We start from the raw sequence: 55,986 nt of genomic DNA on the forward strand, positions 1-55,986 counted from the left end.
GAGCAGTCGCCCGTGGTCCTGGTGTTCGAGGATCTGCACTGGGCGACGGACGCGATGCTCGCCTTCGTCGATCACCTGGCCGAATGGCTGACCGACCTGCCGCTGGTGGTCGTCGTCACCGCCCGGCCCGAGCTGCTCGAACGCGGACCGCAGTGGACCCGCGGCGTCCAGAACGCCCTCACCCTCGGCCTGTCACCGCTGACGGCGGACGAGACCGATCAACTCCTCACCGGGATGTTCGCCGGCCAGGACGTACCGGCGGAGGTCCGGCAGCGACTGGTACGCCGTGCCGACGGCAACCCCTTGTACGCCGAGGAACTCGCGCGGGTCGTGACCGACTGCGGCGCGGACCAGGCCACCGCCGCCGAGCTGCCCGCGGGCATCGCCGCGCTCATCGCGGCCCGGCTGGACACGCTGGAACCCGATCGCAAGGCACTGCTCGCGGATGCCGCCGTGGTGGGCCGGGTGTTCTGGGCCGAAGCTGTCGCCGCCATGTCCGGCCAGGACCCGGCGGACGTCGTCCAAGCGCTCCAGTTGCTGGCCCGCAAGGAGTTGGTGCGACCGGTTCGGCGGTCGTCGATGCTGGACCAGCACGAGTACTCCTTCTGGCATGCACTGACCCGCGACGTCGCCTACAGCCAGGTGCCGCGCGCGGCCCGGTCGGCGCGGCACCTCGCGGCCGCCGACTGGCTCGAGCTGCGCTGCGCTGCCTGTCAGGCCGAGACGCCGAACCTGATCGCGTACCACCTGACCACCGCACTCGACCTGGCTGCCGCCCGAGGCGATACCGCCGCGGTGGCGCAGATCGCGCCCCGGGCGCGCCACCACCAGTTGGCGGCCGCGGAGCTGGCGATGAACCTCGACACCAACGAGGCGCTCGCCCTGCTCGACCGCGCGCTGGCCCTGAGCCCGGCCGGCGACCCCGAACGTCCCACGGTCCTGCTGCGCTGGGGCTGGGCGGCCTTCCAGGCGGGCCGCCTGGACGACGCCCAGGCCGCGTACCTCGACGCGATCGCCGGATTCGAGGCGATCGGCGACGTCCGCGGAGTCGCGCTCGCCTTGCGAGCCTCGACGTACTCGCTGAGCAGCATGGAGGAGAGCCTGGCGACGGTCGACCGGGCGGTCGGGATGCTCGAGGAGCTCGGGCCGAGCGAGGACCTGGTGCTGTTGCTGTCCGGACAGGCGAGCATCCGGGTGGTCGCGAGCCGCTACCAGGATGCGATCGACTCGGCGAACCGCGCCCTGCGGATCGCGACCGAGCAGGGGTACGCCGTACCGCACCGGGCTCTGGAGTCGAGAGGGCTCGCCCGGGTCGGTCTGGGGGACACCGGCGGGCTGGTCGACGTCAAGGAGGGACTGACCGCGCTGCTCGAGGGCGGCCGGGGTCGCGATGCGGCGGTGACGTGGCTGAACTACGGCTGGGTGCTGTGGCAGATCGAGGGGCCGCTGGTTGCCCTCGGCGAGCTGGAAGCGGCTCGCGATTTCTCCGCCCGGCGCCGGCTGGCCGAGATGGAGGAGCAGATCGGCTGTACCGTCCTGCAGTTGCTGATCGAGACCGGCCGGTCGGCCGAGGTGATCGCGGCGTGCCGGGCCCAGCTCGAGCGTCCTTCACCGGCGTTCACCGTGTTGAGGCGTATCGAGGTCCTCGGTGCGCTGGCGGTGGCGGAGGCCGACGCCGGCCTTCCCGGCGCTCGCGATCACGCCGAGGAGGCGTACCGGCTGGCGGTCGAGGCGGGCTGGCCGGACATGATCGCCGTCGCGGCCTCGCCCGCGGCGACGACGCGGGCGCGCGCCGGCGACCGGGACGGCGTCCTGGAGATCCTGCGGTTGCTCGCCTCACTGGCCGATCTGCAGGGCAGCATCGAATTCGACGTCCGCCTGCCGTCCTTGGTGCGGGCGGCGCTCGCCGTGGGGCACCACGACGCCGCGGCCGAGCTTGCGGATTTCGTGGAGCCGGTGCTGCCGATGCGCGAGTACGCCGCGACGACGGCCCGGGCGCTGCTCGCGGAACACCGCGGCGACACCGAGGCCGCGGCCGCCGGATTCGCGCGCGCAGCCGCAGACTGGGGTGCCTTCGGCAACAAACTCGAACAGGCCCACGCGCTGCGTGGCCTGTACCGCACCACGGGCGATCCCGATGCCCTGGCCGAAGCCGAGCAGCTGGTCAGAGCCCGGGATACTCCTTCTTGAACGGGCCTGACGTCGTCAGGTCGAGGACGCCGGGGCCGGTGAGGACGCCGCCTTCGACGGGCAGGGTGTGGCCGGTGATCCAGGACGCGTCGTCGGAGGCGAGGAAGGCGACCGCGGCGGCGATGTCCTCGGGCTCGCCGATCCGGCCGAGCGGGTACATCGCGCCGAAGCGCTCCAGCGTGTCCGGCTGGTTGTCCCAGTTCGGGGTCCGGATGGTGCCTGGGGCAACGACATTGAAGCGGACGCCGAGCCCGCCGTACCGGGCCGCGTAGTTCACGGTCATCGCGATCTGCCCGGCCTTGGCCGCGGAGTACTCGACGTTGCCGAAGGCGGCGATCCCGTTCACCGAACTGATCGTGACCACGTTGCCGCGGTTCTTCACCAACTGCGGCAGCGCGGCCTGGATACAGCGCGAGGCGCCGACCAGCGTCAGGTCCAGCTGCGCGTGGAACTCCTCGGGCGTCGCGTCCTCGGGCACCGACCGGACGATGCACCCGCCGGCGTTGTTCACCAGCACGTCGAGGCGGCCGAAGCGCTCGACCGCGGCCGCGACCGCGGCCTGCACCTCGCCGGTGTCGGTTACGTCGAGGTGGAACGGCAGCGCCCGCTCGCCGATCCCGGCCGCGACCTCGGCGAGCTTGTCCTCCTGGAGATCGGTCACCAGCACCGCGGCGCCCTCGGCGGCGAGCCGCCGCGCGACCGCCGCACCGATGCCCTGCGCCGCCGCCGTGACCAGGGCGACCTTTCCGTCGAACCGCTGCACGCTACCCCTCCACCACTCGGTCGACCTTCTCGTCCGCCACCCGGCGCTCCACCGTGGCGGGGTCCAGGTTCCTGCAGAGCACGATCGAACCACCTCCGGCGATCACCCCGACCAGCAGTCCCAGCCCGTGGCGGTCCACCAGGCTCCGGGTGACCAGGATCCGGTCGCCGACGGGCTCTGCCGCACCGATCAGGTCCTCGTGGGTGAGCTCGTCGTACGCCGGTGAGGCCGGCGTCGGCGGGTCGAGCGGCACGAACACGTCCGGGTGGTTGTAGACCTCGGCGCCGTAGTCCTGGACACCGTCCGGCAACGGCTCGCGGAAGCGGCCGCCGAGCGGCAGCAGTGCGGAGGCGACCGTCTCGCGCTCGCCGCGGATCGCGACGTCCGGGCCGGTGATCGCGAGCGTGCCGGTGCCGCTGGTCAGCGCAGCGCCGGCCGACCAGGTGGACAGCGCCCAGACCACGCCGAGCCAGTGCGGCGGCAGCCCGATCGCGACGGTCTCGCCGGACTCGAGGTCGTACTCGTCGACGAGCAGGTTGGCGGTCTTCGCGACCCAGTTCGCGGTGGTGACCGCGCTGAGCTCGATGCGCTCGCCGCTCGCGTCGTCGTAATAGGTGAGGAACGGGGCGCCGCCGTCGCGGCGGACCGCGGCCGCGAACAGCTCGGGCAGAACTCGTGACATATGGCCCACCCTACGGTTCGCGGACCGACGTAGGTTGGACGGGGATTGACCGGAAAGAAGGCTTGTCATGGTGCCAGAACTCGCGCTGCCCGAAGGCGGCGAATGGATCGTCATCCTGGTCATCGTCGTCCTGCTGTTCGGCGCGAAGAAACTCCCCGAGCTGACCCGCAACGCGGCCCGCGCGATGAAGGAGTTCGACAAGGCCCGGCACGGTGACGACGACGAGACGCCGGCGCAGGTCGCGCAGGCGGCTCCCCAGGCCACGGCTCCCACGGCTCCCCAGGCATCAGCTCCCCAGGTATCAGCTCCGCAGGTACCAGCTCCGCAGGCGCCGGCTCCGCAGGGCTCAGGTGATCTCGAGGGCGGCGGCGCGCAGGGCGTCGGCCAGTAGCGCGACCGGCTCCGGCAGCCGGCCGGGCAGCCGGGCGAGGATCGTCCGGCGCAGCTCCTGCGGACCGCCCCGGACGGTGACCACGCGGACACCGGGCGGCACCGCCGACGCCATCGACGCGGAGATGGTGGTGAGTCCTGCCCCGGCCGCGACCAGGTGGAGCTTCGCGAGCCAGTCGCGGACCGTGTGCGCGATCAGCGGCCGCTCGTCCAGACCGGGCCAGACGCCCATCCACAGTTCGCTGCTCGACGCGGGCCCGGCGATCCACCGCTGACCGCGCAGCTCGCCGACGTCCACCGCCTCGTACGCCGCGAGCCGGTGGCCGGTCGGCACCGCCAGCCGCAGGCTCCGCTCCGCGAGCGTCTCGAGTCTCAAGGCCGGCGACTCGGCGTCCGGCGGTCGGAACGGCGGTGCGGACGCGATCAGCGCGAGGTCGATCGTCCCGGCGCGCAACGCCCGGACCAGCGCCGGCGTGGAGCCCTCCCGCGTCGTCACGGTGATCGCCGGGTGCGTACGGCGGACCGCGCTGACGGCGCGTGGCACCAGGACCGCGCCGGCGCTCGGGAACCAGCCGAGCCGCACCGTTCCGCCTTCGGCCGGCAGGCCGGCCAGTTCGCGAGCCGTCGCGTCGATCCGGTCGAGGACGGCGGCGGCGTTGCGCAGGACGACCTGTCCCGCAGCGGTGACGACGACGCCCTCGCGGCGGCGCTCGAGCAGCTGGTTGCCCGCTGCGCGTTCGAGGGCGGCGATCTGGCGGGACACAGCCGACTGCGTGTACCCGAGCGCGGCCGCCGCGGCCGTGAACGTACCCCGCTCCGCCACCTCCCGGAACACCCGCAGCGCGACCAGGGAGACATCGGTGAAATCCATGACATCTACGCATACCACCTGTGCGGAACTTTCGCTGGAGTCATACCAGGCGTCGACCTACGGTGGCCCCATGAGAACAGCACTGGTGACCGGCGCCAATCAAGGCATCGGATATGCGTTGGTGGAAGAACTGGCCAAGCGGATGAACCCCGAGGACCTGGTCCTCCTGACCGGCAGGAACCCGGAACGCGTCGCCGCCGCGGCGGCTCGGGTCGAGGGGAAGGCGCGGGTCGAGGGCCGGGTTCTGGATGTGACCGACGGCGACGCCGTGGCCCGGTTGGCCGCGGAACTCGGCGCTGTGGACATCGTGGTGGCCAACGCTGTCGGGCCGTTGGAGCCGGGGAAGTCGGCGCAGGAGCAGGTGGACGAGTTCGTCGACGTGGCGAATCTCGGGGCGCAGCACGTGGTGCGTGCGTTCGGGCCGATCCTGCGGCCCGGCGGGCGGTTGATCGTGGTGGCCAGTTCGCTGGGGACGCTGGCGCAGCTGCCCGAGGAGTTGTGGGACCGGTTCGACGGAGCCTCGCTGGAGGACGTCGAGAAGGTCGTGGAGGAGTGGCGTACGGCGGTGCACGACGGGACCGCGCAGCAGCAGGGCTGGCCGGAGTGGATCAACCTGCCGTCGAAGGTGGCCCAGGTGGCCGGGGTCCGCGCGGTCGCGGCCGAGCGTCGCGAGCGGGATCTCGCGGAGAACACCCTGGTCGCGTCCGTCTGCCCGGGCCTCGTCGACACGCGCGCGTCGCGGCCGTGGTTCGACGACTTCAGCCAGGCGAAGTCCCCGGCCGAGGCCGTCGTACCGATCGCCGACCTGATCCTCGCCGACGGCGTCGACCCGGACCGGTACGGCGAGCTGATCCGCGACGGCGAGGTGCTCCCCTGGAAGCCGCCCACCCCTCGGTAAGACCCTCGCGGACCCCGCGGTACCGTAGTCGCCGGAGCTCTCATAAGGTCGTCCCATGCTGATCCTGGCCGGCCTGGGCCTGATCCTGGTGCTGACCGTTGCCACCGGCTACTTCGTCTCCCAGGAATTCGCGTATGTCGCCGTCGACCGGAGCCGCCTGCAGACGCTTGCCGCGGACGGTGACGCGGCCGCCGCTCGAGCACTGAAAGTCACCGCGCGGTTGTCCTTCGTGCTGTCCGGCGCGCAGGTCGGCATCACCATCACCGCCCTGCTGGCCGGGTACTTCGCCGAGCCGTACCTCGGTGCGGGACTCGAGCACCTGCTCGGCGGGGCCGGTGTACCGGACGCGGTGAGCACGTCGATCTCGGTGATCCTGGCGTTGCTGCTGGCAACGATCATCCAGATGGTGCTCGGCGAGCTGGCGCCGAAGAACCTGGCGATCGCGAAGGCCGAGGCGATCGCGCTCCGGCTGGCCCGCTCGACGTGGGTGTACCTCACCGTCGCCGGGCCGCTGATTCACCTGTTCGACTCGGCGTCGAACCGGATCCTGCGCCGGGTCGGGATCGAACCGGTCGAGGAACTGCCGCAGGGCGCGACCGCGCAGGAGCTCGACCGGATCATCGAGACGTCGTACGAACAGGGCCTGCTCGACCAGGACACGATGCGGCTGCTCGACCGCGGCCTCGACTTCCGCGGCCGGACCGCGGGTGAGGCGATGGTGCCGCGGGTCGACGTGGTCACCGTGCACCGCGAGGAGCCGCTGACCCGGGTCGTCGAGCTGCAGGACACCGGGCACAGCAGGTTCCCGGTGATCGGGGCCTCGGTCGACGAGGTGATCGGCGTGGTCGCGATCGGCGAGGTGGTCGAGCTCGAACCGGCCGACCGCGCGACGATCGCCGTCGGTTCGCTGGCGTCGCAGCCGGTCGCGGTCCCGACGACGCTGCCGCTGCCCGCAGTCCTCGAGCGGCTCCGGGTCGCCCGCCGGCAGCTCGCGATCGTCGTCGACGAGTACGGCGGGTTCGCGGGCATCGTGTCGCTGGAGGACATCGCCGAGGAGCTGGTCGGCGAGATCCGCGACGAGGACGACCTGCCCGAGACCGGGCTGGTGCAGGGCGGCGACGGGTCCTGGGAGGTCCCGGCCCGGTGGCGGCTCGACGAGGTCGCCGAGGTCACCGGCGTACAGCTGCCGGACAGCGACGACTACGAGACGGTGTCCGGTCTGGTGATGGCGCGGCTCGGCCGGATCCCGGACGTCGGCGACTCGCTGGTCGTGGAGCTGCCGCACCGCATCGACCACGACGGGCGGCCGGTCCCGGCCGAGTTCGTCCGGCTGACGGTGCGCACGATCGAGCGCCGGGTGCCGGGCATCGTCGAGATGGAGCGGACGGCATGAGTACGACGTGGGCGTTGATCATCTCCGCCCTACTGCTCGCGCTGAACGGATTCTTCGTCGCGGCCGAGTTCGCGCTGGTCGCGTCGAAGCGGCACCGGCTGGAGGAGGCCGCGGCGTCCGGCAGCTACTCGGCGCGGGCCGCGATCGCCGGGGTCAGCGAGCTGTCGCTGATGCTCGCGGGCGCCCAGCTCGGGATCACGTTGTGCACGCTGGGGCTCGGTTCGCTGAGCGAGCCCGCGGTCGCGCAGCTGCTGCATCCGCTCTTCGAGCTCGCCCACGTCCCGGAAGGCGTCGGCCATGTGATCGCGCTGATCATCGCGGTCGCCGGGATCGGCCTGCTGCACGTGCTGCTCGGCGAGATGGCGCCGAAGTCGTGGGCGATCAGCGATCCCGAGCGGTCGGCGCTGGTGCTGGCGGTGCCGTTCCGCGGGTTCACGTACCTCTTCCGGCCGCTGCTGGTCGTCCTCAACTGGCTTGCCAACCTGTGCGTCCGGCTGGTCGGCGTCACGCCGCAGAACGAGATCGCCAACGCGCACGGCCCGGACGAGCTGCGGCTGCTGATCGAGTCGTCCCGCGAACACGGCACCCTCGCGGAACCCGAGCACGAACTCCTCACCGCGATGCTCGCGTTGCAGAACACCACCGTCGGCCAGGTGATGACGCCGATCGACCGGCTGTCGACGGTGCCCTCCACCGCGACCGCCCGCGAGGTCGAACTCACCAGCCGCCGCGAAGGTCACTCGCGCCTGGCCGTGGTCAGCTCCGGTACGGACGGGGAGACAGGGATCTGCGGGATCGTCCACGTCCGCGACGCCGCCCGGGCGACCACCGCCGGCGACACCGCCGCGCGCGCGTCCGGCCTGATGATGCCTGCCCTCGAACTGGGCGACAACACCCCGGTCGCCAAGGCCATCCGCAGGATGCGCGACGAACGCTCCCAACTGGCCGTCGTCTGCGGCGGCGACCGCGCGATCGGCGTCGTGGCCCTCGAGGACCTCCTCGAGGAGGTCATCGGCGAGTTCAACGACGAGACCGACCCCATCATCACCGCCGCCACCCGCATCGACCCGACCCCGTAGCCCCACTCTGAGCACGCACCAACCGTTTCGCGGTGCCCGAAGTGGTTGGTGGGCGCCCAAGGTCGGCGGGTTACGGTTGGGGTGGCTGGCGCAGAGGAGGGTTTGTGGCGATCAAGCGGCTCGGGCTGGTAGTGCATCAGGGACGGCCGGTGGCGGTGGAGACGGCCGAGACGGTGCGCAAGTGGGCGACCGCACACGACATCGGCTGCACTGACATCGACGTCTGGAAAGACCACCAGGAGCGGCGCACCGGGACCGACGAGCTGCACCACGCCGGTGACCCGGACCTCGTCGTCACGCTCGGCGGCGACGGGACGTTCCTGCGCGGGGCGCGGATCGCGGCCAAGAACAACGCCGCGGTCCTCGGGGTCGACCTCGGCAAGGTCGGCTTCCTCACCGAGGTGGCCTGCAAGGACGTCGAGGAGGCGCTCGAGGCGGTCCTGCACGGCGGCGCGACGTACGAGGAGCGGATGACGCTGACCATGCGCGCGTCGCGTCCGCTGGAGATCCCGACCGGGATCGAGTCGCTGCTGCGGTACGGGCACGGGCCGGCGCTGCCCCCGCCGCCGGTGCGGCACGAGATGGCCGAGGGCGACGGCTGGGGGATGGCGCTCGACGTGACCGCGTTGAACGACGTGGTCGTGGAGAAGCTCGCCCGCGACCACCAGGTGGCGCTCGGCGTGTACCTGTCCGGCCGGCTGCTGGCGTCGTATTCGGCCGACGCGGTGATCGTGGCGACGCCGACCGGCTCGACGGCGTACAGCTTCGCGGCCGGCGGCCCGATCCTGTCGCCGAACACCGAAGCGATCGTGTTCACCCCGGTAGCCCCGCACATGACCTTCAACCGGACGGTCGTCGCGGCCCCGGACGAGCCGATCGCACTGCGCGTGCTGCCGCACTCAGGACAGGCCGCAGTGAGTATCGACGGGCAGTTGCGCGGCGTCCTCGACCCTGGCGACTGGATCGGCGTGTACGGGTCGCCGCAACGGCTGCGGCTGGTCCGGTTGCGGCCGACGGACTTCTACGGCCGGCTGCGCGACCGTTTCCGGCTCACGGACGCGCCCGCGACCGCGCTCGACGGGCAGTCCGAGCTGTTCTGGCAGCCCGCGGACACCCCGGTGCCGCCGGACCTGCAGCATCTGCGGATCCCGCAGCCGCCTGGTGACGACCGGTAGGGTCTCTCCTCATGCGAAACGTGGTGATCCTGGCGGGTGGTTCGGGGACGCGGCTGTGGCCGATGTCCAGAGACGACAGGCCGAAGCAGGTGCTGCCGCTGGCAGCGGGACAGTCGCTGCTGCGGGTGGCGTACAACCGGCTGCTCGGTCTGGTGGAACCGGAGAACATCTACGTCTGCACGGTCGGCGCGATCACCGACGTGGTCCGCCAGGAGCTGCCGGAGCTCGGCCCGCACAACATCATCGGCGAGCCCGCCCGGCGGGACACCGCGAATGCGGTCGGCCTGGCCTCCGCGGTGGTCGCGCGCAACGACCCGGACGCGGTGGTCGCGTTCGTCGGGTCGGATCACCTGATCAGCCCGGAGGACGAGTTCCGGGCCGCGATCGAGCACGGCTTCGAGGTGGTGGAGGCGCGGCCCCGGTCGCTGGTGACGTTCGGGATCGAGCCGACCCACCCGCACACCGGGCTCGGCTACATCGAGCGCGGCGCCCCGATCGGGGGTACGTCGGCGTACGTCGTGGACCGTTTCCGGGAGAAGCCGGACCGGGAGACCGCGGAGGAGTACCTGGCCACCGGCCGGTTCTGGTGGAACTCCGGGATGTTCGTCTGGCAGGCGTCGACGGTGCTGAACGTGCTCGACGCGCTGCTGCCGGAGTCGGCCGCGCGGCTGCGTGAGGTGGCCGCGGTCTGGGACACTCCGGCGCGCGAGGCGACGCTCGCGGAGATCTACCCGAACCTGCGCAAGATCAGCGTCGACTACGCGGTCATGGAGCCGGCCTCGCAGGGCAAGGTCGACGCGGACGTGGTCGTCGTACCGATGCCGGTGCACTGGCTGGACGTCGGCTCATGGGCCGCGCTCGCGGACACCTACACCGCCGACGCGAACGGCAATCGCACCGACAGCATCACGCTCAGCTGCCTGCTCGACTCCCACGACAACATCATCGTCACCGACGATCCCGACCACCTCGTCGCCGCGGTGGGCCTGCGCAGCCACATCATCGTCCACACCCAGGACGTCACCATGGTCTGCCCGCTCTCCGACGGCGAACGGGTCAAGGACCTGGTGGCCCAGGTCCAGTCCGACCACTCGAGCTACATCTAGCCCACGGCGAAATTCTTCGGGAGCGTTGTCGATCCGGGAACTTCCCGTTCGACCTGTGGGGGCGAGGGCCGAGAGGCGGTTCCGCGGGACGAGGAGGACACGATGCCGAAGTACATGCTGATCATGCGGGGGACCGACGAGTCGAACGCGGCGATGATGGCCTCGATCGAGGAGTCGATGGCCGCGACCCGGCGGCTGATCGAGGAGATGCTGAAGGACGGCGTGCTGCTGGCGGCCGAAGGGCTGGACGATCCGCGGCGGGGTGTCGTTGTCGACTTCGGCGGCGAGGCCCCGGTGGTCACCGACGGGCCGTACGGGGAGACGAAGGAGCTGTTCGGCGGCTACTTCCTGCTGGACGTCGCCTCCAAGTCCGAGGCGGTCGAGTGGGCGAAGCGGGTCCCGGCGGCCCGCGGCTCCAAGATCGAGGTCCGCCGGGTGGCCGGCGACGACGAGGTCCCGGAAGTCTGATGGGTACGGCGGCCGACGTTGCGGCTGTCTGGCGGATCGAGTCGGCCCGGATCGTGGCCGCGCTGACCCGGTTCACCGGCGACTTCGGGCTGGCCGAGGACGCGGCGCAGGAGGCGGTGGCCGAGGCGCTGGAGGCGTGGCCGCGCGACTACCCGGCCGATCCGGCCGGCTGGCTGATGACCACGGCCCGGCGGCGGGCCATCGACGTGATCCGCCGCCGCGTCGCCCTGCGCGACCGGTACGCGCTGCTGGCGGCCGCCGCGCCGCTCGACGAGGAGATCGATCCCGAGACGATCGACGACGACGTTCTGGCGCTGATGTTCATCAGCTGCCACCCGGTGCTCGCCCCCGAGGCCCGGATCGCGCTGACCCTGCGCGTCGTGGCCGGTCTGTCCAGCGAGGAGATCGCCCGCGCGTTCCTCGTCCCGGTGCCGACCGTGCAGGCGCGCATCACCCGCGGCAAGAAGACGATCGCCGCCGCCGGGATACCGTTCGAGCTGCCGCCGCCGGACGAGCGCCGGGAGCGGCTGAGCAGCGTGCTCAGCGTCCTCTACGTGATCTTCACCGAGGGCTCGACGGCCACGTCCGGTGATCGGCTGGTCCGGCCGGACGTCGCGTACGAGGCCATCCGGCTGGCGCGCACCCTGGCGGCGCTGCTGCCGACCGAGCCGGAGGTCCACGGCCTGCTCGCGTTGTGCGAGCTGACCGCCGCACGCTTCCCGGCCCGGACCGCCCCCGACGGTACGCCGGTCCTGCTCGAGGACCAGGACCGGACGCGGTGGGACTTCGCGGCGATCCGGCGCGGGCTCGCCGCGCTGAGCGTGGCGTCCACCCGGGGCCTGGGCCCGTACGGCCTGCAGGCCGCGATCGCGGCCGCGCACGCGTCGGCACTGTCGGTCGAGGACACCGACTGGGACCGAATCGTGGTCCTGTACGAGGCCCTGGGTCGCGTTGCCCCCTCACCGATCGTCGAACTCAACCGAGCCGTCGCGGTCGCCATGGCCACCGGCCCGGCCGAGGCGCTCCGCATCGTCGACGAACTGATCGCCACCGACCGTCTGCCCGGGTCCCATCTGGTCCCCACCGTGCGCGGCGAACTGCTCACCCGCCTCGGCCGCCGCCCGGAGGCCCGCGCCGAACTCGAACTGGCTGCCAGGCTCTGTCCGAACCGGCCCGAACGCTCGGTCCTGCTCCGCAAGGCCGCCGCCCTGGACTGAACGAGAACGCCCCCGAGGAGATGCTCCTCGGGGGCGTTGCGCACAGGTCTCGGGGTCAGCCGCCGTTCGGCTCCTGGGCGTCGGTGGCCGGGTACTTGTCCATGAACTGCTTCAAGGCCTCGCCGCTCACCGACCCGCAGAACTGGCGGTGGCCGAAGGACTTGTTGGAGGCGTCGGGGCCGCTCCAGTGGGCGAACGCCAGCTGCTTGCCGTCCGGCCACGCCTTGCCCTCGTCCGCCTTGAAGGGGGCGGCGATGAACTTGTTCAGCGAGCTGTCCGGGAGCTTCGACTTGGCGATCTTCTCGATCTGGTCGATCTGGTCCTTCGGCAGCGTGTCCCGGTACCAGAGGATCGTGTAGCCGTGCTCCAGGTTGTGCACCAGGTTCTCGACCGCGGGACGGTCACCGGTGGAGTAGAACTTCTTGTCGAACGGCGCCCAGTTCGGGTAGTGCGGTCCGGAGGACGGCGGCGACACCGGGTACATGATCTTCTCGCCCTCGGGGCGGTGGTCCTGGGTGCCGCCGCCGTCGTCGTTGGTGACCGCGTCGCAGGACGCCGCCGACGCGGCGACGCCGAAGTCGGTCAGGGCCTGGTTCTTGGTCCGGGAGTCCTGGATCAGCTTGATCGCCGGGTAGGCGATGATGGCCAGGCCGACCACGATCGAGCACACCACGATGAGGATCGTGCGGCGGCGGTCCGACCGGGCCTGCTCGCGCTGCATCTTCTCGATCATCTCGCGGCGCGACTGCTTCTGCGACGACGCTTTACCCACAGTGTTGGTCTTCCCGGAAGGGGCGGCCACCGCGCCGCCTGGCGAAGGCAGTGTACGAGGTGACCCTAAGAAGTTGCCTAGAAAACTACTTCGACCGTGAGCCGAACGTGACCGTCGCCTCGTTGCCCGGGCCGGGACGCACGGTGACGCCGTACCCCTCGGCATGCAGCAGGACGGCGAGCCGCTCGGCGATCACACCGACCGTGACGGGCTCGTCGCCGAACACCGTGACAGCGTTGTCGTCCGCCTGCAGCCGAACACCGTCGACCTCGGTGAGCAGCCCCGACCACAGCGCCGGATCCACCGCGCGCGGCGCGGCCGGCGCCTGCCGCTCGAGGACGGCGGCCCGCGCCGCCTCCCGCGTCCCCAGGCTGAACATGTCGTGCTCGGCGTCCCGGACCAGCGCCCGCGCACCCGGTCCGTGCTCACCGACCGGCAGCACGGCGTCGTCCAGCCCACGCAGTACGGCGACCGGCACGCCGTCGGCCTTGCCCTTCACCAGTTCGCTGGCGCTCGCGACCTCGTCGGCCAGCGCCGGCTCCGTCACCGCGAGGACGTTGCCGTGGCTGTCCGTCGTACCGCGGAGGTCTTCGACGACGGGGACGCCGGCGGCGCCGATCGCGAGGTCGGTCTGGCCGTTGCGCCACGGGCGGCCGAGCGTGTCCGTGACGACGATGCCCACGTTGACGTCGTACCGCTCCTTCAACTCGGCCCGCAGGGCGCGGGCCGACGCGTCCGGGTCGACCGGGAGCAACAGGACCGTCCCGGGTGCGGTGTTGGACGTGTCGGTGCCCGCGGCGGCCATCACCAGGCCGTGCCGGGTCTGCACGATCCGGGTCTCACCACGCTGCGCGACGACCCGCACCAGCTCGGCGTCGACCGCCTCGTGACGGGTGCCGTGCGTCAGCCGGCCCTCCGCCTTGCTGACGATCTTCGACGTCACCGAGACGACGTCGCCGTCGCGCAGATCGGCACCGTCGGCGATCAGTGCGGCCAGGTCGTCGCCGGCCGTCACCTCCGGCAGTCCGGTCACCGGGAAGATCTCCAGGTGCTTCCTCATCGCCGCACGGCCTCCGCGAGGGTCAGGGCCGCGTCAGCCATCGCGGCGGTGGTGGTCTCGTCCGTCATCCACAACGGCACGGCCTGGACGTGAATTCCGGCGCCGGCGATCGAATCCGCCTGGATCGCGTCGGAGGTGTCGATCAGCCAGCCGTCCAGGACGCCGCCGGCGGTGCGGGAGCCGTAGTACCGCGCGACTGCCGACGCCGTCGACGCCACCCCGACGGTGGCGAGCACCTTGTCGGCCATACCGCGGACCGGCCCGGTGCCGATGATCGGCGACAGCCCGATGACCGGCGCCGCGGTCTCCCGCACAGCGTCCCGGATCCCCGGTACGCCGAGGATGGTGCCGACCGAGACGACCGGGTTGGACGGCGGCACGATCAGCACGTCGCAGTCCGCGATCGCCTCCAGTACGCCGGGGGCGGGCTTGGCCTTGTCGGCGCCGACGGCAACGATCTGGTGCGCGGGGACCTCGGCCTGGTAGCGCACCCAGTACTCCTGGAAATGAATGGCTTTGCGCCGCCCGGGCTGCTCCGGGTCGTCCACCACCACGTGGGTCTCGATCCGGTCGTCGCTCATCGGCAGCAACCGCACCGGCAGCTTCCACCGGCTGCAGAGCGCCTCGGTGACCGCGCTGAGGGTGAAGCCGGCGTCCAGCATCTGGGTGCGCACCAGGTGCGTGGCCACGTCCCGGTCGCCGAGCCCGAACCAGGTCGGCTCCACGCCGTACGCCGCGAGTTCCTCCTTGATCACCCAGGTCTCGTCCTCGCGGCCCCACTTCCGCTCCTCCGAGATGCCGCCGCCGAGCGTGTACATCACGGTGTCCAGGTCGGGACAGACCCGCAGACCGAACAGGGTGATGTCGTCCGCGGTGTTTCCCACGACGGTGATCTCGGCGTCCGGACGGGCCTTCAGCAGGCCGCGCAGGAAGGTGGAGCCGCCGATGCCGCCGGCCAGCACTGTCAATCGCATGGGAAGAGTCTGCCCGAGTCGTCAATGCGTCGGACCACCGCACGACTATGCTGCGGTGAGTCATCACATCCGCACAGCTCAGTTGTACGGCCCCCAACATCCGAGGAGCCCTCGTGGTCACCGACGCAACCAAGAAGCTCAGAGAGCCGGTCGCGTACATCTTGCTCGCATTCACCGGCCTGCTCGCGCTGGCCTCGCTGTTCCAGTTGTTCGTCGGCGGGATCGGCTTCGTCGCCGCGTCCGGTGGCGTGCACAGCCTGATCGTCCCGCCGGCCTTCCCGTCGCTGGTGGTGATCGCCGCGCTGGTCGGTGCGGTCTGGCTGGTCAACGAAGGCGAGCGGACGCCGAACGCGCGGATCGTCGTGTTGGGCGCGCTCGTCGTCACCGGTCTGCTCCTGCTGATCGGCCTGATCGCCACGTTCGCTCAGTTCAACGGCAGCGGCACGACCGGTGACAAGATCGTCGGCTTCATCGCCTCGCTCGGCGGTCTCGCGCTGTACGGCGGTGTCGGCCTGTACGCACTGAAGACGTTCCAGACCCTGCCCGCGCCGGTGCGTGCGCCGAAGCCGGGCCAGTTCCAGCAGCAGGGGCAGCCGGGCCAGTTCGGCCAGCAGGCGCCGTACGGTCAGCAGCAGGGCTACGGCCAGCAGGGCTACGAGCAGCCGGGCCAACAGTACGGCGGTCAGTACGACCAGGGCCAGCAGTACGGCGGTTACGCGGCCGGCGCTGCTGCGGGTGCCGCTGGTGGCTACGCCGCCGGCCAGGACCAGGGCCAGCAGTGGCCGCAGGAGCAGGGCTGGAACCAGGGCGAGCAGCAGCAGAACTGGTCGGCCGGTGAGGCCGAGGCCCAGCAGCATGGTCAGCACGCGGCGCAGCACGGTGCTCAGCCGGGCGCCGAGCAGGCGTGGCCGGCCGAGGGCCAGGGCGTCGAGCCGACGCAGGCGTGGAGCTCCGAAGGCCAGCAGCAGTGGGGCGGCCAGGAGCAGGGTCAGCCGGCCCAGCAGTGGCCGCAGGAGCAGCAGTGGGGCGGCGCCGACGCCGGTCAGCAGCAGTGGGGCGCCCAGGAGTACGGCCAGCAGACCCCCGCGGGCCAGGAGTACGGCCAGCAGGCTGCGTCCGGTCAGGAGTGGGGCCAGCCGGAGCACGGCGCTGCAGAGGGTTCCCAGGAGCAGGCCGAAGCTCAGCCCGCCCAGCAGACGTGGCAGCAGGAGCAGGCCTGGCAGGCCGACGAGACGCCGGCCGCGGAGCCGAAGCCGAGTGAGCCGCAGGCCGAGTCCGCCGACGAGACCCGGGTCGACCCGCGGGTCGACTCCGACAAGAACGACCAGAACCAGCCGGGTCAGCAGGGCTGGTGGTCGCAGCCTTCCTGATCGGGCAACAGTTCGGGCGGTCTGCGACAGCAAGCCCTTACCGAGCCCTACGGGAAAATCCCGGCAACATCAGGTTTGTGCCCGGGTACACAGCGCGAGAGGCCTGTATCTACAGGCCTCTCGTTCTTTTGCGGGCATGTTGCGGATGATCCCAATAGCAGAGCACGGCTTGACTTTCGTGGATTGCAGGAATGTAATTTCAACCGTGTCGTTCGTTAGGACACTCGGTATCGGGGACCGTTGCAGAGCGCAGGACGGACGAGGTCAGGCATGTGGACCGCAAACCCACATGTACAGGGGAACGAACAGGGTCGAGGAGGTCGTACCGTGACAGAGGGCCTGATGGCGATTGTCGACGGTGAGGCGATCGAGGAGGAGCCGAACTGGCAGGAACGGGCGTTGTGCGCCCAGACCGATCCAGAGGCTTTCTTCCCGGAGAAGGGCGGGTCCACCCGCGAGGCCAAGAAGGTGTGCCTCGGCTGCGACGTCCGGGGCGAATGCCTCGAGTACGCGCTGCAGAACGACGAGCGCTTCGGGATCTGGGGCGGCCTGTCGGAGCGGGAACGCCGCAAGCTGAAGAAAAAGGCCGTCTGACGGTCCGAACACCAGCAGCACAACTTCACGACGGACTTCCGCGAGGCCCCGGGGTGATCACCCCCGGGGCCCGCGGCTTTTCAGAGGTTGTGCGGGCGGCTGTATGGTGATTCCTCGCCGGGACTGCGGTCGCGGTGACCGTCCGCAAGCATCGAGGTGTCACAGCTCCGCATGGAACAAGAAGCCCCGGCCGGCTGGGAATTCTTCGACTCCGTCGATTTCCCGACCGATCACATCGACGACCCGATGGGTCGTCCGCGGGTCCGGCATGTCGTCACCGCGGTGGTGGTCGGGCATGAAGGCGCGGCCTGGCTGCCGCGGCTGTCCGAGGCGTTGTGGGCGCTCAACCCACGCCCGGACCGGCTGATCGCGGTCGACACCGGATCCACCGACGAGACCGCCGAACTGCTCGCCGCGATGCCCGGCGTGGAGCCGGTGGTCAGCGTGTCCGCGCGGACCGGCTTCGGGACGGCGGTCGCCCGCGGTCTCGAAGCGCACGGGTTCGCGCCGATCCCGAGCGCCGTCGGTCCGTACGGCGACGACGGCCACATGCCGGTCGTGGAGTGGCTCTGGCTGCTGCACGACGACTGCGCGCCGGCGCCGAAGGCCCTGGAGAAATTGTTGCTCCAGGCTACTATGTCGCCGAACACCGGCGTCTGGGGCCCGAAGCTGCGGCTCTGGCCGCGGGACCGCGAGCTGCTCGAGGTCGGCGTCACCACGTCGCTCGGCGGCCGCCGCGACACCGGCGTCGAGAACGGCGAGCTGGACCAGGGACAGCACGACCAGCTGCGCAACGTGCTCGCGGTCAGCTCGGCCGGCATGCTCGTCCGCCGCGACGTCTGGGAGGCGCTGCACGGTTTCGACCCGCGGCTGCCGATGTTCCGCGACGACATCGACTTCGGCTGGCGCGCCAGCCGCGCCGGCTATCAGGTCGGTGTGGCGCCGGACGCGGTCGTCTACCACGCACAGGCCGCGGCGACCGGTGAGCGGGCGCTGGCCGGCACGCGGCGGCACGCGTACCAGCTCGACCGTGCTCACGCGTACTACACCGTTCTCGCGAACGCGCCGGGCAAGCTGCTGCCGCTGCTGATCCTGCGGTTCCTGTTCGGCGCCGTGATGCGGTCGATCTGGTTCCTGCTCGGCAAGACGCCGTCCGGCGCCGTCGACGAGTGGACCGCGTTGCTCGGCACCCTGCTGGCCGGCGGCTGGACCCAGGCCCGCAAGAACCGCCGGAATCTCGACCAGGTTCCGTACGACGACATCAAGAATCTGTTCTCCCGGTCGGTGCACGCATTGCGGCACAACCTGGAGGAAACGACCAGCACGATCTCGGAGCGGATCCGCGAAGCGTGGGCGGACGAGCCGGAGGAGCAGGTCGTCACGACCGCACGCCGGGCGAAGTCGACCGCACGGGTAGCGGTCGACCAGCCGAGGTGGCGGCGGCAGCTGATCCGGCGGCCGTTCCTGGTCGCGTGGGTCGTGCTCGCGATCGGCGCGCTGCTCGCGGCCCGCGACCTGATCGGCGGCGGAGTCCTGCGCTCCCATCTGCTGTTGCCGGCGCACGAGAGTCTTGCGGCCTTGTGGCATGCGGCGGCAGCTGCGCCGCCGGGCGTGACCCCGCCTGCCTGGTTGGCCCAGTTCTGGGCGTTCTCGACGGTCATGTTCGGCCCTGACGGCGCGACGAATGTCCTGCTGCTCGGCGCGGTTCCGCTGGCCGCGCTGGCCGCGTGGGCGTTGCTGCGCTCGTTCGTCGTCGACCGTGTGGCACGGGCCTGGGGCGCATCGGCGTACGGGCTCGCGGTCTTCATGAACGGTGCGGTCACGCAGGGCCGGCTCGGGACGTGTGTGGCGGCGATCGTGCTGCCGCTGCTCGGTGCGGCCGTGCACACCGTCGCACGGCGGCGACGCGTCTACGTCCAGGGCAGCTGGCGGGCCGCGTGGTTCGCCGGGATCTGTCTCGCCGTGCTCTTGGCGTTCACTCCGGCGCTGGGCCTGCTGGTCGGCGTCTGCCTCGTCCTCGGCGCGGTGTTCGGGCTCGGCTGGCGGCGACAGGGACGGCAGTTGGTGTTCTCGGTCGTCCTCGGTCTGCTGCTCGTCCTGCCGTGGACGATCGACCTGGTGCGGCACCCGTCGAAGTTGGGGCAGGAGGCGGGCGGTCCGCCGACCGCGGCGATCGGGCCGGGCGACAGCCTGCCGCATCTGCTGACCGGTACGCCGATCGGTGCGCCGACGCCGTGGTGGTTCGTCGTACCGCTGATTCTCGTGGCGCTGGTCAGCCTGCTGCGTCAGTCGCGGCAGCGGTACGAGTTGCTCGGCTGGTTCGCCGCGCTGGCCGGTCTGGCCGGGACGCTGGTCGCCAGCCGGCTCGGCGGCGGCAGCGGCCCGCTGATGTTCCTGATGACCGCGGGCTGGATCATCACCGTCACGGTCGCGTGGGACTCGGTCGGCAAGTCCACCCAGCTCATCGTCCAGGGCGTACTGGGTGTCGTGCTGCTGACGACTGTCGTGACGGCCGGCTTCTGGTTGGTGCGCGGGACCGACGGCCCGCTGTGGCGCGGCCCCGCTCAGGACCTCCCGGCGTACCTGGTCGCCGCCCAGGATCCGCCGGAGAACCAGTCGATCCTGGTGGTGCGGAAGGCGCCCGAGGGCCAGATGCGGTTCTCGCTGGTGAAGGACGGCGGACCGCGGATGGGGTCGCTCGAGGCGGCGCCGACAGCGGCGCAGACCAAGCCGCTCACCGATGTCCTGGCGACCCTCGGCGGCGGCGGTAGCGGCGAAGAGGGCCGGCAGTTGGCCGCTCTCGCGATCGACTACGTGTACCTGCCCGGTCCGGTGGATCCGACGCTGCAGTCGACTCTCGACTCATTGCCCGGCCTGACCAGGGCCAGTGCGAACGACGGTGACGCGTCCTGGCTGGTGGACCGATCGAAGGTCCAGGGCAAGACGCCGCTGGTCGACCAGACCCACATGGTGTGGCGGATCCTCGGCCTGATCGGCTGGATCCTCGCGCTGATCTTCTGCCTGCCGACCGTGCGCCGCACCGTCGCCGTACCGCAGGGCACCCACGCGAGGAGGGTCCGGTGAGCCGGTTGCTGTCCGACCCGCGGCTGCGGATCGGAGCCGTTGTCCTGGCCATGGCCGCACTGGCCGGGCTCGGAGTGGTCACCCATCCGAAGAAGGCCGACACCCGGGTGGAGGCCGCGGTCACCGAGCCGGCCCGCACGGTCGTGAACCGCACCGCCATGGCCTGTCCGGTGCTGGCTCCCGGCGGCAAGATGGCCAGCGTGGTGAACGGTGTGTCGCCGACGCTGCCCGACGGGACGCCGACCGCGCCCGGGACCGCGGAGCCGCTGTCGATCGCTCCGCTGCCGGCGACGTCGGACCCGGTCGGATCGCTGCTGAAGCGCGGCACCATCGGATCGAGCGCGGTGGCGGTCAAGCCGGAGACGCTGTCGATCCAGGGCACCGGACCGCTCGCCGCCGGTACGGTCGGCACGAGTACGGCGACCGCGCAGGAAGGCGTGAACCGCGGTATGGCGAGCGTGCCGTGCCAGCTGCCCGGGTCGGACTTCTGGTTCGTCGGGGCGTCCGGGGCGATCGAGCGGCGGGACGTGCTGGTGCTGACCAACCTGGACACCGTCAACGCCGAAGTGAACGTCAGCGTGTACGCGCGGAACGGCGCCCAGGACCTCCCGGCCGCGCGCGGCATCGTGGTCCCGGCCCGCGGCTCGTCCGAGCTGTACCTCAAACAGGTCGCACCGAACCTCCGCGACCTCGCGCTGCACGTGGAATCGACGGGCGGCCGGGTGGCGGCCGCCGTCCGGTCCAACGCGTCGGACAGCGGCGAGCCGGCCGGTGTGGACTGGCTGAACACCTCGGCAGCGCCCGCGAGCAAGGTGTTCGTGCCGGCGGTGGCGCCCGGCGGCGGCCTGCGGATCCTGTCCGTGGCGAACCCGACGGACCTGCAGGCGACCGCGAGCCTGACGGTGAACGGGCCGAACGGTCCCTTCAAGCCCGCCGGTCTGGAGACCGTCCAGATCGCGGCGGGCTCGGTGAAGACGTTCATGCTCGATCCGGTGTTGCACGGTGACGCCAGCGGTGTCACCCTGACCTCGGACCAGCCGGTGACCGCGTCGATGCGGATGACCGATGCGAGCCGGAAGGAGTTCGCGTCGATCGGGTCGGCCGAGGCGCTGACCGGACCGGCGTACCTGGTCATCCCGGCGCACAAGCAGCCGGCGCTGCTGCAGGTGACGGCTCCTGGCAAGAACGGGAGCGTGAAGTTCGAGCTGCGGGACGCGGTCGACCGGGTGCTGAGCACGCGGACCCTCGACGTCGTCGGCGGCGCGACCTCGCAGATCCCGTTCCCGGCGCAGCCGCGGCCGACGTACCTGATGGTTCAGCAGACGCGCGGGAGCGTTGTCGCGGGCGTCACGTTGATGCCGGCGGCGAAGCCTGCGGACGACGACGTACCGCAGGTGGCCGCCTGGCCGCTGAGCACGTCACTGGTGTTCCGTGCCCAGCTGGGCGCCCAGCCCGACGTGAGCGCCGCGCTGCGCTAGACAGGACCTGGTCAGCCTTCGTTGGTGTTGGCGCCGGGGTCCTGGAGCATTCGGAGGTGGCGCCGGCGGGCCACCTCGACCGGGGCGCCCGGCGTCCCGGCTCCGGGCTCGCGGCGCGGCAGGGGCCGGGCCGCTTCGCGGACCGCGTTCGCCAGCGCTTCGAGGTCGTCCGAGGACGGGCCGGCGGCGGCCGGATCCGGAGCGAGCCGGATGACCTCCCAGCCGTTCGGCGCGGTGAGGCGGTCGGCGTGGTCGGCGCACAGGTCGTAGCAGTGCGGCTCGGCGTACGTCGCGAGCGGACCGAGGACACAGGTCGAGTCGGCGTACACGTAGGTGAGCGTCGAGACGGCCGGCTTCTGACATCCGGCACGCGAACAGATCCTGGCGATGCTCACGGACAGACGTTACCCCCACTAGGCTGAGCGCGTGACCGAGGCTCGCCGTCATCGCAGGCACATCGACCGCCACGGCCGCGGCATGCTCGGCCCGATCAGCAGGCCGAGCACGTTCGCGCCGCGGGGCCTGCCGCTGCAGCGGTCCGCCGCGGCGCAGTTCGACGAGGTGGTCGCGATCGAGGTGACGCGGCTGGAGAAGCGGCTGCCGCAGGTGGTCGCGCGGGTCGAGTTCGCGATCGAGGACGTGCCGAACCTCGACCTGGACGCCACCGAGATCCCGCTCACGCACGCCACCGGCGGCACCTCCCACGAGCCGTACCGGATCGTCGTGTTCCGGCGGCCGATCGAGCTCCGCGCCGAACGCTCCGGCGCCGGCCTGGCCTGGCTGGTCCGCTCCGCGCTGGTCCTGGAGTTGGCCGACGTACTGGCCCTCTCCCCGGAACAAATCGACCCAGACTTCGACACCGACGACGACTGACCCCCACCCCCACCCCCACCCCCACCCCGCCGCGCCCCGTCCCGTCCCGCCCCGCCCCGCCCCGCCGCGCCCCCGTCCCGCCCCTTCCTCGCGTCTGCCCCATTTGCCTGGTAGACCCACCAAATGGGGGGTTCCGCACCCGTATTCAGGGTGTGGAACCCCCCATTTCGCTGGCAGACCAGCCAAATTCGGGGGTCAGCCAGCCAAATGCCGGAGTGTGGCGGGCTGCGTGATCTGTCCGTTACAACAAGTCGGTTGACGGGTGTTGAATCCTGTTCCGTAGTGTGGGAAGCGGTTGTGTCCTTCGTTGTCATCGGGAGAGGATCGTCTTTGTGAACGATCAAAAACTGCGGGTCGGTGTCGTCGGACTGGGCTTCGCCGGACGGACGGCGCTGGAGGCGTTCTCCGAGCTGCCGGACGTCGAGGTGATCGCGCTGGCGGGTCTGGAGAAGGACGTCCTGACCAGCCTGGGCGAGAAGCACGGCGTACCGCATCTGTACGAGAAGTGGGAGGACCTGCTCGAGACCCCGGGCCTGGAAGCGGTCAGCATCGGTACGCCGACGCAGCTGCACGCCCCGATCGCCCTCAAGGCACTCGAGAAGGGTCTGCACGTCCTGTCCGAGAAGCCGCTGGCGCGGACGGTCGCCGAGGGCACCGCGATGGTCGAGGCCTCCAAGAAGGCCGGCCGGGTGCTGAAGGTCGTCTTCAACCACCGCGAGCGCGGTGACGTCGCGGCGCTCAAGCACCAGATCGACGAGGGCCAGCTCGGCCGGATCTACTACGCGAAGGCGCACTGGATGCGCCGCAACGGCATCCCGGGGATGGGCGGCTGGTTCACGAACCGGGAGCTGTCCGGCGGCGGTCCGCTGATCGACCTCGGGGTGCACATCCTCGACATGGCGCTGCACCTGATGGGCGAGCCGCAGGTGACCACGGTCTCCGCGGACACCTTCGCCGAGCTCGGCCCGCGCGGCAAGGGCAGCCGCGACCCGAACGCGAACACGCTCGGTTCGGCGTTCGAGGTGGAGGACCTGGCCACGGCGTACCTGCGCCTGAAGGGCGGCGGTGCGCTGCAGCTGGAGACCAGCTGGGCGACGTTCCGGGCGCCGGGCGACAACTTCGGCATCGAGCTGTTCGGTACCGACGGCGGCGCGAAGATCGAGGTGCAGAACTACACCAGCGACGACACGCTGCGGATCTTCACCGATGTCGGCGGTGTACCGGCCGAGGTGAAGCCGGCGACCGGCGCCGGGCTCGGGCACCGCGCGGTCGTCGCGGAGTTCGTCCGGATCGTCAAGAGCGGTGAGTGGGAAGGCCAGAACGGGTCCGAGGCGCTGCTGCGGACCGAGATCATCGACGCCTGCTACGCCTCGGCGAAGGCGGGACGAGAGGTTGTGCTCAATGACCAGGACAACTGACGGTCCGATCCGCGTCACCGTCTGGGGCGAAAACGTCCACGAGGGCCGCGACGAGACTGTGCGCAAGGTCTACCCGGACACCATGCACGAGACGATCGCGGCCGCGCTGCGGGACAAGCTCGGCCAGGAAGTAGTCGTCCGTACGGCGTGGCTGCAGCAGGACGAGCACGGCCTGACCGAGGAGGTGCTCGCCGACACCGACGTACTCACCTGGTGGGGTCACGCCGCGCACGGCGACGTCGACGACGCGGTCGTGGACCGGGTCCAGCAGCACGTGCTGTCCGGTATGGGCCTGATCGCGCTGCACTCGGCGCACTTCAGCAAGATCTTCATCAAGCTGATGGGCACGACCTGCTCGCTCGACTGGCGCGCCGAGAACGACCGTGAGCTGATCTGGACGGTCGCGGCCGGCCACCCGATCGCGCAAGGGATCCCGCACCCGCTGGTGATCGAGCGCGAGGAGATGTACGGCGAGCTGTTCGACATCCCGCAACCGGACGAGCTGGTCTTCGTCAGCTCGTTCTCCGGCGGCGAGGTGTTCCGCTCGGGCTGCTGCTACCGGCGCGGCCAGGGCCGGGTCTTCTACTTCCGCCCCGGCGACCAGGAGTACCCGACGTACCACCAGCCCGAGGTCCAGCAGATCATCGCCAACGCGGCGAGGTGGGCCGCTCCGACCAGCCCGCGGCAGCTCCCGACGGTTCACCACCGCAAGGACGTCGGCTGGTTCGACAAGGCCTGAGGCCCGTCTGGCAACGGCGCTGGATCACCGGACAGGACCTCGGTTCTCAGAGTCTCCGCTGCCAGGTCAGGTGGCCTTCGTCCATGGTGGCGTGGCCGTCGGCGCCGGCTGCGACGTTGGGGTCATGCGTGGCGATGATCACCGCGGCGCCGCGGCCGGCTTCCCGGCGGAGGAGGTCGAGCACTCGCTCACGGTTCGTGCCGTCGAGTTCGCTGGTGGACTCGTCGGCGAGGATGACACGGCCCTGCTGGGCGAGTCCGCGGGCGACGGCGACGCGTTGCTGCTCGCCGCCGGACAGTTCCTCGACCAGATGGTCGCCGCTGTCCTGCAGGCCGACGTCGGCCAGTGCCTGCTCGACGTGACGGTCGACCGCTTCCGGTTCGGTGCGCTTGGCGAGGAGCGGCAGCGAGAGGTTCTCCCGGGCGGTCAGGACCCGGGCCAGACCGTTGCCCTGCGGGATCAGTACGACGCCGTGCGCCGCGGCCGCGGGCCGGTCGGCGATGGTCAGGCCGTCGACCTCGACGTGGCCGGACTTCGCCCGGACCGCGCCGGCGATGGCCCACAGCAGCGAGCTCTTGCCGGCGCCGGACGGCCCGCTGACCGCGAGGACGAAACCGGGCGGCACGTGCAGCGAGACGTCCGCGACGGCGACCAGTTCGTCGTAGGCGACGGTGAGGTTGGAGACCGTGATCACGACTGACCTTCTTGCTGTCCATGTTGCTGTACGGGGCTCAGGCGAACGTCGCCGTCCTCGGTGGTGGTGACGCGGAGCAGGGTTCCGGGGGCCAGCAGTTCGGCGACGTGCGGCGGCAGCGGCAGCGATCCGTCGGTGGCGACGACCGCGAACTCCTCGCCGCTGCGCCCCTCGGACGCGATCCGGCCGTCGCGGATGGTGACAGTCCTGGGCAGCACCGCGGCGACCTCGGGGTCGTGGGTGACCAGCAGCACCGTCATACCGGTGCTCTCGTTGACGGTCGAGATCGCGGCGAGCACCTCGTCCCGGGCCCGGTGGTCGAGTTGGCTCGTGGGCTCGTCGGCCAGCAGCAGGCCGGGGAACGTGGCGATCCCGACCGCCACCGCGCAGAGCTGGATCTGCCCGGGCGTCAGCGACGTCAGCGGCGTCCGGGCGTGGTCGGCCAGGCCGACCAGGTCGAGGACCTCCTCCGGCGCCGGGAGGGACTGGTCGCGCGCCGCGGCACGCTGTGCGTAGCGGACGTTGTCGACGGGGGACAGGTAGGGGATCAGATTGCGCCCGGCTCCCTGCAGCACGATGCCGACGTCACGCGCGCGCATCCGGTTGAGCTCCGGCTCGGTCATCGTCGTCAGGTTGTGCTCGCCGATCTGCAGGCGACCGGCGCTCGGCGTCAGCAGACCGCCGCACAGTTGCAGCAGCGTGGACTTGCCGGCGCCGGACGGGCCGAGCAGCCCGACGAACTCACCGGGACGCACCGTGATGCCGATGCCCGACAAGGCCGCGACGTCGTGGCCCTGGCTGCGGTAGATGTGCACCAGCCCGCTCGTGCTGATCGCCAGGCCGCTCACGACAGCTCCTCCCGGATCCGGACGTAACCCGCGCGCCGGTTCACGCCGGTGCCCAGGACCAACGTGGTCGCCGTCAGCACGACGGTGCCGGCCAGCCAGAGGATCACCGCACCGGACCAGTTGATCGCCAGGTCGAGCGGGATCGGCGACGGTTCGGACGTCTCCGCGAACAGCGGGAACATCGGCAGCGCGATATGGGCGCCGACGATGCCGCAGGCCGACCCGAGCAGCGCTGCGAGCGCGACCGGCCCGGTCTGTTCCCAGCGTGCCGCCCCTCCGGTCGTCGACGCCGGTACGCCGTTGATCCGCAGGCTCGCGTAGTCCTGCGCCCGGGATCGCCAGGAGCTGACGCCCATCAGCAGCAGCACGATGACCGCGAGCGCCCAGCTGGCGAGCCCGACGACCGGGGTGAGCTGGAGCGCGAGGGCGCTGGCGGAGCGCCCGTACCCCTCGATCCGGTCGGACCGGCGATCGACGAGGGTCGAGGTCAGCCCGGCCGCGGTCAGCCCGTCGACGACCTTGCCGAGGTTCGCGAGCCCGTCGGCGTTCAGCCAGAGCTCGAGATCGGTCGAGGTGTCGTCGACGTTCCCGCCGAGCCGGCGGACGGTCTCCAGGTCCATCACGGCGGCGCGCTCGGTGTGCCGCGGCATCGGTGTCCGCAGGCCGTCCACCTTGGTGACGGGGATCGACAGCCCGTCGAGGCCGGGCACGGTCTGGACCTCGCTGACGGAGAAGTCCCCACTCACCAGCGCCGGGACGGGCGTGGGGATCGCGGCGTGCTGGAGGGTCAGGTCGCTCCCGAGGCTGGTCACCTCGAGCGTCAGTCCGTTCGGCCGGCTCTTCGCCGCGATGTGGCTCTGGTCGTCGTCCCCTGCCTGCGGACCGCTCGTCCAGTCCTGGGCGCTGCCCAGCGGGATCGACGGCTGGGTGTCGGTCGCCAGTTGGCTGATCGCGATCTCGCCCTTGGCGCCCACGGGGTCACCCACCTCGCGGGCGACCCCGAGCCGGATCAGTTGGCAGGACGGCCGGCAGTCCATCGGCGTACTCAGCTGGACCGGGCCGCTGCGGCCCAGCGGTATCGGCGGGAAACGGACCAGATAGCGCGCCCCTCTGCGCTGGTTGACCACCGTCGCCTGCAGGATCACGGACCTGGCCCGGCCCTCGGGGGCGAGCTCCTCGCCGTCACTGGTGGGCGGTGCGTACGACGCCGTCGTGCCGACGTCAGCGGTCACCTTCAGTTGGTCGCCGACGACCTTGATCGGCTGCGGCTCCGCGGGCGCCCGGAGATTGCCGAACCCCTCGGTCTCGGCGAGCCGGTCGCCGCGGAAGGCGATCCGCCGGTAGCTGTCCGGCTCGATCAGCACGGCGCGCAGGCTCTCGGCGGCGGGCGCCTGGGTGAGCACGACCGGCGTCAGCCATCGCCGGTCGGGATCGACCTTGTCGATCGCCGCGGTGAAGTCGATGAGGTTGATGGTGTCGATCGCGAGGACCGCCTCGGCACCGGTCTCGTAGCCGGCCCTGGTGTCCCGGTTCCGACCGGCCACCGAAGCCGCCTGGCCGGCGAACGACACCAGGCCCGTCGCGACGGCGACCACGGCGACGAGCCGTGTCACGGCTGGACGCCGGGCCACCTGCAGAGCGCCGAGCGCGAGACCGAGACGTCCGTTGCGCAGCGCCCGGCGGCTCACCAGCCCGGCGGCCGGGAGCAGCAGATGGGCGAAGGCCAGGCCGGCGGCCAGCGCGAGCAGCGTCGGGGTCAGGATCGGCAACGGACCCCGTCCGCCGCTGGTCAGTCCGGTCACCAGTCCGGCCGATGCGACGACGATGACGATCAGATCGATCAGACCGATGGTCCGGTGGCTTCCGCGCGGCGCGATCCGCCGGAGCAGGCTGGAGATCGGCCGGCGTACGACCGTACGAACCGACAGCGCGACAACCGCCAGCCCTGCCAGAGCCGCGAGACCGACCGCTGCCGGAACCGTCCACGGCACTTCCAGGGGCGGTACTCCGGCCAACCAGGCTGCTCGTACGGCGAGGAGCATCGCGAAACCGGCGGCCGCGCCGAGCACCGTACCGAGCAGCACGGGCACGCTCAGCTCGACGGCCAGCGCCCGGCCGATCGACCCTGCCCCCGACCCGCGGAGTCGCGAGACGGCCAGTTCGGGGCGGCGCTGGTCGACCACCGTGGCCAGCGCGAGCGCCAGGACGACCACCCCGAACAGAGCCACCTGCACCATCACCAGCGGGATGATCGTCGTGGCCTGGCGCCGCTCCGCCTGGATGCCGTCGATGACGTCGATCAGTCCTGAGCTGTTCTGCGCGTCGATGCCGCGTTCGGCGATCTGTGCTTCGAGCTGATCGGTCACCTGACGGATCCGAGCCAGGTCGTCGACTCGCACGCTTCCCGGCTGCGGGCGGGTGTCCAGCGTCGAGTAGGCGCCCCAAGGCCCCGCGGAGAGGGTGTCCCGCTCGGTGAGCAGGAAGTCGCCGAGCGGGGGCTGCGAGTCGCTGGCCTGCCGCGAGTTCCCGATCGGTCTCCGGCCGAACCAGTAGACGGCCTCGGCGTCCGCCTGGTAGATCCCGACCACGCGGAGCGGGATGCGCGCGGGGTTGCCGGCGGTCTGCGCCTTGATCGTCGCCCCGACCGCCAGGCCGAAGTTCTTCGCGTCCGCTGCCGACGCGGCAACCTCACCGGGGCTGCGGGGACACCGGCCGGCTGTCAGTTCGAGTTGGGCGCAGTAACCGTCCCGCCAGACCACCCGGCCCTGGACGGTCGGCCTGTCGTCGCCGAGGCCCCAGATCACGGCTGCCGCCCGCCCGTGCACCGGCGGGGTGAACAGGTGCTTCAGGTCGGCAGGGACGAGTTGATCGAGGTCCTCCGGCGGAGTCGATTCGGCCGAACCGCCGACGGTCGTCTTCGGGACCGTCTTGACTTGCCAGGCCGCGGAGTTCCACTGGCGCGCCAGGGTCTCGGTCGTGACGGTCTGTTCGACCGCGCGCGCGAACCAGGGCGCGAACGCCGCGCAGGTGCCGATCAACAGGCTGACCCCGGCCAGGACCATCGCCTGGGACCACCGGTACCGCAGAGCCTGCCGCAGGAACATCTTTGGCCACCCCCCAGCCGCCAGGTCACGCCTGTCGGTGACCAAGGACCGAACATACGGAACGAGAGGGGCAGCGTCAGGACGCCGGCTGACAACGATGCCCAGTTGTTGCCCGCCGCGCGCGGAGCGAGGCTGGGATACAGCTTGGCCGATGGGCCGGATAGGGTCCGTGCATGGCTGATGTTGCGGGGATCTTCAAGGCTTACGACGTCCGGGGGGTCGTGCCGGAGCAGTTGGACGAGTCGGTGGCCCGGGCGACCGGCGCGGCGTTCGTCGAGGTCCTGGACGTGCTCGCGGGTCCCGGTGCGGTGGTGATCGGGTACGACATGCGCCCGTCCAGCCCGGCGCTCGCGGCCGCGTTCGCGGAGGGCGTGGCGAGCACCGGGGCGGACGTCATCGACATCGGCCTGGCGTCCACCGACCAGTTGTACTTCGCGTCCGGCCGGCTCGACCTGCCCGGCGCGATGTTCACCGCCAGCCACAACCCGGCGCAGTACAACGGCATCAAGATGTGCCGTGCGGGCGCCGCCCCGGTCGGCTCCGACTCCGGTCTGCGCGACATCGCCGACCTGGTCGCGAAGGCCCTGACCGAGAACCCGGCGGCCGGGTCCGCCACGGGGCACATCACCCGCAAGGACCTGCTCACGGCGTACGCCGACCACCTGCACGACCTGGTCGACCTGAGCGGTATCCGTCCGCTCACCGTGGTCGTCGACGCCGGCAACGGCATGGGCGGCCACACCGTCCCGGCGGTGTTCGCCGACGGCCCGGTGACGATCGTCCCGCTGTACTTCGAGCTCGACGGCAGCTTCCCGAACCACGAGGCCAACCCGCTCGACCCGAAGAACCTGGTCGACCTGCAGGCCAAGGTCCGCGAGACCGGGGCCGACCTCGGCCTTGCCTTCGACGGCGACGCCGACCGCTGCTTCGTGGTGGACGAGCAGGGCGAGCCGATCTCGCCGAGCGCGATCACCGGCGCGGTCGCCGTCCGTGAGCTCGCCAAGCACCCGGGCGCGACCATCCTGCACAACCTGATCACCTCCAAGGCGGTCCCGGAGCTGATCGCCGAGCACGGCGGCGTCCCGGTCCGCACCCGGGTCGGGCACTCCAACATCAAGCAGAAGATGGCCGAGACCGACGCGGTGTTCGGTGGTGAGCACTCCGCGCACTACTACTTCCGCGACTTCTGGCGCGCCGACACCGGCATGCTGGCCGCGCTGCACGTCCTGGCCGCGCTGGGTGAGCAGGACAAGCCGGCCAGCGAACTGTTCGCCGACTACGAGCGGTATGTGGCGTCCGGCGAGATCAACAACACGGTCGCCGACCAGGCGGCGACCGTCGCGGCGATCGAGGACACCTATTCTGGCGTCGACGGCGTGACGGTCGACCATCTGGACGGCTTGACGGTGTCGGCGGGACAGTGGTGGTTCAACGTCCGTGCGTCGAACACGGAGCCGTTGCTGCGGCTGAACGTCGAGGCCGCGGACCGGGCCGAGATGGAACGCGTCCGTGACGAAGTACTGGCCCTGATCACCGGCGCATCGGTGGAGGAGAACTGAATGGCAGTCAATCTGGACCCGGACCTGCTGAGCATCCTGGTCTGCCCGAAGTGCCGCTCGGAGTTCCGGGTGGACGACGAGGCGAACGAGCTGATCTGCACCAACGCCGCCTGCGCGCTGGCGTACCCGGTGCGTGACGACATCCCGGTGCTGCTGATCGACGAGGCCCGGGACACCCGCGCGGAGTCCGGATCCGCGAGCAGCTGATGAGCGTTTTCGACGACACCCGGCTGGACGACCCGGCGGTGCTCGAGGCCTCGGACCACCTGCTGCGCCGCCTGGCGATGGCCGGTGCCCGGATCCGCGCCGAGCTGGAAGCGTCCGAGGACGTGCTGACCAAGCTGGAGTCCGACGGCTTCCGGCCGCGGGCCGTGGTGGCCGCGGGCCGGGACGCCCGCCTGGTCCGCGCCGTGCTGGAGCCGGTCTGCCCGGTTCCGTTCCTCGCCTGGCCCGGTCCCGGGCTGCCCGGCTGGGCCGGCCCGCTGGACCTGGTGATCGTCCTCGGCGGCGCCGCCGAGGACACGGACGCGGTGTCGGCCGCCGGTGAGGCGGTACGGCGTGGTTGCGGGCTGATGGTCGCCGCGCCGGAGGACTCGCCGGTGGCGATCGCCTCGGCCGGTCTCCGGCACGCGATCCGGCTGCCGTCGCAGTCGGACGACCAGCTCGCTGCGGCCGTCGCCGTGCTTCAGGCGCTGCACCAGATGGACCTGGGCCCGGAGGTCGACCACAAGGCCGTGGCGGCATTGCTGGACGACGTGGCGATCGAGTGCTCGCCCAACAACGACGTGGCGGCCAACCCGGCGAAGGAACTCGCTCTCGTGCTGGCGGATGCGTTGCCGCTGGTCTGGGGTGGCTCTGTCCTGGCAGCGCGTGCTGCCCGCCGTGTGGTCGAGGCGCTCCGGCTGGCCAGTGGACGGCCGGCGCTGGCCGCGGACGCCGGCCATCTGCTGCCGGTGCTCAACCAGCCGCCGCGGGACCTGTTCGCCGACCCGTTCGACAAGCCGGAGGAGCTGCGGCCCGCGCTGATCATCCTGGACGACGGTGTCGACGAGGCCGGCATCGCCGAGCACCGCAGCAAGCTCGAGTCCAAGGCAGAGGCGCACGACGTCCGGGTGCACACGATCAGGCAGGCCAGCGGCACGGATGTCGCCCGGTACGCCGCTTTGACCCAGCAGGGTCGCTACGCCGCGGCGTATCTCGGCATCGGCCTCGGCCGGTACGGTATGGCGACCGTGGACGACCCGGTCGAGCCAGGCAACCCCTCGGAGGATCCGGCGTGGTAGTCCCGCTGCAGAACACCATCCGCGACTACGCGTGGGGTTCGCCGACCGCACTGCCGCAGTTGCTCGGCGTACAGCCGACCGGCGAGCCGCAGGCCGAGCTGTGGATGGGTGCGCACGAGTCCGCCCCGTCGGTTCTGCCGAACGGCGACACCTTGTACGACGCGGTGTCCGCCGACCCGGCCGCGGTGCTGGGGGAGGAGACGGCCGAGCGGTTCGACGGCCGGTTCCCGTTCCTCGCGAAGCTGCTCGCGGCGGCGCAGCCGTTGTCGATCCAGGCGCACCCGTCCCGGGACCAGGCGATCGACGGGTACCAGCGGGACGAGGCCGCCGCGATTCCCCGGGACGCCGCTGACCGCAACTACAAGGACGCCTGGCCGAAGCCGGAGATCCTGATCGCGCTGGAGCCGTTCGACGCGCTGGTGGGTTTCCGGCCGCTGGAGGCGACCGTCGCGCTGCTCGACGCGCTGGCTCCGGCCGGGTTCGAGGAGCTCACGGACCTGCTCCGCAACGGCAAGCTCCAGGACGCGTTCAGCGGTTTCATGAGCACCGACCGGGACGCGATCCGCCCGCTGGTCGCGGCCCTCGGCGAGGCCGTCGCGCAGTACCCGGGCGACGCGTTCCCCTTGGAGCGCGAGACGCTGGCGAAGCTGTGCGCGGACTTCCCGGACGACCCCGGTGTGCTCGCGGCCCTGTTGCTGAACCGGGTGCGCCTGCAGCGGTTCGACGCCGTGTATCTCCCGGCCGGGAACGTGCACGCCTACCTGCGGGGCCTCGGCTTCGAGGTGATGGCGAACTCCGACAACGTGCTGCGCGGCGGGCTGACGAGCAAGTACGTCGACGTACCGGAGCTCGTCTCGGTGGTGGACTTCGAGCCGCTGGCCGACCCGGTGCTGACCGCAACCGCGGACGGGATCTACGAGACAGGGTGTGAGTACTTCGCGATTCACCGGGTGGACCTGTCGTCGGGCGAGCGCACGGTCGACGGTGTCGGGCCGCGGATCGTCTGCTGTGTGGACGGCTCTGTCGATGCTGCCGGCAAGGAATCCGTTGTGACGTTGTCCGCTGGTCAGTCGGCGTTCCTCGCCGGACCCGAAGGACCCTGTACCCTGCGTGGTTCCGGCACGGCATTCGTCGTCGCCGCACGCTAACTGTGCATTTTCTTTCTGGAGGGCCTGAACAACCATGGCTGGTGGCGGGAACAAGGCCGTTGTCGCGGCTTTGCTGGCGAACACCGGGATCGCGGTCACCAAGTTCGCCGCCTGGGGGCTGACCCAGTCGGCCTCGATGCTGGCCGAGGCGATCCACTCGCTCGCCGACGCGGGCAACCAGGTGCTGTTGCTGGTCGGTGGCCGGCGGGCCAAGCGCGAGGCCGACGAGCTGCACCAGTTCGGGTTCGGCCGGGAGCGGTACGTCTACTCGTTCATCGTGTCGATCGTGCTGTTCAGCGTGGGTGGTCTGTTCGCGCTGTACGAGGGCTACCACAAGGTGCACGACCCGCACGGGATCGACAACTGGAAGTGGGTCCCGGTCGCGGTGCTGGTGGTCGCGATCGTGATGGAGAGCCTGTCGTTCCGGACCGCGATCATCGAGGCGAACAAGCTCCGCGGACACGTGTCCTGGGTGAAGTTCGTCCGGAACGCGCGCGCCCCGGAGTTGCCGGTCATCCTGCTCGAGGACTTCGCGGCGCTCACCGGTCTGGTGCTGGCGCTGATCGGCGTCGTACTGACGCTTGCCACCGGCAACGGTGTGTTCGACGGCCTCGGGTCGATGGCGATCGGCGCGCTGCTGGTCTGCGTCGCGATCTTCCTCGCGATCGAGATGAAGTCGCTGCTGCTCGGCGAGTCCGCGACCCGCGAGTCCCAGTCCCGGATCGTCGCCGCGATCGAGAACACCCCGGGTGTCCAGCGCCTGATCCACATCAAGACCCTGCACCTCGGCCCCGAGGAGGTCCTGGTCGCCGCGAAGCTCGGCGTCGAGCCGACCGCCGACGCGGCCGTCGTCGCGGAGACCATCGACGCCGCCGAGCGAGCCATCCGCGCCGCCGAGCCGATGAGTCAGCACATCTACCTCGAGCCCGACATCTTCCACGAGCACCACGTCCCCGACGAGCGCCCCGCCGTCCCCGAGGCCCCGTCCCACTAGGGCATGTCTGGGGTCAACCCCTCACCTTGCGGGTTGGCACTGCGCATGCCGGTAGGCGAACCGTCCATCGCGGGGGTCGACCCCTCAGATGGACATCACCGTGGCTTGGGTGGCAGTACGCCGGAGCGGCCGAGCCAGCGCAGGGCGCGCTCGCGGTCGATCTCGGCCTGCGTCGGCGGCGCGGTGAGCCGGCCGGTGCGGTAGCCGAGGTTGCGGATGTCCGCGGCCACGGACGGCTCGGCGAGCGCCCGCAGCGCGAAGGCGAGCGCCGCCGGCGTCACGTCGTACCGGCGTTCGAGGTCGAGCGCCAGCCGGACGGCGGCGAGGTCGCGGTCGTCGTACTGGCGCTGTGAGGTGTGCTCGGAGCGAGAGCGCGGCAGCAGCCCCAGTGCCTCCCGGTAGCGGAGCATGCGCGGAGTGGTACCCAGTTGGCGAGCGGCCTCGGTGATGCGCATAGCATCAATCCTGACATTTCGGTGTCAAAAATGCGCCTGGAGCGATCAAACCGCGTGCCTCGGCCCTCTAGGCTCGGGCAGGTAGTAATCACAGTCTTCAGCAGGGGAGCGGCATGACCTTCGACTACAAGGTGGCGGATCTCGGCCTGGCCGAGTTCGGGCGCAAGGAGATCCGGCTGGCCGAGCACGAGATGCCTGGCCTGATGGCGATGCGCGAGCAGTACGGCGAGAGCAAGCCGCTGGCCGGCGCGCGGATCATGGGCTCGCTGCACATGACGATCCAGACCGCCGTGCTGATCGAGACGCTGACGGCGCTCGGGGCCGAGGTGCGCTGGGTGTCGTGCAACATCTTCTCCACCCAGGACCACGCGGCGGCCGCGGTCGTCGTCGGCCCGGACGGGACGGCCGAGAACCCCGCCGGTGTGCCGGTGTTCGCCTGGAAGGGCGAGACGCTGGAGGAGTACTGGTGGTGCACTGAGCAGGCGCTGACCTGGCCGGGCACTGACGGCCCGAACATGATCCTCGACGACGGCGGCGACGCCACGATGCTCGTCCACAAGGGCACCGAGTTCGAGAAGGCGGGCGCCGTGCCGGACCCGTCGACCGCCGACTCCGAGGAGTACGGCGTCGTCCTGAGCCTGCTGACCCGGACGCTGGCGGAGTCGCCGACGAAGTGGACGACCATCGGTCAAGGCATCAAGGGTGTCACCGAGGAGACCACCACCGGCGTGCACCGGCTGTACGAGATGCACAAGGCCGGCGCGCTGCTGTTCCCGGCGATCAACGTCAACGACTCGGTCACCAAGTCGAAGTTCGACAACAAGTACGGCTGCCGGCACTCGCTGATCGACGGCATCAACCGCGCCACCGACGTCCTGATCGGCGGCAAGGTCGCGGTCGTCTGCGGGTACGGCGACGTCGGCAAGGGCTGCGCCGAGTCGTTGCGCGGTCAGGGCGCGCGGGTGATCGTCACCGAGATCGACCCGATCTGCGCGCTGCAGGCCGCGATGGACGGCTACCAGGTCTCGACCGTGGACGACGTGGTCGGGATCGCCGACATCTTCGTCACCACGACCGGCAACAAGGACGTCATCACCGCCGACCACATGGCGGCGATGAAGCACCAGGCGATCGTCGGCAACATCGGCCACTTCGACAACGAGATCGACATGGCCGGGCTGTACAAGGTGCCGGGGATCGAGCGGGTCAACATCAAGCCGCAGGTCGACGAGTTCCGGTTCCCGGACGGCCACACGATCATCGTGCTGTCCGAGGGCCGACTGCTGAACCTCGGCAATGCCACCGGGCACCCGTCGTTCGTGATGTCGAACTCGTTCACCAACCAGGTGCTCGCGCAGATCGAGCTGTTCGTGAAGACCGCCGACTACCCGACCGAGGTGTACGTGCTGCCGAAGCACCTCGACGAGATGGTCGCCCGGCTGCACCTCGACTCGCTCGGGGTGAAGCTGACCGAGCTGACCAAGGAGCAGGCGGCCTACCTCGGCGTACCGGTCGAGGGACCGTACAAGGCCGAGGCCTACCGCTACTGAGGTTCTTTGAACACCCCCGCGCACGTCATTGCGCGGGGGTGTTCTCTGACCAAGTTCGTTCGAAGTGCCGCATGAGTGCCGGATAGACGATCGCGTAGCGGAACGGCTTGATGAAGGCCATGTACGCCTTGCCGAAGGTGCCGCGGGGTTTGACGTAGACGGTCATCTGCGCGCGGTAGCGGCCGTTTCCCTGGTCGACCCAGGCCAGGTGCATCACGCCGTACATGGTCCGGTTGGAGATTTCCTCGGCGAGTTCGGTGCCGGTGCGGTACAGCGGCCGGAACGGCTTGTCGGTGACCAGCGATGCCGGGGACTTGTCGCGGAGGTCGTCGGGAACCCGGACGAGCAGTGATGCTTCGCCCGTGCCGGGAACCGGCGGCCAGGCGCCGGCGGCGTCCGCGGAGGTCGAGATGCGCCCGAGCCCGAACGCGCGTCCGAGCACGTCGCGAAGGCCCCACAGTAAGCGCACCGGCAGCGGCGCGGCCCCCGGAAAGTCGAGGGATTGCTGCAGATCGACGACGGCTGGAAAGTCGTCCGCGCCGCCCTCGATGGGAAGCGCCCAGACGTCCTCGACGTCGAAGTCGGGCACGATGTCGTCGATGATCCAGTCCTGGGTCTTCAGTACGTCGTCGGGGAGTCTCATCTGTCGTGCGTTCCTTTCGCGCAGAGGGCGCGGATCGGGCGGATCAGCGGGCGGTAGAACGGCCGGATCAGCCGTCCCGGGATGCGGCCGTGGCGCTCCTCCTGCCAGACCCGAGCCCGGGGATGGCCCTCGATCAGCCGGCCGATGATGCCCCGATCGAGGCGGTGCTCCGGGAAGGTGGAACACACCTCGACCTGGCACAGGTGCTTGATGTTCATGTAGCCGTACTGGGCGGGGCTGACCAGGCGGATCGGTGCGCCGTGGTCGCCTCCGAGCGGGCTTCCGTTCACCCGGTCCGCGAGCAGGACGTCGTCCGCCAGCGCGTCCTGCAGCTCGACCACGGAGCTGACGCCGTCCAGACCTTCGAACGCCAGGTGGCTGACGCGGATCTCCGCGTCGAGCGCCGGCTCGACGAAGGCGCGAAAGAAGTCGGCGAACCGCACCCCTTCCCACCGCAGGCCGGTCGCCGTCCAGCCGGAGACGCAGTGGAAGTCGGCGACGAGCTTGCGCCGTTGCAGTGTGCCGAGCTCCGGCAGCCGCACCTCCGAGAGCTTGCGAACGACACCGCTGATCGCGATCACCGGATCGTCCGGCACCGCGGGCGGCGGCCGGTGCAGATGGGTGCCGAAGCGCGGGAACCCCTCGACGCGGCGTTGTCCTGGCGGAAGTGGCGACATGGTTGGTCCTCCTTCACCGACCGACGGTCGGTCACCGACTTGCGGTCAGTATTTTATGCTTGCCTGGTGACTGTCAAGAAGCTGCGGGAGCGGCAGGCGGAGGCAACCCGGGAGTTGCTGGTCGGGATCGCGCGCGAGCGGTTCGTCGAGCAGGGCTACAAGGCAACCGCGATGGACGACATCGTCCAGCGAGCCGGTCTCGCGAAGGGGGCTCTCTACCACCACTTCAGCGGCAAGGACGCGCTGTTCAAGGCGGTCTACGACGTGGTGCTGGAGGAGACCGCCGGGGCGGTGATGACCGCGGCCCTCGCCGAGGAGGATCCGTGGGGCGCGGTGCGAGCGGGCCTGTCCGCGTTCCTCGACGCCTGCTTGCAGCCGGCGTTCCGGCGGATCGTGATCATCGACAGTGTGACCGTGCTGGCCGCCGGCGCGTGGGAACGCGGCGCGGAAGGCGTCGAGCTGCCGATGCTGCGGACCGTGCTGACGCCGCTGGTGGACAGCGGCGCGTTGCCCGGCGTCACACTCGACTCGCTGGCGCACCTCGCACTGGGCGGTCTCTACGGCTCAGCCCTCTACATCGCCCGGGCCGCCGACCACGAGGCCGCCCGCGCGGAGGCCGACGTGGTGCTGGACGTCGTCCTGCGCGGCGTACGGGCGGCGACCAGCTGATCCGGCGACCTCGTGTTGGTCAGCGGATCGCTGTGAAGAGGTGTTTGCCGGCGACCTGCCCGAGGACAGCCACCTCGGTGAAGCCGGCCTCGCGGAATGGCCAAGGGATGCGCGAGCTCTTTCAGCTCCGCCGGGTCCAGCCAGTGCGGAGCTGCCGTCGCTGGACGTACTTGGTGGGTGGACGTCCGAGATGCCGGGTTGGCGACCGAGATTCCGGGCGCACACCCCCAAGGTCAGACGCCCACCCACCAGATCCGGACCCGCCGGCTGGCCGCTTCAGGGTTGGGAGATCCGGGCATGCGAGTGGACAAGGCCGGGGGGACAACGCCGGATCGCGTCAGTGCCGGCGGTGGTCAGGACCAGTGGCCGGCTTCGTTGCTACCGGGGGCGGCCCAGCCTTCGGCGTTGACGGTCGCTGGGCGCGACTCGTGCGGCGGTACGGGCGGCGCGAACAGGCCGGGCGGAGCAGCAGCCGGCGGGAGAGGGCCGTACGGGTCGGGCGGCGCGAACGGCCCGGTCGGCACGGCGTACGACGGCGCCGCGGCCGGTCCATTCGCCGAAACCGGACCACCTGGTCCGTGCGACGGGGCGGGCGGGCCTGCTGTGGACGGCAGTGCGGGAGCGCCTGCCGCATGCTGCGGAGTGAGGGGACCTGGGATGTACGGCGAGCTGGGCGGGATGTACGGCGACCCAGTTGCGCCGTACGGCGAAGGGGCGAAGAGGCCTGTGTGGGTCGGGCGTTGGGAGGCTAGGCGGTTGAGTTCTCGGCGGCGGCGTTCGGCCAGGACTGCGGACAGGTAGGCGGGGGCGATGACCTGGGTCGGCGGCGCCGGTGCGATGACTGCGGCTACGCGGGCGGCCAGTGCCTCGCCGAGTGCGTACTGCGGGCCGGGGAGGAGCTCGGTGAAGCGGGCCAGGTAGTCCCGGGCCGCGTTCGCCAGCTCGTCGGACAGCCGCGACAGCTCCAGCGACTGCGCCCACTGGACCAGATGACCGGGCACGAACAGCGGCGGCGACGCCATCGGCTGGTTGCGCTCGCGGATGACCACCGTCCCGGAGACCATGTCCCCGATCCGCTTGCCCTGCTTGTTCATCAGGCTCGCGACGATCCCGGGACAGGCCGCGAACCACGGCGCGAAGTCGACGAAGAACCACATCAGCGTCCGCACCAGCGCGTGCCGGAACCGGATCGAGCTCCCGTCGTCGCGCACCACCTTCAGCCCGAGCACCATCTTGCCGAGTGTCCGCCCGCGGGTCAGCGTCTCCATCACGACCCGGTAGCCGACCACCACGAGCAGCACGACGACGAAGATCAGCGCACCCGCCAGCGCCTCACTGACCTCGCTCCCGAACAGGAAGCCGGCCAGGAGCGCGATCAGCACGGTCAGCACGATGCCTTGCAGCAGCATGTCGATCGCACACGCCAGCGCCCGCGTGGGCATCCGGGCGATCCGCACCTGGAGGACGACTGCTTCGCCGGTGACCAGCTGGGACACTCTGCCGCCCCCCTCCTGCGTAGACACTGGGTCCGGTTAGTCTGCCACCAGTCGGGTGGAGGAGGTGTGGCGGTGGACGTAGAAGCGTTTGTCTCGGTGCACCAGCCGCAGTGGGACCGCTTGGCGTACCTGACTCGTCGCCAGCGCCGCCTGTCCGGTGCGGAAGCCGAAGAGCTCGTGGTCCTCTACCAGCGGGTCGGCACGCACCTCGCCGCGCTGCGAGCGGCCGGGGCGGATCCGGTGTCGATCGGCCGGCTCTCCGGTCTGATCGCCGACGCGCGCGGCGCCGTGACCGGCGTCCAGGCACCTGTCTGGCGCGACATCTCGAAGTACTTCCTGGTCAGCTTCCCCGCCGCGCTGTACGCCTCCAGACGCTGGTGGATCACCATCGGCCTGCTCTTCTACCTGGTCGCCGCCTGGGCCGCCTGGCGGGTCCTGGCGCACCCGGAGGTGATCGACTCGATCGCCACACCGGACCAGATCAAGCAGCTCGTCGAGCATGACTTCGAGGCGTACTACTCGGAGAACCCGGCACAGGACTTCGCCCTGCGCGTCTGGATCAACAACGCGACCATCAGCGCCGCTGTCCTCGCGCTCGGCATCCTGCTGATCCCGTCCGTCTTCGTGCTGTGGGACAACGCGCTCAACCTGGGCCTGAGCGCCGGACTGATGATCGGCCACGACCGCGGCGGTCTGTTCTTCAGCCTGATCGCGCCGCACGGCCTGCTGGAGATCACGGCGGTGTTCGTCGCCGCCGCGGCCGGCCTACGGCTCGGCTGGGCCTGGGTCGTCCCAGGACCGCGCACACGCATGCAGGCTGTCGCGCAGACCGGCCGTGCCACCGTCGGTATGGCGATCGGCCTGGCCGCGGTGCTCCTCGTCACCGGCCTGATCGAGGCCTTCGTCACGCCGTTCCTGCCCGGGCCGGTCCGGGTCACCATCGGCATCGTCGCCGAGCTGGCGTTCATCACGTACGTCTGGACGCTGGGTCGCCGCGCGTACCGTCAGGGTGAGTACGGCGACATCGACGAGTCGGACCGCGAGGCCACCGCACCCGTATCCGCCTGACTGTTTCCGCACTGGGCACTTCTCAGGTGTGACTACTACCGCCCAGGAAGTCCGATACAGCCAGCCGTACCGGTACGCGGTGACGGTCGGTCTGGTGGCGTACGGCGTCGTACACCTGCTGATCGCCTGGATCGCCTTGCAGCTCGCTTTCGGCAAGTCGTCGCAGGAGGCTTCACAGCAAGGGGCCCTGCGGGAACTTGCCGACAAGCCGCTCGGTGGCGTGCTGTTGTGGGTTGTCGCGATCGGCCTGTTCGCCCTAGCCGTCTGGCAGGTCCTGCAGGTGATCTGGGGCCACCTGGAGACGCACAAGAAGCTGTCGTCGGTCGGACGCGCGATCGTCTACGTGGTGCTGGCCATCAGCGCGGTGAAGGTCGCGGTCGGCTCCGGCGGATCGGGAACCGGTCAGCAGCGCAGTGTCTCTGCCCGGCTGATGGAGCACGGCTGGGGACGTGCGGTGATCATCGCGGCCGGTGTCGCGATCCTCGCGATCGGTTGCTACCACGTCTACAAGGGGATCACGAAGAAGTTCACCGAGGACCTGGTGGGCGGCGTCTCGGACGTGACCATCCTGCTGGGCCGGATCGGGTACGGCGCGAAGGGCCTCGCGTACGCCGTGGTCGGCGTCCTGTTCGGCTGGGCGGCGATCGCCTACGACCCGCAGAAGGCCGGAGGCCTCGACACCGCGCTGCACACGATCAAGGAACAACCGGCCGGCTCGGTCCTGCTGGCCGTCCTGGCAGCCGGCATCGCAGCCTTCGGCGCCTACTGCTTCAGCTGGTCCCGCAACGCGCGCCGCTGAGGTCGTCGTCACGCCGGGAGGTCCCGCCGGCGGAGGCCGATCAGGCCGGTGAAGGCGACGGCGAGTGCGATCGCGAGCAAGGCGACGAACGGGCCGGCCGACACCTCTCCGCCGGGGAGCGAGGGGAGGTGGGTGAACGGTGAGATGTCCCGGATCCAGCCGGCTGTGCTCACCCCGGCGCTCACCAGCCCGATCAGGATGCAGACCGCCGGGCCGGCCCACGACACCATCGAGGCCCGCGGGAACAGACCGAAGATCGCGATCGCTATCGCCGCCAGCACCCACACAGCCGGCAGTTGGGCGAGCGCCGCACCAACCAGCCGCGGTACCTGACCACTCACATCGCCGATTGCCGCGCCGTACGCCAGTCCTTCGGCGACACCGGCTGCCACCAGCGCCAGGGCCGGGCCCAGCAGGCTGAACACCAGGTGGCTCGCGGCCCATTGCCAGCGACTCGTCGCGGTCGCCAGCACCGGCTCGGCACGCCCGCTGCTCTCCTCGACGCGCATTCGCAGCGTGGCTTGAACGGCGTACGCCGAAGCAATCAGCCCGACCAGCGTCATCACACCGGCCAGGAACGAGTCGATCAGCCCGGCCGCGCCACCCATCCGCTGGAACATCTCCTGGATGCCCGGATCGTCGCGCATCAGGTCGCCGACGCCCTCCGCGACACCCCCGAAAAGCAGCCCCAGCAAGGCGAATCCGACGGTCCACGCCGCCAGCAGCCCGCGATGCAGCCGCCACGCCAACGCCAGCGGCGATCCCAACTTCCCGTCTGCCGGCCCGAGCCGATCCGGCAAGATCCCCGCACCGACGTCCCGTCGTACAGCCAGCGCCACCGCGGCTCCGATCAGCGCGATGGTTGCTGCCAGCAGCACCACGGCCAACCACCAACGATTCTGGGCGTACGGATGGATCTGCTGCGCCCAGCCGATCGGCGACAGGTACGACAACCACGCGAGCGGCCCGTCCGTGTGCGCACTGGTATCACCGGCGGCCCGCAGTACGTAAGCCCCGCCGAGGACCCCGATCGCGATACCCCGCGCCGTCCCCGCACTGGCCGTCAACTGCGCCGCGACCGCGCCGAGCGCCGCGAAGAACCAGCCGGTGCCGGCGTACACGACGCCGATGGCAATCGATCCGGTGAGCGGCAGATCCTGGCTGTGCATACCGAGGGCAAGCAGTACGGCGAGCACCAGATTCGCGCCGAGGACCGTGATGAGAGCCGCGGCCAGCTGCGCGTGCCGTCCGACAACGGTTGCCCCGAGCAACTCGCGGCGGCCGGTCTCCTCCTCGACGCGGGTGTGCCGGATCACCGTGAGCAGACTGATCAGGCCGACCATCACCGGCACGAACCCGAGCCGCCACGTCACGAACTCGCCCAGGCTCGGCCCGGAAAGCTCGCCGTACAAGGTGATGAAGCCGGCGTTGCTCGCGTACTTGACCCGCGAGTCCGGCGTCGGGAACAGGTCGCCGTACTCCTTCACGTAGCTCACCGAGATCGCCGTGAGCAGGACGATCCAGAGCGGCAGCACGATCCGGTCCCGGCGCAGGATCAGCCGGATCAGACCGCCGGTGCCGGCCAGCGACGTCATTTCACGGCCTCCGGTTCGTACAGCCGCAGGAACAGTTCCTCGAGCGACGGCGGCTGGCTCACGAGACTCCGGACGCCGATCTCCGTCAGCCGCCGCAGCACCGGGTTGATCTCGTCGGTGTCCACGTCGAACTGGACGTGCCCGTCGATCTCCTTCAGGTCATGGACCCCGGACAACTGCGCCAGGCCGTTCATCGGTCCGACGAGCTCGGCCTGGATCGACGTCCGGGTGAGGTGCCGCAGCTCGCTCAGCGTGCCGCTCTCGACGGCGCGGCCGGCCCGGATGATCGTGACGCGATCGCACAGCGCCTCGACCTCGGACAGGATGTGGCTGGACAGCAGGACGGTCCGGCCGTCACGGTCGCTGATCTCCTGCACGACGTCGCGGAAGACCTCTTCCATCAGCGGGTCCAGGCCGGACGTCGGCTCGTCGAGCAGCAGCAGTTCGACGTCGGAGGCGAACGCGGCGACCAGGGCGACCTTCTGCCGATTGCCCTTCGAATACGCGCGCGCCTTCTTCCGCGGGTCGAGGTCGAACCGCTCGAGAAGCTCGGCCTTGCGCTTCTTGTCCACCCCGCCGCGCATCCGGCCGAGCAGGTCGATCGCCTCGCCGCCGGACAGGTTCGGCCACAGCGTCACGTCACCGGGCACGTACGCGAGCCGCCGGTGCAGCTGGGTCGCGTCCGACCACGGGTCGCCGTCCAGCACCCGCGCCGTACCGCCGTCGGCACGCGTCATCCCGAGCAGGATGCGAATGGTGGTGGTCTTCCCCGCGCCGTTCGGGCCGAGGAATCCGTGCACCTCGCCGGTTCGCACCGTGAGGTCGAGACCGTCCAGGGCCCGGGTCCGCCCGAACCGCTTGACCAGACCTTCCGTGCTGATCATCGCTTCTCCTGTTTCTCGATCTGTTCCTGGGTGAGCAGCGGGATCGTGAAGACCTCCATCAGCGCGCGGCCGATGCGGTTGTAGCCCGCTGGTGTGGTGATGTCCTCCCCCAGCGCCTTCGAGACCTGCTCGCGGAACACGAACACGCTGAGCTTGATCGCGGCCAGCGCCGCGGCGTACCCGCGCCGGTCCTTGGGATCGATGCCGAAACTCGTCGTCCACTCCTCGACCGCGTCGACCCCCTCGAGGAACAGCGCGGTCGCGGTCTCCGAGCCGTCCATCATCGAGCGGACCAGATACAGCTGCAGCGGGAACGCGAGCGGATGCAGCACGAGCGGGTCGAGTCCGGTGAGGTCTCCGTCCCTGGTCAGCTCGGCGCCGATCTGAAGCATCCGCTCCTTCGCGTACTTGTCACACGCTTCCCGCAACGCCTCCTTCGACCCGAAGTGATGCCGCACCAACCCCGACGACACCCCTGCCTCCGCCGCGATGTCCCGGATCGAAGCCCCCTCGATCCCCCGCTCCCCGAACAACTTGACCGCCGCATCCCGAATCCGGGCCCGCGCCGTGAGGTCTTCCACCGCCCGATCCATTCCCACTCCTCTCACTACACACAACAGCAAACTCCTACACAGCTGTGTAGTCAAGTGCCCACTCGTAAAGTCACGGTTGGCCGTAGGTGATGCACCCGACCACACGTGCTCCGCAGACACCTGCCTCGCCACTCCGCTCCTCACCGCGCCCGCTCCGCGTGCTTTGCCCTGTGGCTCCGCTTCTCACCGCACTCGCTGCGGGTGCTTGTGCTGTGGCTCCGCTTTTCACCGCACTCGCTGCGGGTGCTTGTGCTGTGGCTCCGCTTTTCACCGCACTCGCTGCGCGTGCTTGCCCTGTGGCTCCGCTTTTCACCGCACTCGCTGCGCGTGCTTGCCCTGTGGCTCCGCTTTTCACCGCACTCGCTGCGCGTGCTTGCCCTGTCGCTCTGCTCCTCACCGCACCCGCTCCGCGTGCTCTCACCCCACCCCCCGCTTAATGCGGTGCGCCCATTTCCGGCTGACGCCGGGAGCTGCCGACTCGCGCCGCGCGCATCCGGCCTGCGCTGCGAGTTGCCAGCTGCCGCCGGGGTTGCCAGCTGGCGCCGGGGTTATCGGCCTTCCGCCAGGGCTCCGGCTTGCGCAAGGGAGTCGTCGGCTTGTGCTGGGAGTGTCCGGCTGGCGCCGTGGGTTTCCGGCCTGCGCCGTGGGTCCCGGCTCGCGCCGCGTGCATCTGGCTTGCGCTTGGGAGTTCCCCGCTGGCGCTGTGGGTTCCCGGCTGGCGCCGAGAGGTGCCGGCCCGCGCTGGGAGTTGCTGGCTTGCGCCGAGAGCTGCCGGCCTGCCGCCAGGGGGCTTCGGATGTCGCTGGGTGTAGCCGGCGTGCGCCGGGAGTTGCCGGCTTGCGCCGTGGGCTTCCGGCTGCCGCCGAGAGTTGCCGGCCTGCGCCGGGGTTGCCGGTTTGCGCCGCGTGTATTCAGCTTTCGCTGGGAGCGTCCGGCTTGCTCCGGGAATTGCCGGCTGGTTGCGAGCTGTCGCCGGCCGGTGAAGGGCGGCCGGCCTGCCGTGGCGACGGAGTCCGCGGTGATGTGCCGTGAAGATCAGGCCGCCGCCCCGCCCCGTCCAACTCTCCACATCGGCCAGCACCCCGCGCCGAGTCGTGGCATTCGGCTCCGACCCAAGCGGCGAGTCGTGGACATTGGTCGCGCTGGGCAGCCAATTGCCACGACTGGCGGACGAACGGAGCCGCGCCAAGCCGATCGCGGAGACCTCTCCGCTCGAGCCGGAACCCCACCCGGGCAGACGCCCTCGACGAATCACGTTCCCGGGTCGCCAGTTCCTTCGCGGGCGAGCTTCGTGCCAACACGACTCGATGTGCTGACGAGAGCCCACCGCTGCTGCCCCGCGTGGCTTTGCGGCACTCCACTTGGCCCCGCGCATCAATGTGCACAGCCTTCGCGCCGTGATCCGCGCCGCCGGCGCGAGCTGGACACTTCCGGCGGTAGCCGGAAACCGGCGGTGCCAGCCGGAAGTGGATGCTCCGCGCTAAGTGGGTTGGATCTGAGCGACGAGGCGAAAGCCTGCGTAGCGCGTGTGCGGCTGGCGACATCCACGCATTTGTCCAGCTCGTGAACCGGATCCAGCCGGTAAGAAGGTTACTTCAATGTGACAAAGTTTCGTATCTTGTTGACAGGACAGCGCTTGCTGGTGTGGTTTCTTCCCAACATCAACACCTGGCTGGGGAAGGTGGGGCGGCCCATGAGGAAGCTGTTGGCTGTGCTGGCGGCGCTGTGTGTGCTGGCGGCGGTACCTGGGACGGCGTCGGCGGCCGAGCCCGCGGCGAAGAAGGTCATCAAGATCGGGGTCACGCAGTCAGTGGACTCGATGAACCCGTTCCTCGCCGTGCGGCTGGTGACGGGGTCGATCCAGCGGATGATCTACGGCTTCCTGACGGTGCCGGATTCGAAGACGCTGCAGCCGAGCCCGGATCTCGCCGAGTCCTGGACGACGTCGCCGGACGGGCTGACCTGGACGTTCAAGATCCGGCAGGCGAAGTGGTCGGACGGGAAGCCGATCACCGCGGCGGACGCGGCCTGGACGTTCAACAAGATGATGACCGACGACGGCGCGAAGACCGGCAACGGGCCGGCGGTGGAGAATTTCCAGAGCGTCACCGCGAACGGCCAGGAGCTGACCATCAAGCTCAAGGCGCCGCAGGCGTCGATGCTCGACAACCCGGTGCCGATCATGCCCAAGCACGTCTGGGAGAAGGTCACCGACATCTCGAAGTACGACGGTGAGGTGTACCCGACCGTCGGCAGCGGACCGTACGTCGCGGTGGAGCACAAGAAGGACCAGTTCGTCCGGCTGGAGGCGAACCCGGACTACTGGCGCGGCCGCCCGAAGATCGACGAGCTGCAGATCATCTTCTACGACAACCCCGCGGCCTCGATCGTCGGCCTGAAGAAGGGCGACATCGACCTGATCGGCCGGCTGAACCCGCCGGACTTCGAGTCGCTGAAGGGCGACGACAACATCGTCCAGTGGAACACCCAGGGCCGCCGGGCGACCTATCTGCAGATCAACCACGGCGCGACGACCAGTGACGACAAGCCGATCGGCGACGGGCATCCGGCGCTGAAGGACCCGAAGGTGCGGACCGCGCTGCACTACGCGATCGACAAGCAGAAGCTGGTCGACGAGGTCCAGGGTGGGCTGGCCAAGCCGGCCGACGGGTCGATCATCCCGCCGCTGTACAAGGACTTCTTCTGGGAGGCGAGCGGCGACGAGAAGGTCTCGTTCGACCTCGCGAAGGCCAACAAGATCCTCGACGACGCGGGCTACAAGAAGGGCGCCGACGGTGTCCGGACGATGCCGGACGGGTCGCGGAAACTGCAGTTCCGGTTCAGCATCCACACCGACACCCCGATCGAGGACAAGCTCGCCGAGTACCTGACCGGCTGGTTCAAGGAGATCGGCATCCAGCTGACCACGAAGCGTCTGGACTCCAGCAAGTTCACCGAGGAGACCGGTACGACGGCGCTGTTCGACATCGCGATCAGCGGCTGGTCGGTGAATCCGGACCCGGAGGAGGTGCTCGGCACGCACCTGTGCAGCCGGCGTCCGGGGGCCGACGGCAAGGGCGGCGGCACCGAGTCGTTCTACTGCGATCCGACGTACGAGAGCCTGTACCTCGAGCAGCAGAAGGAACTCGACCGCGGAAAGCGCGCGGAAACGATCAAGAAAATGGAGGAAAGGCTCTACACCGACGCGCCGGTGATCGCGCTCTACTACCCGAACGATCTCGAGGGCTACCGGAAGGACCGGATCGCGAGCATCACGCCGATCCCGGAGGACAAGGGCCTGCTGTACGGCGGTTCGGGCTACTGGCCGTTCTACACGCTCGAGGCGGTGTCGAAGGACGGCGAGACCGCGGAAAGCGGTGGCCTGGGCGGTGGTGTGATCGCCGGCATCGCGGCGGCCGTGGTCGTCGTCCTGATCGGTGGTTTCCTCGTCCTTCGACGCCGCCAGGGCGCGGCGGACGAGCGCGAATGACGGCCGACACCACCACGGCCGTCGAGGCGCTCGAGGAGCGCCCGGCCCGCCACGGTCTGCCGCGGTATGCGGCGACCAAGGCGGGCGGGGCGCTGCTGAGCATCGCGATGGTGATCGTCGCGACGTTCTTCCTGTTCCGGCTGCTGCCGGGCGATCCGGTCCGCGCCCTCGCGCAGGGGCGGAACATGACGCCGGAGCAGCTCGACCTGGAGCGGGCGCGGCTCGGGCTGGACAAGCCGATCCCCGAGCAGTTCCTGCATTTCCTCCAGCAGACGCTGTCGTTCGACCTGGGGACGTCGTACGAGTACAAGCGGCCGGTCGTCGACCTGATCGGCGAGCGGATCGGGTCGACGTTGCTGCTCACCGGTACGGCGCTGGTGATGGCCGTCAGCCTCGGCCTCTGGCAGGGCGCCCGCGCCGGATGGAAACCCGGCAGCAGGTTCGACAAGGTGTCGACGGCCGTCTCGCTGGTGTTGTGGTCGGTGCCGACGTTCTGGCTCGGGCTGTTGCTGCTGATGGTGTTCGCGGCCGGGATCGGCCCGATCCCCGGGATCTTCCCGACCCGCGGGAGCTCGAGCGTGGACAAGCCCGACGGGTTCGCGGGCGTGCTCGACGTCGCGCAGCACATGGTGCTGCCGTGTCTGACGCTGGTCGCGGTCGTCTACGCGCAGTACCTGCTGGTGATGCGGTCGTCGGTGATCGACGAGGTCGGCCAGGACTACATCACGACGGCGCGGGCGAAGGGCCTGCGCGACGACGACGTACGCCGCCGGCACGCCGTACCGAACGCGCTGCTGCCGACCGTCACGCTGGTGTTCATGCGGATCGGCTTCGTGGTCGGCGGCGCGGTCACGGTCGAGGCGATCTTCAGCTGGCCGGGGCTCGGGCAGCTGTTCTACGAGGCGATCCGGGTGCCGGACTTCACGCTGATGCAAGGAACGTTCCTGCTGATCACGGTTTCCGTGATCGTGATGAACACGTTGGCCGATGTGGTCTACCACGTCCTGGACCCGCGGGTGAGGTCGGCATGAGCACGGTGGCGTGGGTGCGGCGGAAACGCGCTGCCGGTCGTTTCTGGACGGATTTCCGGAAACAGCGAGCAGGCGTTGCCGGATTGGTGATTCTGGCGGCCGCCGTCGTGCTCGCGCTGATCGCCCCGCTGTTCATCGACGCCGGCGTCACGAACGTGGTCAGCGGAACCGGGGCCAAGCTGGCGCCGCCGAGCCCTGCCGACCCGCTCGGCACCGACGAGTCGGGCCGGTCGGTGCTGCTGATGATCTGGTGGGGATCCCGGACCTCGCTGCTGATCGGATTCCTCGCGGCGCTGCTCAGCATGGTGATCGGCACCGTGCTCGGAATCGCGGCCGGGCATTTCCGCGGCTGGGTCGGTGCGGTGATCCTGCGCATCACCGACTGGTTCCTGGTGCTGCCGTCGCTGGTCACCGCGCTGGTGCTGGCGGCGATCCTGGGCGGTTCCACCGCGACGATCATCGTGGCGATCGGGGTGACGTCATGGCCGTCTACGGCGCGACTGATCCGCGCGCAGACGCTGGCCGTCGAGGCGCGCCCGTACATCGAGCGGTCACTCGCGCTCGGCGCCGGGCACTGGCACATCACCACGCGGCACGTGCTGCCCAACGTGGCCCCGCTGCTGCTGGCGAGTACGACGCTCGAGGTGGCGAGCGCGATCGTCACCGAGTCGACGCTGGCGTTCCTCGGCGTGAGTGCGAACAAGACCTCGTGGGGAACGATGCTCCGCGGGTCGTACGACTGGGGCGCGGCGACCGCCGGCGCCTGGTGGTACATCCTCGTGCCGGGTCTGTGCATCGTGACCGTGGTGATGGCGTTCACCTTGTGTGGAAGGGCTTTGGAGACCGTGCTCAACCCCCGGCTGCGGACGCGTGCACATGCTTGAGCTCGACGAGTTGACCGTGAAATACCGGATCGCCGGCGGCGAGGTTCCCGCCGTCCGCGGGGTGTCGCTGAGCGTGCCGGCCGGTGAGGCGCTCGGGCTGGCCGGGGAGTCGGGGTCGGGGAAGTCCTCGGTCGCGCTCGCCCTGCTCCGGCTGCTGCCGCGATCCGCCGACGTCGGCGGGCGGGTGCTGCTGGACGGCGAGGACGTGCTGTCGATGAAGTGGGGCCGGCTGCGCGCGGTCCGCTGGTCGTCGGCCTCGATCGTCTTCCAAGGTGCGCAGCACGGACTCAACCCGGTGCGGCGGATCGGCGACCAGATCGCGGAGCCGCTGCTCGTGCACAAGCTGGCGTCCGGCGCGGTCGCGGACCAGCGGGTGCAGGAGTTGCTGTCGCAGGTCGGGCTGCCGGCCTGGCGGGCGCGGAGCTACCCGCACGAGCTGAGTGGTGGCCAACGGCAACGAGTGATGATCGCGATGGCGCTGGCGTGCGAACCGCAGTTGATCATCGCCGACGAGCCGACGACCGCGCTCGACCTGATGGTGCAGGCGCAGGTGCTGACGCTGATCCGCCGGCTGATCGCGGACCACGGGATCTCGTTGCTGATGATCTCGCACGACCTGTCGGTGCTGGCGGACGTGTGCGACCGGCTGGCCGTCATGTACGCCGGGCGGCTGGTCGAGGTCGGCCCTTCGTCCGGCGAGTTCCGGCACCCGTACAGCCAGGCGCTGGCCGCCGCGTTCCCGACCGTCGGCGATCCGGCGTCCCGTCTAGCCCCGCGCGGGCTGGCCGGTGACCCGCCGGATCCGCAGCAGTTGCCGGGCGGGTGTGCGTTCCACCCGCGCTGCCCGGTCGCACTCGAGACTTGCGCGACGTCCGACGTACAGCTGCGGGAATCCGGCGCCGGCCGGACCGCCGCCTGCGTCCTGGTAGGGGAGTGACCTTTGCTAGAGGCAACTGATCTGCACGTCGAGTTCCCGGGCCGCGGCGGCAACCGGGCCCGGGCCGTCGACGGCGTCAACCTGGCGGTCGGCGCCGGGGAGATCGTCGCGCTGGTCGGCGAGTCCGGCTGCGGCAAGACCACGCTCGCCCGCACGCTCCTCGGTCTGGAGCGCCCGACGTCGGGCCGGGTCGCGTACGACGGTACGCCGCTGAGCTACACCGGCCGCGCGCTGCGCGCCTTCCGGCGGCAGGTGCAACTCGTCCTCCAGGATCCGATGGGATCGCTGAACCCGCGGCACACCGTGTACGAGGCGGTCGCCGAAGGTCCGCGCATCCACGGACTGCCCGACGAGGAATCCGTGGTGTCGTCGGCACTCGCCCGCGCCGGGCTGCGGCCGCCGGAGCGGTTCTTCCAGCGCTATCCGCACGAGCTGTCCGGCGGGCAGCGGCAACGCGTCGTGATCGCGGGCGCGCTCGCACTCGACCCGAAGGTCCTGATCGCCGACGAGCCGGTCGCGTCCCTGGACGCCTCAGTGCGCGGCGAGATCCTCGCCCTCCTGCTCCGGCTGCGCGACGACCTCGGGCTGTCCGCGCTCGTCGTCACCCACGACCTCGGCCTGGCCTGGAACATCGCCGACCGGGTCGCCGTCATGTACCTCGGCCGGATCGTCGAGTCCGGCCCCACCGAGGACGTGCTGACGAACCCGCGACACCCTTACACGCAGGCGTTGCTCAGTGTCCTTCCCGAGTCCCCGAACCGCATCGTGCTCACCGGCGAGCCGCCGGACCCGACCCGCGTACCCGCCGGCTGCCGCTTCCATCCACGCTGCCAATTGGTGGCCCAGGGCAACGGTACGGCGGCCTGCGGCGCGCAACCACTGCCGATCCTGCCCGCGGGCAGGGCCGTCCAGGTCGCGTGCCACGTGGCCGCACCCTGATCAGACCTCGTCGTCGTCCTCGGGCTCCTCCGCGGCGTCGGCGACCGCCCACTTCAGCTGGAACTCGACCTCTTCCTCGTCCTCGCCACGCTCGTGCTCCACGCTGATCCGCGCGTTCTTGGGGACCGTGAACCGCTCGCCCGCGACCTGGATCCGGAACGGCTTGCCGGACTCCAGCGCGTCCGCGAGCCGCCGCAACTTGGCCGCGAAATCGGCGACCGAGTAGTCCTTCTCGACATCTGTCTCACTCATGCCGCCCATCCAAGCAGGCAGAAGGTTCTTCCAGTGGTTGACAATAGTTAACAGATAGTAGAACTATTGCGGCATGGCGCAAGATCAGGTCGATCGCTTCTTCGAAGTCCTGGCCGATCCCACCCGGCGGCACGTCGTCCAACTGCTGGGGGAAGGGCCGCAACGGGCGGGCCGGCTGGCCGCGGCGACCGGGGCTTCGTCGCCGGCGATGAGCCGGCACCTCCGGATTCTGCTGGCGGCGGGCCTGGTCGCCGACGAGCGCGTCCCGGAGGATGCGCGGGCGCGCGTGTTCCGGCTCAATCCCGAGCCTGTCGTGGCCGTCCAGGCCTGGCTCGACCAGGTCCAGGCGCACTGGCGCGACCAGCTGGCCTCGTTCAAGCAGCATGTCGAGCAGAAAGGGACACCCGATGACTGAACCGTCCGCGACCGCTTCCGTCGATGTCGCCGTCGACCCGGAGACCGCGTTCCAGGCCTTCACCGAAGAGATCGACCTGTGGTGGGTCCGCGGCCCGATCAACTTCTGGGACTCCGCGCGCGCGATCGAGGTACGTATCGAGCCGGGCGTCGGCGGCCGCATCCTCGAGGTGTACGCGGACGACGCCCTGGAGCGCGGCGTGATCACCGCCTGGGAGCCGGGCGTGCGGTTCGAGTACCGCAGTTCGACCGACGACACCGAGACCACGGTCAGCTTTGCACCGATCGCGGCCGGCACCCGCGTGACTGTCGTCGAAGCGCTGGTCGAGGGCGGTACCAAGGCCGTGTACTCCTGGCGGAACGTGCTGCACTGGTTCCCGGCGTGGATCGCCCGTCGCGACGCGGCGCCGCACGCGGTCCGCGAGGTCGGCCGGCTGGCAGTCGCGTTGTACTACGAGGATCCAGCCGCCGCCGCGCGCTGGTTGCACACCGTTTTCGGCCTGGAGACCTGGGATCGGATTCCGGAGGAGGGCACCCGGCCGACCTGGATCGAACTGCACGCGGGCTCCTCCTCGATCATCCTGCTCCGGCGTAGCGAGCCTGGCCGGCCGTCCTCGGATCACTCGACGTGGGTCTACGTCGACGATCTCGAAGCGCACTTCGCTCAGGCTCAGCGGAACGACGCGAAGATCCTGCAGGAGATCCATCAGTACGGCTATCGCTCGTACCAGGCGGAGGATCTCGAGGGGCACCACTGGACCTTCGCCCAGGCCCGTCCCACGATGCAGTGACGGAACAGCCCCTCACCGGAGGGCGTCTGACGCCCGGGGTGGTGCGGGTCGCCGACACCGTACGCCGCCCCGGGTCGGGCAGCTCCGCCTTCACGGCGGAGCTCCTGGACCTGCTTGCGGAAAACGGTTTCGGCGCCGCACCGAAGTACCTCGGGCAGGATGAGACCGGGCGCGACGTCCTCACTTTTCTGGAGGGCTGGGTGCCGGCCAGATATCAACGGTGGTCCGACCGGCAAGTATCCGCCGCAGGCACGCTCCTCCGGCGTTTTCACGATGCCACCCGCGGCAGCCGCCTCGCTGCGGACCAGCCGGTCGTGTGCCATCACGACCCGGCCCCCACCAACTTCGTCTTCACCGACGACCTCCCGAGCGCCCTGATCGACTTCGACCTGGCGGCGCCTGGTGATCCGCTGGAAGATCTCGGGTACGCCGCCTGGACCTGGTGCATCGCCTCCAAACATGCCGACCCCAGCCGTCAGGCGCACCAGGTTCGGGTCCTCGCCGACGCCTACGGGCTCACCGCCGAGCAACGGTCGGAGTTGGTCGACGCGACGGCGGCACGGCAGGTGGCGAACGTGCAGTTCTGGGTACGCCGGCCGTGCGCGGACGCCGCCGAGCGGATCGCCTGGTCGCGGTGGGAACACGCTTTCGTACAGGCGAACCGCGATGTGTTCGACGCCGCGCTGGCCTAGAGGCGGCCGGCTTTCTTCAGGGTGAGGTAGGTGTCGGCGAGGGCCGGGGCGATCTGGTCCGGAGGTTCGTCGACGACGGTCACACCGGCTCGGGCGAGAGTGGCGGTCAGGCGTTCCCGATCCAGGCGGGTCCGGGCGGCCGAGGCAGCGCCGTACACGTCCAGGAGATCGCCGCGGGTGGCTTCCAGTTCGGTCAGCCGGGGATCGGCCACCGACGCCAGCACTACGACGTGCCGGCGCAGCAGCGGGCCGATCACGGGCAGCAGGGACTCCTCGATGACCGCCGGATCGAGGCCGGTCAGGAGGACGACGAGGGAGCGCTGGCCGAGCCGTTCGAGCACCTGTGACACGACGACGCGGAAGTCGGTCTGCACGAGCTCGGCCTCGACATTGGCCAGCGCGTTCACGAACGACGGCAGCACGTCCTGCGGCGCGGGCCGCCGTACGTCGGCCCGGACGGCGGAATCGCACGCCAGCAAGGAAACCCGGTCGCCCGCCCGCGTCGCCAGAGCGGCCAGCAGCAGGGCCGCGTCCATCGCGTGGTCCAGCCGCGGCGCATCCCCGACGCGCCCAGCGGACAGCCGTCCCGAGTCGATCACGATGACGACCTGCCGGTCCCGCTCCGGTCGCCACGTCCGCAGGACGACGTTTCCGCGCCGTGCCGTCGCGCGCCAGTCGATACTCCGCACGTCGTCACCCGGCACGTAGTCACGCAGCGAGTCGAACTCGGTCCCCTGCCCGCGCACGAGCAACGCTGTCCGGCCGTCCAGCTCGCGCAGCCGAGCCAGCCGAGACGGCAGGTGCTTGCGGCTCTTGAACGGCGGCAGCGCCCGGACTGTCCACGGGACCTGGTGGGACCCCTGCCGGCCGGCAAACCCCAGCGGTCCCACCGACCGCACGGTCACCCGGTACGCCTTGCGGTCGCCGCGGCGCGTCGGGACCAGATGCGTGGTCAGCCGCCGTCGTTCGCCCGACGGCAGATCCAGCTTGTGCGGCGGGTCCAGTACGCCGGCAGACGGCGGCCAGGCGTCCCGCAGCAGCCCACGCACGCGCCGGCCCGGGTTGGTGATCAGCAGGTTCACCGCAGCCGGCTCACCGAGCCGTACGGCGTTGTCGCCCTGCCGCTCGAACTGCAGGCGCCGGGGCGAACCAGCCAACAGAATGTCCACCAGACACACCACCAGCACAGCAGCGACGACCACGCCGATCCCGGCCCACGACGGCATCACCAGAGCGACGAACACCACTCCAGCGGCAGCCAGGATGCCGGCTCGGCCAGTCAGAACCATCAGCGTGGCACCGGCACCGTCGCGAGCACACTCTCCAGCACCGCGTCCGCGCTGACACCCTCCAGCTCGGCCTCCGGCCGCACCTGGACCCGATGCCGAAGGCAAGGACGTGCCATCGCCTTCACGTCGTCCGGGATGACGTAGTCGCGCCCGGACAGCCACGCCCACGCACGCGAGACCGCGAGCAGCGCGGTGGCGCCACGTGGCGAGACACCCAGTTGCAGCGACGGCGACTGGCGAGTGGCGCGGCACAGGTCGACGACGTACGCCAGCACGTCCTCCCGGACCGCGACCCGCCGTACGGCGTCCTGCCCTGCCTGCAGGTCCTCAGGGCCGGCCACCGGACGCAGACCGGCAGCGGCCAGGTCACGCGGATCGAAGCCTTGTGCGTGCCGGGCGAGTACGGCGATCTCCGCATCGCGCGGCGGGATGTCCAGCGTCACTTTCAGCAGGAACCGGTCCAGCTGGGCCTCTGGCAGCGGATACGTGCCTTCGTACTCCACCGGGTTCTGCGTAGCTGCCACCACGAACGGCGAGGGCAACCGCCGCGGCTCGCCGTCCACGGTCACCTGCCGCTCCTCCATGGCCTCCAGCAACGCGGCCTGGGTCTTCGG

53 protein-coding genes (2 of these 53 cut by a window edge) are annotated in these 55,986 nt (G+C 70.4%); 33 read left to right on the forward strand and 20 right to left on the reverse strand.

Features of this window, described 5'->3' with window-relative positions; translation table 11 throughout:
• Positions 1-2,190 carry the 3' portion of an adenylate/guanylate cyclase domain-containing protein gene (locus tag ABZX12_RS24480; protein ID WP_355696602.1) on the forward strand. The gene continues 1,023 nt to the left of window position 1, outside the view, so 2,190 of the gene's 3,213 nt are visible here — the last part of the coding sequence; its start codon lies beyond the left edge, outside the window; its stop codon occupies positions 2,188-2,190.
• Here ABZX12_RS24480 and ABZX12_RS24485 read toward each other — a convergent pair.
• A complete protein-coding gene (locus tag ABZX12_RS24485) occupies positions 2,165-2,953 on the reverse strand; it encodes an SDR family NAD(P)-dependent oxidoreductase (RefSeq protein WP_355696604.1) in 789 nt (262 codons plus the stop codon). The two genes, ABZX12_RS24480 and ABZX12_RS24485, sit on opposite strands and share 26 nt — an antisense overlap.
• 1 nt (position 2,954) lies before the next feature.
• Positions 2,955-3,635, reverse strand: coding sequence for a TIGR03089 family protein (locus ABZX12_RS24490; RefSeq protein ID WP_355696606.1), 681 nt, complete (start codon positions 3,633-3,635; stop codon positions 2,955-2,957).
• Positions 3,636-3,702: 67 nt separating this feature from the next.
• On the opposite strand from ABZX12_RS24490, the gene ABZX12_RS24495 reads away from it, so the two are divergent.
• Positions 3,703-4,026: a twin-arginine translocase TatA/TatE family subunit gene (locus tag ABZX12_RS24495; protein ID WP_355696608.1), complete on the forward strand. Its 324-nt coding sequence runs from the start codon at positions 3,703-3,705 to the stop codon at positions 4,024-4,026.
• On the opposite strand, the gene ABZX12_RS24500 is transcribed toward ABZX12_RS24495, so the two are convergent.
• Positions 3,982-4,896, reverse strand: coding sequence for a LysR family transcriptional regulator (locus ABZX12_RS24500; RefSeq protein ID WP_355696610.1), 915 nt, complete (start codon positions 4,894-4,896; stop codon positions 3,982-3,984). The genes ABZX12_RS24495 and ABZX12_RS24500 overlap by 45 nt on opposite strands.
• Positions 4,897-4,966: 70 nt before the next feature.
• On the opposite strand from ABZX12_RS24500, the gene ABZX12_RS24505 reads away from it, so the two are divergent.
• The 7 genes from ABZX12_RS24505 (at position 4,967) to ABZX12_RS24535 (ending at position 12,232) form a co-directional block, all read left to right on the forward strand.
• Positions 4,967-5,794 carry an SDR family NAD(P)-dependent oxidoreductase gene (locus ABZX12_RS24505; protein WP_355696612.1) on the forward strand — a complete coding sequence of 276 codons (828 nt, stop codon included), beginning with the start codon at positions 4,967-4,969 and terminating at the stop codon, positions 5,792-5,794.
• A gap of 55 nt (positions 5,795-5,849) precedes the next feature.
• Entirely contained in the window at positions 5,850-7,187 is a 1,338-nt protein-coding gene (locus ABZX12_RS24510; protein WP_355696614.1) for a hemolysin family protein, read from the forward strand.
• Positions 7,184-8,266 carry a hemolysin family protein gene (locus ABZX12_RS24515; protein WP_355696616.1) on the forward strand — a complete coding sequence of 361 codons (1,083 nt, stop codon included), beginning with the start codon at positions 7,184-7,186 and terminating at the stop codon, positions 8,264-8,266. Before ABZX12_RS24510 ends, ABZX12_RS24515 begins: the two co-directional genes overlap by 4 nt.
• Before the next feature lie 104 nt (positions 8,267-8,370).
• Positions 8,371-9,441: an NAD(+)/NADH kinase gene (locus ABZX12_RS24520; protein WP_355696618.1), complete on the forward strand. Its 1,071-nt coding sequence runs from the start codon at positions 8,371-8,373 to the stop codon at positions 9,439-9,441.
• 11 nt (positions 9,442-9,452) lie between these two features.
• A complete protein-coding gene (locus ABZX12_RS24525) occupies positions 9,453-10,547 on the forward strand; it encodes a sugar phosphate nucleotidyltransferase (RefSeq protein ID WP_355696619.1) in 1,095 nt (364 codons plus the stop codon).
• A 102-nt stretch (positions 10,548-10,649) separates the two neighbouring features.
• Positions 10,650-11,015 carry a YciI family protein gene (locus ABZX12_RS24530; RefSeq protein WP_355696621.1) on the forward strand — a complete coding sequence of 122 codons (366 nt, stop codon included), beginning with the start codon at positions 10,650-10,652 and terminating at the stop codon, positions 11,013-11,015.
• Entirely contained in the window at positions 11,015-12,232 is a 1,218-nt protein-coding gene (locus ABZX12_RS24535; protein WP_355696623.1) for a DUF6596 domain-containing protein, read from the forward strand. The genes ABZX12_RS24530 and ABZX12_RS24535 overlap by 1 nt, the downstream gene beginning before the upstream one ends.
• Positions 12,233-12,287: 55 nt before the next feature.
• On the opposite strand, the gene ABZX12_RS24540 is transcribed toward ABZX12_RS24535, so the two are convergent.
• The 3 genes from ABZX12_RS24540 to cofD form a co-directional block, all read right to left on the reverse strand.
• On the reverse strand, positions 12,288-12,965 hold the full coding sequence (locus ABZX12_RS24540) for a DUF3105 domain-containing protein (RefSeq protein ID WP_355696625.1): 678 nt from the start codon (positions 12,963-12,965) through the stop codon (positions 12,288-12,290).
• Between the two features lie 124 nt (positions 12,966-13,089).
• Entirely contained in the window at positions 13,090-14,064 is a 975-nt protein-coding gene (locus tag ABZX12_RS24545) for a coenzyme F420-0:L-glutamate ligase (protein WP_355696627.1), read from the reverse strand.
• Positions 14,061-15,038 (reverse strand): 2-phospho-L-lactate transferase, encoded by a 978-nt coding sequence (gene cofD, locus ABZX12_RS24550; RefSeq protein WP_355696629.1) that lies wholly within the window; start codon positions 15,036-15,038, stop codon positions 14,061-14,063. Before cofD ends, ABZX12_RS24545 begins: the two co-directional genes overlap by 4 nt.
• Positions 15,039-15,151: 113 nt before the next feature.
• On the opposite strand from cofD, the gene ABZX12_RS24555 reads away from it, so the two are divergent.
• From ABZX12_RS24555 to ABZX12_RS24570, 4 genes are all read left to right on the forward strand, one after another.
• Positions 15,152-16,408, forward strand: a complete 1,257-nt coding sequence (locus ABZX12_RS24555) for a hypothetical protein (protein ID WP_355696631.1) — start codon at positions 15,152-15,154, stop codon at positions 16,406-16,408.
• Positions 16,409-16,735: 327 nt separating this feature from the next.
• Positions 16,736-17,002: a WhiB family transcriptional regulator gene (locus ABZX12_RS24560; protein ID WP_132150138.1), complete on the forward strand. Its 267-nt coding sequence runs from the start codon at positions 16,736-16,738 to the stop codon at positions 17,000-17,002.
• 171 nt (positions 17,003-17,173) lie between these two features.
• Positions 17,174-20,086: a glycosyltransferase family 2 protein gene (locus ABZX12_RS24565; RefSeq protein WP_355696633.1), complete on the forward strand. Its 2,913-nt coding sequence runs from the start codon at positions 17,174-17,176 to the stop codon at positions 20,084-20,086.
• Positions 20,083-21,564, forward strand: coding sequence for a DUF5719 family protein (locus tag ABZX12_RS24570; protein WP_355696635.1), 1,482 nt, complete (start codon positions 20,083-20,085; stop codon positions 21,562-21,564). The genes ABZX12_RS24565 and ABZX12_RS24570 overlap by 4 nt, the downstream gene beginning before the upstream one ends.
• Before the next feature lie 11 nt (positions 21,565-21,575).
• Here the strand turns inward: ABZX12_RS24570 and ABZX12_RS24575 are convergent, their stop codons facing one another.
• Entirely contained in the window at positions 21,576-21,959 is a 384-nt protein-coding gene (locus ABZX12_RS24575; protein WP_355696637.1) for a DUF3499 domain-containing protein, read from the reverse strand.
• A 31-nt stretch (positions 21,960-21,990) separates the two neighbouring features.
• On the opposite strand from ABZX12_RS24575, the gene ABZX12_RS24580 reads away from it, so the two are divergent.
• From ABZX12_RS24580 to ABZX12_RS24590, 3 genes are all read left to right on the forward strand, one after another.
• Positions 21,991-22,437 (forward strand): metallopeptidase family protein, encoded by a 447-nt coding sequence (locus ABZX12_RS24580; RefSeq protein WP_355696639.1) that lies wholly within the window; start codon positions 21,991-21,993, stop codon positions 22,435-22,437.
• A gap of 332 nt (positions 22,438-22,769) precedes the next feature.
• Positions 22,770-23,855, forward strand: a complete 1,086-nt coding sequence (locus ABZX12_RS24585) for a Gfo/Idh/MocA family oxidoreductase (protein ID WP_355696640.1) — start codon at positions 22,770-22,772, stop codon at positions 23,853-23,855.
• Positions 23,839-24,594, forward strand: a complete 756-nt coding sequence (locus ABZX12_RS24590; protein WP_355696642.1) for a ThuA domain-containing protein — start codon at positions 23,839-23,841, stop codon at positions 24,592-24,594. Before ABZX12_RS24585 ends, ABZX12_RS24590 begins: the two co-directional genes overlap by 17 nt.
• A gap of 46 nt (positions 24,595-24,640) precedes the next feature.
• On the opposite strand, the gene ABZX12_RS24595 is transcribed toward ABZX12_RS24590, so the two are convergent.
• From ABZX12_RS24595 to ABZX12_RS24605, 3 genes are read right to left on the reverse strand one after another with little or no spacing between them, the layout of a single operon-like run.
• Positions 24,641-25,288, reverse strand: coding sequence for an ATP-binding cassette domain-containing protein (locus ABZX12_RS24595; protein WP_355696644.1), 648 nt, complete (start codon positions 25,286-25,288; stop codon positions 24,641-24,643).
• The gene (locus tag ABZX12_RS24600; RefSeq protein ID WP_355696646.1) at positions 25,285-26,136 is read right to left on the reverse strand and encodes an ATP-binding cassette domain-containing protein; all 852 of its coding nucleotides are present in this window, start codon (positions 26,134-26,136) and stop codon (positions 25,285-25,287) included. Before ABZX12_RS24600 ends, ABZX12_RS24595 begins: the two co-directional genes overlap by 4 nt.
• Positions 26,133-29,240 (reverse strand): FtsX-like permease family protein, encoded by a 3,108-nt coding sequence (locus ABZX12_RS24605; RefSeq protein ID WP_355696648.1) that lies wholly within the window; start codon positions 29,238-29,240, stop codon positions 26,133-26,135. Before ABZX12_RS24605 ends, ABZX12_RS24600 begins: the two co-directional genes overlap by 4 nt.
• Positions 29,241-29,413: 173 nt before the next feature.
• Here ABZX12_RS24605 and ABZX12_RS24610 point away from each other — a divergent pair, with 173 nt between their 5' ends.
• From ABZX12_RS24610 to ABZX12_RS24630, 5 genes are read left to right on the forward strand one after another with little or no spacing between them, the layout of a single operon-like run.
• Positions 29,414-30,799 carry a phosphomannomutase/phosphoglucomutase gene (locus tag ABZX12_RS24610; RefSeq protein ID WP_355696650.1) on the forward strand — a complete coding sequence of 462 codons (1,386 nt, stop codon included), beginning with the start codon at positions 29,414-29,416 and terminating at the stop codon, positions 30,797-30,799.
• On the forward strand, positions 30,800-31,006 hold the full coding sequence (locus ABZX12_RS24615) for a Trm112 family protein (protein ID WP_355696652.1): 207 nt from the start codon (positions 30,800-30,802) through the stop codon (positions 31,004-31,006). It begins immediately after the preceding gene.
• Positions 31,006-32,082, forward strand: coding sequence for an SIS domain-containing protein (locus tag ABZX12_RS24620; protein WP_355696654.1), 1,077 nt, complete (start codon positions 31,006-31,008; stop codon positions 32,080-32,082). Before ABZX12_RS24615 ends, ABZX12_RS24620 begins: the two co-directional genes overlap by 1 nt.
• A complete protein-coding gene (gene manA, locus ABZX12_RS24625; protein ID WP_355696656.1) occupies positions 32,076-33,230 on the forward strand; it encodes a mannose-6-phosphate isomerase, class I in 1,155 nt (384 codons plus the stop codon). Before ABZX12_RS24620 ends, manA begins: the two co-directional genes overlap by 7 nt.
• A gap of 34 nt (positions 33,231-33,264) precedes the next feature.
• Complete coding sequence (locus tag ABZX12_RS24630; protein ID WP_355696658.1) at positions 33,265-34,224, forward strand: cation diffusion facilitator family transporter; 960 nt, start codon at positions 33,265-33,267, stop codon at positions 34,222-34,224.
• A 95-nt stretch (positions 34,225-34,319) separates the two neighbouring features.
• On the opposite strand, the gene ABZX12_RS24635 is transcribed toward ABZX12_RS24630, so the two are convergent.
• Positions 34,320-34,679 carry a MerR family transcriptional regulator gene (locus tag ABZX12_RS24635; protein ID WP_355473402.1) on the reverse strand — a complete coding sequence of 120 codons (360 nt, stop codon included), beginning with the start codon at positions 34,677-34,679 and terminating at the stop codon, positions 34,320-34,322.
• A 113-nt stretch (positions 34,680-34,792) separates the two neighbouring features.
• Here ABZX12_RS24635 and ahcY point away from each other — a divergent pair, with 113 nt between their 5' ends.
• A complete protein-coding gene (ahcY, locus tag ABZX12_RS24640) occupies positions 34,793-36,229 on the forward strand; it encodes an adenosylhomocysteinase (protein WP_355696660.1) in 1,437 nt (478 codons plus the stop codon).
• Between the two features lie 25 nt (positions 36,230-36,254).
• Here the strand turns inward: ahcY and ABZX12_RS24645 are convergent, their stop codons facing one another.
• Together ABZX12_RS24645 and ABZX12_RS24650 are read right to left on the reverse strand one after the other, a co-directional pair.
• Positions 36,255-36,872, reverse strand: coding sequence for a DUF2867 domain-containing protein (locus ABZX12_RS24645; protein ID WP_355696661.1), 618 nt, complete (start codon positions 36,870-36,872; stop codon positions 36,255-36,257).
• Positions 36,869-37,549, reverse strand: coding sequence for a molybdopterin-dependent oxidoreductase (locus tag ABZX12_RS24650; RefSeq protein WP_355696663.1), 681 nt, complete (start codon positions 37,547-37,549; stop codon positions 36,869-36,871). The genes ABZX12_RS24645 and ABZX12_RS24650 overlap by 4 nt, the downstream gene beginning before the upstream one ends.
• Before the next feature lie 66 nt (positions 37,550-37,615).
• Here ABZX12_RS24650 and ABZX12_RS24655 point away from each other — a divergent pair, with 66 nt between their 5' ends.
• Positions 37,616-38,218: a TetR/AcrR family transcriptional regulator gene (locus tag ABZX12_RS24655; protein ID WP_355696665.1), complete on the forward strand. Its 603-nt coding sequence runs from the start codon at positions 37,616-37,618 to the stop codon at positions 38,216-38,218.
• 353 nt (positions 38,219-38,571) lie between these two features.
• On the opposite strand, the gene ABZX12_RS24660 is transcribed toward ABZX12_RS24655, so the two are convergent.
• The gene (locus tag ABZX12_RS24660; protein WP_355696667.1) at positions 38,572-39,714 is read right to left on the reverse strand and encodes an RDD family protein; all 1,143 of its coding nucleotides are present in this window, start codon (positions 39,712-39,714) and stop codon (positions 38,572-38,574) included.
• Positions 39,715-39,786: 72 nt separating this feature from the next.
• Here ABZX12_RS24660 and ABZX12_RS24665 point away from each other — a divergent pair, with 72 nt between their 5' ends.
• Both ABZX12_RS24665 and ABZX12_RS24670 read left to right on the forward strand, forming a co-directional pair.
• Entirely contained in the window at positions 39,787-40,782 is a 996-nt protein-coding gene (locus ABZX12_RS24665) for a stage II sporulation protein M (RefSeq protein ID WP_355696669.1), read from the forward strand.
• 28 nt (positions 40,783-40,810) lie between these two features.
• Complete coding sequence (locus ABZX12_RS24670; protein WP_355696671.1) at positions 40,811-41,581, forward strand: DUF1206 domain-containing protein; 771 nt, start codon at positions 40,811-40,813, stop codon at positions 41,579-41,581.
• 8 nt (positions 41,582-41,589) lie between these two features.
• On the opposite strand, the gene ABZX12_RS24675 is transcribed toward ABZX12_RS24670, so the two are convergent.
• The 3 genes from ABZX12_RS24675 to ABZX12_RS24685 are packed head-to-tail and all read right to left on the reverse strand — an operon-like array spanning position 41,590 to position 44,653.
• Positions 41,590-43,176, reverse strand: coding sequence for an ABC transporter permease (locus ABZX12_RS24675; RefSeq protein WP_355696673.1), 1,587 nt, complete (start codon positions 43,174-43,176; stop codon positions 41,590-41,592).
• On the reverse strand, positions 43,173-44,060 hold the full coding sequence (locus ABZX12_RS24680; RefSeq protein WP_355696675.1) for an ABC transporter ATP-binding protein: 888 nt from the start codon (positions 44,058-44,060) through the stop codon (positions 43,173-43,175). Before ABZX12_RS24680 ends, ABZX12_RS24675 begins: the two co-directional genes overlap by 4 nt.
• Complete coding sequence (locus ABZX12_RS24685) at positions 44,057-44,653, reverse strand: helix-turn-helix domain-containing protein (RefSeq protein ID WP_355696677.1); 597 nt, start codon at positions 44,651-44,653, stop codon at positions 44,057-44,059. The genes ABZX12_RS24680 and ABZX12_RS24685 overlap by 4 nt, the downstream gene beginning before the upstream one ends.
• A gap of 1,693 nt (positions 44,654-46,346) precedes the next feature.
• Here ABZX12_RS24685 and ABZX12_RS24690 point away from each other — a divergent pair.
• From ABZX12_RS24690 to ABZX12_RS24710, 5 genes are read left to right on the forward strand one after another with little or no spacing between them, the layout of a single operon-like run.
• The gene (locus ABZX12_RS24690; RefSeq protein WP_355696679.1) at positions 46,347-48,143 is read left to right on the forward strand and encodes an ABC transporter substrate-binding protein; all 1,797 of its coding nucleotides are present in this window, start codon (positions 46,347-46,349) and stop codon (positions 48,141-48,143) included.
• Positions 48,140-49,174 (forward strand): ABC transporter permease, encoded by a 1,035-nt coding sequence (locus ABZX12_RS24695; RefSeq protein WP_355696681.1) that lies wholly within the window; start codon positions 48,140-48,142, stop codon positions 49,172-49,174. Before ABZX12_RS24690 ends, ABZX12_RS24695 begins: the two co-directional genes overlap by 4 nt.
• Entirely contained in the window at positions 49,171-50,058 is an 888-nt protein-coding gene (locus ABZX12_RS24700; protein WP_355696683.1) for an ABC transporter permease, read from the forward strand. Before ABZX12_RS24695 ends, ABZX12_RS24700 begins: the two co-directional genes overlap by 4 nt.
• Positions 50,051-50,995 carry an ABC transporter ATP-binding protein gene (locus ABZX12_RS24705; RefSeq protein WP_355696685.1) on the forward strand — a complete coding sequence of 315 codons (945 nt, stop codon included), beginning with the start codon at positions 50,051-50,053 and terminating at the stop codon, positions 50,993-50,995. Before ABZX12_RS24700 ends, ABZX12_RS24705 begins: the two co-directional genes overlap by 8 nt.
• A 3-nt stretch (positions 50,996-50,998) precedes the next feature.
• Positions 50,999-51,934, forward strand: a complete 936-nt coding sequence (locus tag ABZX12_RS24710; protein WP_355696687.1) for an ABC transporter ATP-binding protein — start codon at positions 50,999-51,001, stop codon at positions 51,932-51,934.
• Here ABZX12_RS24710 and ABZX12_RS24715 read toward each other — a convergent pair whose 3' ends face one another.
• Positions 51,935-52,186, reverse strand: a complete 252-nt coding sequence (locus ABZX12_RS24715; protein ID WP_355696689.1) for an amphi-Trp domain-containing protein — start codon at positions 52,184-52,186, stop codon at positions 51,935-51,937.
• 73 nt (positions 52,187-52,259) lie between these two features.
• Here ABZX12_RS24715 and ABZX12_RS24720 point away from each other — a divergent pair, with 73 nt between their 5' ends.
• The 3 genes from ABZX12_RS24720 to ABZX12_RS24730 are packed head-to-tail and all read left to right on the forward strand — an operon-like array spanning position 52,260 to position 54,083.
• The gene (locus ABZX12_RS24720; RefSeq protein WP_355696691.1) at positions 52,260-52,601 is read left to right on the forward strand and encodes a metalloregulator ArsR/SmtB family transcription factor; all 342 of its coding nucleotides are present in this window, start codon (positions 52,260-52,262) and stop codon (positions 52,599-52,601) included.
• The gene (locus ABZX12_RS24725) at positions 52,594-53,391 is read left to right on the forward strand and encodes a VOC family protein (protein WP_355696693.1); all 798 of its coding nucleotides are present in this window, start codon (positions 52,594-52,596) and stop codon (positions 53,389-53,391) included. Before ABZX12_RS24720 ends, ABZX12_RS24725 begins: the two co-directional genes overlap by 8 nt.
• Positions 53,388-54,083: a phosphotransferase gene (locus tag ABZX12_RS24730; RefSeq protein ID WP_355696695.1), complete on the forward strand. Its 696-nt coding sequence runs from the start codon at positions 53,388-53,390 to the stop codon at positions 54,081-54,083. Before ABZX12_RS24725 ends, ABZX12_RS24730 begins: the two co-directional genes overlap by 4 nt.
• Here ABZX12_RS24730 and ABZX12_RS24735 read toward each other — a convergent pair.
• Together ABZX12_RS24735 and ABZX12_RS24740 are read right to left on the reverse strand one after the other, a co-directional pair.
• Positions 54,080-55,372: a DUF58 domain-containing protein gene (locus ABZX12_RS24735; RefSeq protein ID WP_355696696.1), complete on the reverse strand. Its 1,293-nt coding sequence runs from the start codon at positions 55,370-55,372 to the stop codon at positions 54,080-54,082. The two genes, ABZX12_RS24730 and ABZX12_RS24735, sit on opposite strands and share 4 nt — an antisense overlap.
• Positions 55,372-55,986 carry the 3' portion of a MoxR family ATPase gene (locus tag ABZX12_RS24740; RefSeq protein WP_355696698.1) on the reverse strand. It continues 357 nt past the right edge of the window, so 615 of the gene's 972 nt are visible here — the last part of the coding sequence; the start codon falls outside the window, past its right edge; it ends in the stop codon at positions 55,372-55,374. Before ABZX12_RS24740 ends, ABZX12_RS24735 begins: the two co-directional genes overlap by 1 nt.

Source organism: Kribbella sp. NPDC003505 (genome assembly GCF_040610875.1).
Taxonomy (GTDB): Bacteria; Actinomycetota; Actinomycetes; order Propionibacteriales; family Kribbellaceae; genus Kribbella.

What these genes read in the sequence shown, in the direction of transcription:
- ABZX12_RS24490 (WP_355696606.1), bottom strand. Translation starts at nt 3,635, where the DNA reads ATGTCACGAGTTCTGCCCGAGCTGTTCGCGGCCGCGGTCCGCCGCGAC.
- ABZX12_RS24495 (WP_355696608.1), top strand. Translation starts at nt 3,703, where the DNA reads ATGGTGCCAGAACTCGCGCTGCCCGAAGGCGGCGAATGGATCGTCATC.
- ABZX12_RS24500 (WP_355696610.1), bottom strand. Translation starts at nt 4,896, where the DNA reads ATGGATTTCACCGATGTCTCCCTGGTCGCGCTGCGGGTGTTCCGGGAG.
- ABZX12_RS24505 (WP_355696612.1), top strand. Translation starts at nt 4,967, where the DNA reads ATGAGAACAGCACTGGTGACCGGCGCCAATCAAGGCATCGGATATGCG.
- ABZX12_RS24510 (WP_355696614.1), top strand. Translation starts at nt 5,850, where the DNA reads ATGCTGATCCTGGCCGGCCTGGGCCTGATCCTGGTGCTGACCGTTGCC.
- ABZX12_RS24515 (WP_355696616.1), top strand. Translation starts at nt 7,184, where the DNA reads ATGAGTACGACGTGGGCGTTGATCATCTCCGCCCTACTGCTCGCGCTG.
- ABZX12_RS24525 (WP_355696619.1), top strand. Translation starts at nt 9,453, where the DNA reads ATGCGAAACGTGGTGATCCTGGCGGGTGGTTCGGGGACGCGGCTGTGG.
- ABZX12_RS24530 (WP_355696621.1), top strand. Translation starts at nt 10,650, where the DNA reads ATGCCGAAGTACATGCTGATCATGCGGGGGACCGACGAGTCGAACGCG.
- ABZX12_RS24535 (WP_355696623.1), top strand. Translation starts at nt 11,015, where the DNA reads ATGGGTACGGCGGCCGACGTTGCGGCTGTCTGGCGGATCGAGTCGGCC.
- ABZX12_RS24540 (WP_355696625.1), bottom strand. Translation starts at nt 12,965, where the DNA reads ATGATCGAGAAGATGCAGCGCGAGCAGGCCCGGTCGGACCGCCGCCGC.
- ABZX12_RS24545 (WP_355696627.1), bottom strand. Translation starts at nt 14,064, where the DNA reads ATGAGGAAGCACCTGGAGATCTTCCCGGTGACCGGACTGCCGGAGGTG.
- cofD (WP_355696629.1), bottom strand. Translation starts at nt 15,038, where the DNA reads ATGCGATTGACAGTGCTGGCCGGCGGCATCGGCGGCTCCACCTTCCTG.
- ABZX12_RS24565 (WP_355696633.1), top strand. Translation starts at nt 17,174, where the DNA reads ATGGAACAAGAAGCCCCGGCCGGCTGGGAATTCTTCGACTCCGTCGAT.
- ABZX12_RS24590 (WP_355696642.1), top strand. Translation starts at nt 23,839, where the DNA reads ATGACCAGGACAACTGACGGTCCGATCCGCGTCACCGTCTGGGGCGAA.
- ABZX12_RS24605 (WP_355696648.1), bottom strand. Translation starts at nt 29,240, where the DNA reads ATGTTCCTGCGGCAGGCTCTGCGGTACCGGTGGTCCCAGGCGATGGTC.
- ABZX12_RS24610 (WP_355696650.1), top strand. Translation starts at nt 29,414, where the DNA reads ATGGCTGATGTTGCGGGGATCTTCAAGGCTTACGACGTCCGGGGGGTC.
- ABZX12_RS24615 (WP_355696652.1), top strand. Translation starts at nt 30,800, where the DNA reads ATGGCAGTCAATCTGGACCCGGACCTGCTGAGCATCCTGGTCTGCCCG.
- ABZX12_RS24620 (WP_355696654.1), top strand. Translation starts at nt 31,006, where the DNA reads ATGAGCGTTTTCGACGACACCCGGCTGGACGACCCGGCGGTGCTCGAG.
- ABZX12_RS24630 (WP_355696658.1), top strand. Translation starts at nt 33,265, where the DNA reads ATGGCTGGTGGCGGGAACAAGGCCGTTGTCGCGGCTTTGCTGGCGAAC.
- ABZX12_RS24635 (WP_355473402.1), bottom strand. Translation starts at nt 34,679, where the DNA reads ATGCGCATCACCGAGGCCGCTCGCCAACTGGGTACCACTCCGCGCATG.
- ahcY (WP_355696660.1), top strand. Translation starts at nt 34,793, where the DNA reads ATGACCTTCGACTACAAGGTGGCGGATCTCGGCCTGGCCGAGTTCGGG.
- ABZX12_RS24645 (WP_355696661.1), bottom strand. Translation starts at nt 36,872, where the DNA reads ATGAGACTCCCCGACGACGTACTGAAGACCCAGGACTGGATCATCGAC.
- ABZX12_RS24650 (WP_355696663.1), bottom strand. Translation starts at nt 37,549, where the DNA reads ATGTCGCCACTTCCGCCAGGACAACGCCGCGTCGAGGGGTTCCCGCGC.
- ABZX12_RS24675 (WP_355696673.1), bottom strand. Translation starts at nt 43,176, where the DNA reads ATGACGTCGCTGGCCGGCACCGGCGGTCTGATCCGGCTGATCCTGCGC.
- ABZX12_RS24680 (WP_355696675.1), bottom strand. Translation starts at nt 44,060, where the DNA reads ATGATCAGCACGGAAGGTCTGGTCAAGCGGTTCGGGCGGACCCGGGCC.
- ABZX12_RS24685 (WP_355696677.1), bottom strand. Translation starts at nt 44,653, where the DNA reads ATGGATCGGGCGGTGGAAGACCTCACGGCGCGGGCCCGGATTCGGGAT.
- ABZX12_RS24690 (WP_355696679.1), top strand. Translation starts at nt 46,347, where the DNA reads ATGAGGAAGCTGTTGGCTGTGCTGGCGGCGCTGTGTGTGCTGGCGGCG.
- ABZX12_RS24695 (WP_355696681.1), top strand. Translation starts at nt 48,140, where the DNA reads ATGACGGCCGACACCACCACGGCCGTCGAGGCGCTCGAGGAGCGCCCG.
- ABZX12_RS24700 (WP_355696683.1), top strand. Translation starts at nt 49,171, where the DNA reads ATGAGCACGGTGGCGTGGGTGCGGCGGAAACGCGCTGCCGGTCGTTTC.
- ABZX12_RS24705 (WP_355696685.1), top strand. Translation starts at nt 50,051, where the DNA reads ATGCTTGAGCTCGACGAGTTGACCGTGAAATACCGGATCGCCGGCGGC.
- ABZX12_RS24715 (WP_355696689.1), bottom strand. Translation starts at nt 52,186, where the DNA reads ATGAGTGAGACAGATGTCGAGAAGGACTACTCGGTCGCCGATTTCGCG.
- ABZX12_RS24720 (WP_355696691.1), top strand. Translation starts at nt 52,260, where the DNA reads ATGGCGCAAGATCAGGTCGATCGCTTCTTCGAAGTCCTGGCCGATCCC.
- ABZX12_RS24725 (WP_355696693.1), top strand. Translation starts at nt 52,594, where the DNA reads ATGACTGAACCGTCCGCGACCGCTTCCGTCGATGTCGCCGTCGACCCG.
- ABZX12_RS24735 (WP_355696696.1), bottom strand. Translation starts at nt 55,372, where the DNA reads ATGGTTCTGACTGGCCGAGCCGGCATCCTGGCTGCCGCTGGAGTGGTG.